Here is a 44,759-nt window from a genome sequence, read left to right as displayed (position 1 = left end):
CGCATGGACTGCCCGTCCGCTGCGGCCGGTGGGACTGAAGTGACAGCACAACGGGGCGCCCTCCCGCAGGAGGACGCCCCGTCCGGAGCGGCTGGCGTCAGCCGTTGATCATGCCGGCGCCGACGGTCACGCCGGTCGCCTCGTCGATCAGGATGAACGAGCCCGTGGTGCGGTTCTTCGAGTACGGGTCGCACAGCAGCGGCACCGTGCAGCGCAGCTGGACGCGACCGATCTCGTTGACGCCGAGCTCCTTGGTCTCCTGGTCACGGTGGAGGGTGTTGACGTCCAGGCGGTACTGGATGTCCTTCACCATCACGCGACCGGTGCGCGTCGTGTGCTTGATCGCGAGCTTCTGCTTGGGGCGCAGCGGAGCGGTCGTCATCCAGCAGACCATCGCGTCGATGTCCTGCGTGGCGGTCGGCGCGTTGCGGACCCGGGCGATCATGTCGCCGCGCGAGACGTCGACGTCGTCCTCGAGGCGGACGGTGACCGACATCGGCGGGAACGCCAGGTCGATCTCCTTGTCGAAGAGGTCGATGCCGGCAATCGTCGAGGTCATGCCGGAGGGGAGGACGACGACCTCGTCGCCCTTCTTCAGCACGCCGCCGGCGACCTGGCCGCCGTAGCCGCGGTAGTCGTGGAACTCGTCCGACTTCGGACGCACGACGTACTGCACGGGGAAGCGGGCGTCGATCAGGTCGCGGTCGGAGGCGACGTGGACGTGCTCGAGGTGGTGCATGAGCGTCGGGCCCTGGTACCACTTCATGTTGTCGGAGCGGTTGACCACGTTGTCGCCGGCGAGCGCGGAGATCGGGATGACCTCGAGGTCGGGGATGTTGAGCTTCGTCGCGAACTGCGTGAACTCGGCGTGGATCTTGTCGTAGACCTCCTCGGAGAAGTCGACGAGGTCCATCTTGTTGACCGCGAGCACGAGGTGCGGGACGCGGAGCAGCGAGAGGATCAGCGCGTGGCGTCGCGACTGCTCGGTCAGGCCCTGGCGGGCGTCGACCAGCACGAGGCCGAGGTCGGCCGTCGAGGCGCCGGTGACCATGTTGCGCGTGTACTGCACGTGGCCCGGGGTGTCCGCGATGATGAACTTGCGGTTGGGGGTCGCGAAGTAGCGGTACGCCACGTCGATCGTGATGCCCTGCTCGCGCTCGGAGCGGAGGCCGTCCGTCAGCAGTGCGAGGTCGGTGTAGTCGTAGCCCTTCGACTGCGAGGTCGCCTCGACAGCCTCGAGCTGGTCCTCGAAGATCGACTTGGAGTCGAGCAGCAGGCGACCGATGAGGGTCGACTTGCCGTCGTCGACGGAGCCGGCCGTGGCGAACCGGAGCAGGTCCATGGGCTTGTTCTGAGCGGTGGCCATCAGAAGTAGCCCTCCTTCTTGCGGTCTTCCATGGCGGCCTCGGAGAAGCGGTCGTCGCCGCGGGTGGCGCCGCGCTCGGTCTTCCGGGCGATCGCCACCTCCTCGATGATCTCCTCGATGGTCGAGGCGGTGGACTCGACACAGCCGGTGAGCGTGATGTCACCGCAGGTGCGGAAGCGCACGGTCCGCTCGGAGGCGACCTCGCCCTCGCGCATCGGGTTGAGCGGCGTCTCGGTCATCAGCATCCCGTCGCGCTCGAAGACACGGCGCTGGTGGCTGAAGTAGATGTTGGGGATCTCGATCTGCTCGCGGCCGATGTAGTCCCAGACGTCGAGCTCGGTCCAGTTGGAGATCGGGAAGATCCGCATGTGCTCACCCTCGTGGAGGCGACCGTTGTACAGGCTCCAGAGCTCGGGGCGCTGGTTCTTCGGGTCCCACTGGCCGAACTCGTCGCGGTGGGAGTAGACGCGCTCCTTGGCGCGGGCCTTCTCCTCGTCACGACGGCCGCCACCGAAGGCGGCGGTGAAGCCGTTCTCCTCGATGGCGTTGAGCAGCGTCGGGATCTGCAGGCGGTTGCGGCTGATCTTCGCGGCGTCGGGGATGATGCCGTTCTTGATCGCGTCGTCGATGGAGGCCACCACGAGGTTGACGCCCAGGCGCTCGACCCAGCGGTCACGCGTCTCGGTGACCTCGGGGAAGTCGAGCCCGGTGTCGACCTGGAGGATCGAGAACGGGATCTTCGCGGGGTAGAACGCCTTCTCCGCGAGGCGGAGCATGACGATCGAGTCCTTGCCACCGGAGAACATCAGGACCGGCTTCTCGAACTCGGCGGCGACCTCACGGAAGATGTGGATCGACTCCGCCTCCAGCTGGTCGAGCTGACTCAGCTGGTAGTCGGCGTGCGTTTCTGTCATGAGCTTGGGGTGACCTCTCGTCGCTTATGGCAACCAGCATCGTAACGGTGCGCGCGCTCGGGGCCTGCACCCGCGCACACCGTGGGCACGGGCTGCCCGTTCGTTATCCACAATCCTGACTGAGCCAGTAAGGTTTGCGACCACGCGCGATGAGCAGGGGGCTGGACGCAGCTCGCGCATCATGTCGCCTAGCGAACGAGGATGGATCCGTGGCCGAGCTCATGTCGGACCAGTTCTTCTCGATCCTGATTGCCGGCTTCCTGGTCGGCATCGTGGTCGGGCTCACCGGCATGGGCGGAGGTGCGCTGATGACGCCCGCCCTGATCTTCCTGGGCGTCGGGCACACGGCGGCGATCGTCACGGTCGACCTCACTGCCGCGGCGATCTACAAGACCGGCGGCGCGATCGCGCACTGGCGCGAGGGCTCACCCAACCTCACCCTGGCGAAGTGGCTGATCCTCGGGTCGGTGCCCATGGCCTTCCTCGGGCCGTGGCTGGTCAGTGGCCTGACCGATGACCCGGAGACGCTCGAGAAGACCCTCAAGCTCTGCATCGGCGTCGCGCTGCTCTTCGCCGCGTCGACGTACGCGCTGCGGCTCTACATCAACCTCAGGAACGTACGCAGCGGCGGCGTGCTGCCCGACGACAACCCGCCGATCCGCCCGATCCCCACGCTCCTGGTCGGCATGCTCGGCGGCCTGCTCGTCGGCATCACCAGCGTGGGCTCCGGCTCGGTCATCATGATCGCGCTGCTGATGCTCTACCCGGGCCTCTCCGCGGTGAAGCTGGTCGGCACCGACCTGGTGCAGGCCGTCCCGCTGGTCCTCGCCGCCGCGGTCGCCAACATCGCCATCCATGGCCTCGAGTGGGACCTGCTCATCCCGCTGGTCATCGGCTCGGTGCCGGGCACGCTGCTCGGCGCCCGGATCGCCCCGCGGGTGGCGCAGTCGATCATCCGGCGCGGCATCGTCGTCGTGCTGACCATGTCGGGCGTCGCGTTGCTCTTCAAGGCGGGCCTCCACCCGTACGGCGAGGGCCAGGAGACGCTCGAGGCGATCACGGTCGCGCTGGTCGGCCTGGCGATGCTCTGCCTGGTCCCGCTGGTCTGGGGTGTCCTGCGCAAGCAGAACGGTCTGCCGATGTTCGGCGCGCCGACCGTGGCCGAGCTCGAAGAGGCACGGCCCCGCCCCCAGTCCTGAGCGCGCCGGCGCGAGCCAGCACGTCTGCTGAGGTCGGACTACTTGACCTGGTTCGGCGGGGGCAGCGTCTCGACGGTGTGGTCGGCGACGTACGAGATGAACTTGTCGCGCTGCATCGCGTCGAAGAGGGCGATCGCCTCCTTCATCCGGACGAGCACGACGGACTGGTCGCCGACCATCGCGGCGCCCTCGTAGGGGATCGTCGCGAAGGACATGTTCCCCAGGCCCATCCGCAGTCCTGCGTAGGCGAGCTTCATGACCTCGCTGTCCGTCATGCCGTTGTCCATCGCGACGTGCCCGGTGGTCTCGGTGACCAGCCGGCTCAGCCGGAACGGGTTCGCCAGGACAGACATGTCGCGCGTGCGCTCGACGACGGCCCGCAGGAAGTTCTGGTGCCGCTGCACGCGGTCGAAGTCGCCGCGTGCGAGACCGTAGCGAGTGCGGACGTAGGCGAGGGCGCGCTCGCCCTCGATGGTCTGCCAGCCCTTCTGCCACGCGACCGTGCCGGTGCGGCTGTCGACGAGGTCGTTGGGCACGTAGACCTGGACGCCGCCGAGGGCCTCGGTGATCCCGCGGAAGCCGCCGAAGTCGGTGACCACCATGTGGGTGAGGTGGATCTTGAAGTTCTGCTCGATGGTGCGGCCGAGGAGGTTGGGGCCACCGTAGGAGAAGGCGGCGTTGATCTTGGTCCGGCCGTGGCCGTCGACCTCGACGTAGGAGTCGCGGGGGATCGACACCACCTGCGCGTGCTGACCGTCCTCGGTGACGTGGAGGACCATGATCACGTCGCTGCGGACGCCGGTGGACCGAAGGTCGCCGGAGTCGATGCGCGAGAGGTCGATCTTGTCGTCGTTGCCGCTGCATGCGCGCAGCCGGTTGCTCTCCGGCGCCTCCTCGTCGCAGTCGAGCCCGACGAGCAGGATGTTCTCACCCCCGAGGAACGGCGGGCGGTTGTCGCCGAGGTCGGCGTCGAAGCCGGGCGCGCGGTGCAGGTGGAGCCAGAGCCAGAGCAGCCAGAGCAGGATGATCAGGAGCAGCAGCAGGAGCAGGCCGACGATCGCGGCGAGCGCAGGATTGTCGTCGATCCACTTGCGCAGCCGAGCGGGAACCACGCGCACGTAGACGCGACGCAGCGTCTTGAAGCGCCGGTGCCTGCGCCGCCTGCGCTGGCGCTGCGGGCGGTCGAAGTCGATGCCGCCGAAGATCGACCCGTCGTCCGTCATCTCCGCTCCTCCAGCGCCGGCATGACGACCGCCAGCAGCTCGTCGATCTGGGCGGCGGCAGCTGCGGCGGCGCGACGCCCCCGACGGTAGGGGTCGGCGACGTCGGCGCGGACCTGGGCGACCCCGCTCGTGGTCGCCACAGTGTCCACCAGATCCAGCCCGCTGAGGGTGGAATCCACGCGCCGGACCCCCGCAGCGAACTGACCGAGCGAGAAGACCTTGCGGAACGCCGCCGGGTGCTCGGTGAGGATGAACTGGCGCTGCTCCGACTCGGCGGTGAGGACCAGGTCGGCCTTCTCCACGAGCTCGGAGGTGAGTCGCCTGCTGCGGAACGCCGCGATCTGCTCCGGGGTGACCTCGGGGCTGTGCTCCAGGGCCGTCGCCATCGTCGGGTCCATCGGCTTGTCGATGAAGCCGAGGGTGCCGGCGGAGGAGAGCTCCACCGTGGTCTCCGGCCCGAGCATGGCCCGCCCCGCGAGCTCCATGTACGGCGAGCGACAGATGTTCGCCGAGCACACGAAGAGGAGGGTGGCCATCACACCTCCAGCAGGCCGGCAGCGGCGAGCGCCTTCTCGACGTCCGCGAGCGCGTCCTCGACGGTGCGACCGGTGGTGTCGACCCGGACGTCGGCGTCCTCCGGGACCTCGTAGGGGCTGGAGATGCCGGTGAACTCCGGGATGAGCCCCTGACGGGCCTTCGCGTAGAGGCCCTTGCGGTCGCGTCGCTCGCACTCCTCCAGAGGCGTGGCGACGTGCACCAGGAAGAAGGTGCCGCCCGCCTCCTCGACGTAGCGGCGCACGTCCTGGCGCGTGGAGTCGAACGGCGCGATCGGGGAGACGACCGCGACCCCACCGTGGCGGGCGATCTCGGCAGCGACCCAGCCGATACGACGGATGTTGGTCTCGCGGTCGGCCTTGCTGAAGGTGAGGCCGGCGCTGAGGTTGCGGCGTACGACGTCGCCGTCGAGGCTCGTGACGGTGCGCTCACCCTGCTCGAGGAGCTTGTCGAGCAGCGCCCGTGCCAGCGTCGACTTGCCCGAGCCCGAGAGCCCGGTGAAGAAGAGGACCAGCCCGCGTCGGTCGAGCGGCGGCCGGTCGAAATCGACGATCTCCGCCACCTTGCCGCCGAAGTGTGGCTTGTGGCCTGTCGAAGTGGGGCTTGTGGTCACGCGAAGGGGGAGTTGTGGATCGCCGGCGGCGTAGGTGGCCAGCACCTGCAGCGCCAGGTCCTCGTCCGCCGCGCTGCTCCCGTGGGACGCCAGGGGCACCGCGACCACCGCGGTGTCGCCGATCTCCTCGGCTGCGGCCAGGCTCGCGCGGACCAAGCCGACCGGGGAGAGCTCGGGAGCGAAGCCGTGTCCGGTGAAGGCGACCAGCACCTTCGCTCCCGCGATCGCGGCGAGCTCGGTGATCTCGCCGGGCGTCAGCGCGTCGTGGACCGGGACCCAGGTCCTGCCGGCGTACGCCTCGCGCGCCTGCCCGGGCGAGAGGTGGAGCCTCCGGAACGGCCCGTACGCCGGGGTCCCCAGCGCCGTGGGCACCCAGCGACCGTCCTCGCGGGTCACCGTGGCGAGCGGGAGGCCCTCCGGATCGACCAGCTCGACCGTGGCTTCACCCGCGAGCGCGTCCGGGAGCGTGAGCGTGACGGGCGACCCGGGCTCGTCGTACGCGGAGATCGGGGCGAGCGCTCCGGAGAGGAGCAGCTCGAGGTCGTCGAGCTCGCGGGGCGAAGGACAGTGCTGGGGGACGGGCTGGTTTGCAGTGCTGGACACGGCCGTCATCCTCCCATGCGTGCCCGCACGCGCGCCGTGCTCGCCGAGCAGCCTTGGTGACGAGTGCTTGCTAACTGCTTGCTTGCATGGTTTGCATGCCATGGTTAGCACCCGAGACATGTCGCGTTTCGCCTTGTTTTGAAGGGGAATCCGGTACTTCCGTGTGCCAGTTCACACCGCTTGCCGTTGCAATCGCTAACAAAAGTTAGCAATACTTGGGCCATGGCAAAGGGCGTGGTCGGCAAGACGGTCGACAACCTGGGGGAGTACCTCAAGGAGCAGCGGACGGCTTCCAAGCTGTCGCTGCGCCAGCTCTCCGAGGTTGCCGGTGTGTCGAACCCCTACCTCTCGCAGATCGAGCGTGGTCTGCGCAAGCCCTCCGCCGACGTGCTTCAGCAGATCGCGAAGGCCCTGCGGATCTCCGCGGAGCAGCTCTACATCCGCGCCGGCATCCTCTCTCCGGAGGACGGTCTGGGCGGGTCCGTGGAGCTGGCCGTGCTGGCCGACCCGGGCCTGACCGAGCGGCAGAAGCAGTCCTTGCTCGACGTCTACGCGTCGTTCCTCGCCATCAACGCGGCGGAGAGCGACGAGGGCGAGAGCTGACCCACCCCCAAGGTGTGGCGGCCCCGCCCACCGAATCTCGCGACCGTCGTCGGTCGTGCATCAACCAGAAGGAGCCAGTCATGGCCAAGAAGTTCGACGTGAAGAAGCTCGTTGCCGACCTGCAGGAGAAGGTTGCGGACGTCCAGAAGGACGCCACCTCGACCGCCAAGGACGCGCAGGCGAAGGTCACCGCTCAGGTCAAGGACCTGCAGGCCGCCATCGAGGCCGCCCCGGGCAAGATCGAGGCGTCGGTCAAGGAGACCCAGGCCGACATCCTCGCCAAGGTCGCCGAGCTCCAGAACGCTGCCAAGGCCCTCCCGGCCAAGGCCCAGGAGCAGGTCAACGCCCGCCTCGCCGAGCTGACCAAGTCGGTCGAGGAGCTCACCGCCAAGGCGCAGAAGCTCGTCGAGAAGTACATCCCGGCCGCGAAGAAGGCCGCCCCGGCCAAGGTCGAGGAGACCGTCGAGGCTGCTCCGGCCGCCCCCGCGAAGAAGGCTCCGGCCAAGAAGGCTGCTGCCAAGAAGGCTCCGGCCAAGAAGGCTGCCGCGAAGAAGGCTCCGGCCAAGAAGGCCGCCGCGAAGAAGGCCTGACCCTTCGGGATCACCTCTTCCAGCACTCAGCCCGCCTGCGCTTCGGCGCAGGCGGGCTGAGTCATTTGTCAGCCAGTCACAGGCCGGGTCACTCGGGGTAGAGCGTTGCGTCCGCGGACGGCTCCGGCGTGACGCCGGGCGTGGGAGCCTCGGTGGGCGGGGCTTCGCCCGGACGCCAGCCCTTGAGCTTCTCCCGGTCGAAGCGGTAGACGCGCCACCACTGGCTGATCTTCCACTCGCCGTCGTGCTGCGTCCACGCCAGGCCGAGCACGCTCTTCGCCGCGACGCGGTACTCCTTGCCCTGCCCGATCAGCCGGTACTTGGTCGAGATCGGCAGGATCACGCCGAACTGCCCGTTCGCGCTCAGCATCAGCGGGTCCTCGATCCGCACCGGCGTCATCATCGGGTTGTCCCAGCCGCGGTCGGCGCGGAGCGGCACCATGAAGGTGACCAGCTGCTCGATGGGGAGCTGGCGCTTGGGCTGGGTGCGCCAGCAGTCGGTGTAGGGGCGGGCGTAGCACCTGAGCGCCCTGTGCGCCTGCTTCCGCCAGAGCGCGGCCGCCTCGGGCGTCATCAGCTTCGTGATGCCGTCGAGCTCACGTACCGACCGCACCGGGTGGCGCTGCATGTGCTTCGGGTTGAGCAGCCAGTCGGAGACCACGTCGAGGGACTGCTGCCAGACCTGGTCGGCCGAGGCCTGGCTCACCCCGCTGAGGTACGTCTCCGGATCGTCGGCGACGATCTTCGGCTTCGGCTGCTTCTTCAGCTTCGGCTTCGCCGGCAGGGTCGACGGCACGTCCTCCGCGCCAGGCGGCGGCGGTGTCGGGCTGTCGGCGCAGCCGGCGAGGAGTGCGAGCGACAGCGCCAGGCCACCCGCGAACGACGTACGGCGGCGCGACCGGCTCATGACTGCAGCTCCAGATCGGTGTCGACCATCTGCTTCACGATCTCGGGGAAGGCGAGCGTCGGCGCCCAGCCCAGCTGCGTGCGCGCCTTGGTCGCGTCGCCCGTCAGGTCGGTCGGGTCGGTGGGGCGCAGGAGTGCAGGGTCGACCCGCACCCGCCGCTCCCAGTTGGTCACGCCCGCGTGGGAGAAGGCCGCGGCCACGAATTCGCGGACGCTGTGCGAGGTGCCGGTGGCGACCACGTAGTCATCGCCGTCGTGGTGCCGGGCCGCGCGGACCATGGCGTCGACGACATCCGGGGCCCAGCCGAAGTCACGGCGGGCGTCGAGGTTGCCCAGCACCAGCTCCTCCGCCCGTCCGGTCGCGATGGCCGCCACCGTCGAGGTGATCTTGCGGGTGACGAAGCGGGGGGAGCGGCGGGGGGACTCATGGTTGTAGAGGACCAGACTCGAGGCGTGCAGGCCGCGACTGCGGTAGACCCCGGTCATGAGGTGGGCGTAGGCCTTGGCCGCGCCGTACGGGTTGACGGGGCGGAGCGGCGTCGCCTCGCTCTGCGGCGACTCCGCCGGCTCGCCGAAGATCTCCGCGCTCGAGCACTGCACGAAGGCAACCTGTTTGTCGCGTGCCCGGGCGACCTGCCAGGCCGACTCGAGGAGCGCGACGGCGGCCGCGCCGTTGACGGCCGCACTGAGGTCGGGGTCCTCCCACGACGCTGCCACCGAGGACAGCGCGGCGAGGTTGTAGATCTCGTCCGGCGCCAGGTCCGTGAGCAGGGCTCGCGTCGCCGGCACGTCGCAGAGGTCGCCGTGGTGGATCACGACCTCCGGGGGCAGGTGCTCCGACACCTCTCCGGAGAGGGTCAGGGCGTGCACCTCGACACCGTCGCCGAGCAGTCGCTCGGCGAGGTAGCTGCCGTCCTGCCCGGAGGCACCGGTGACGAACGCCCGCGAGACTCCCATGTCAGAGGCCGGCGAGCTTCTTCTGCTCGGCGAGGTCGGAGTCGACCATCATCGCGACCAGCTCGGGGAAGGAGACCTTCGGCTTCCAGCCGAGGACCTCACGGGCCTTGGTGGAGTCGCCGATGAGCAGGTCGACCTCGGCCGGACGCATGAACGCCGGGTCCTGGCGCACGTAGCGCTCCCAGTCGTCGATCCCGACGTGCGCGAAGGCGAGGTCGAGGAGCTCGCGGATCGTGTGTGTCTCGTCGGTGGAGACCACGTAGTCGTCGCCGTTCTCCTGCTGGAGCATCAGCCACATCGCCTCGACGTAGTCACCGGCGAAGCCCCAGTCGCGCTGGGCGTCGAGGTTGCCCATGACCAGCTCGTCCTGCAGGCCGAGCTTGATGCGGGCGACCGCTCGGCTCACCTTGCGGGTGACGAACTCGGGCCCGCGGCGCGGTGACTCGTGGTTGAAGAGGATGCCGCTCGAGGCGTGCATGCCGTACGACTCGCGGTAGTTGATCGTCATGTAGTGGCCGTAGACCTTGCTCACGCCATAGGGCGAGCGCGGCCAGAGAAGGGTGTCCTCGGTCTGCGGCACCTGCTGCACCTTGCCGAACATCTCGGAGGAGGAGGCCTGGTAGAAGCGGACCTTCTTCGGGTCGTCGCCGCAGTGGAGGCGGACCGCCTCGAGGAGGTTGAGCACGCCCATGCCGGTCACGTCGGAGGTGACCTTGGCGTTCTCCCAGGAGTACGCCACGAACGAGATCGCGCCGAGGTTGTAGACCTCGTCCGGCTGGGCCTCACGCAGAGCCCGCAGCAGGCTGGACTGGTCGGTGAGGTCGCCGGTCAGGATCTTGACGAACGGCAGCTCGCGCTCGACCATCTCGCGCTTGGGGTTGTTCTGCCCGCGCATGAGGCCGTAGACGTCGTAGCCCTTCTCGTGGAGGAGTTCCGCGAGATACGGACCGTCCTGGCCGGTGATTCCCGTGATGAGGGCAGAAGGCATGGCGCGGATTCTGCCAGAGCCTCAGGCACGTGTGGTCGCGTGCACCGCCGTCTCGCTGGTCGGCACGACGGCCTTCTTGCGGGCGAGCGCCGGCATCTCGACGAACCGGTAGGTCACCTCGGACAGCACCCAGCACAGCGGGAGCGTCGCGAGGGCGGCGACGAGGAAGCCGCCGAGGCTGGTGTAGCGCAGGTCCGGGAAGTGCTTTGCGAGGAAGAGCATGACCGGGTAGTGCCAGAGGTAGAGGCTCAGCGAGATGGTGCCGGCGCGGTCGAGCGGCTTCCACTCCGCAACCTTCAGCCACAGCCCGGCGAGCCGTCCGCGATGGGGGAGCACCGTATAGGGCATGAGCGCCGCCATTGCCGGGGCCATCACGACGAGGTCCTGGCCGAGCACACGGGCCGGCAGGTAGGTGACGACGCCGAACACGACCAGCGCGACGCAGACCCGGCGCACGCGGCGTACGGCGACGGGGTCGGGGGCCTGGCCCAGGCGGGCGACGACGACCGCCGCGATCATGCCGTAGCCGAACGCCGAGCAGACCGCCACGAAGGAGTGGTAGAGCCGGGACGGACCGGTCTCGACGTGGATGCCCTGCGCGTCCGCGACGAGCAGGTGGTGGGCGACCTCGTAGCCGATCAGGCCCACGACGACGAGCAGGAGACCCGGCAGGAGGGCGGCCATCAGGCTGTCCTGCTTCGTCGAGCGGCGGCCGCTAGCCAGCAGCGGGAGCACCGCCAGGAAGAGCAGCGGCAGGATCGCGTAGAACGCGAGCTCCGGCACCAGCGACCACGACGGCGGGATGCCGCGCGGCACCTCGGTCGTGTAGCCGTGCAGCAGGGTGAAGTCGGTGAAGAGCTGCAGCGGGTTGGTGAGGTAGCCGATCGCCTCGGTCTGGTAGGTCTCGCCGGCCGACTGCTGACTGGTCTCGACCACGGTCGCGCCGAGCACGAATCCGGCGACGGCGAGGATGACCCAGTAGCCGGGGAAGACCCGCAGCACGCGGTTGCGGTAGAACGCCCGGATGCTCGGGCGGCGCGGTCCGCCGAGCAGGTAGGTCGCGAACGGCTTGTAGAGCAGGTAGCCCGAGAGTGCGAAGAAGAACGTCAGCGCGTGGTTGGCGGCGAGCAGGCCCTCGCCGATGATGGCGTCGACCGTGGACGCAGCCCGGCCGTCGATCACCGTGTAGAGCAGCACCAGGTGGGCCACGACCACCGTGAGGCAGGCAGCTCCGCGAAGGCCCTCGAGGCCCCTGTCCCTGCGCATCCCCATGATGCGACTCCCTCCGGGGCCCCATGCCCACGTCGTTCTCCCCGAACGGGTGGAGCATACAAGCGGAGAGCAGCAAGCGGACCAGACCTAAGTCGGACGCCAGATGCCTGGCGATGTGGCAGTCAGGCGGACCGCGCGGGCCGAGGGGAGAGGGCCGGAGCGGCCGCGCTACGTGGCCCGGTCAGCCCGGGTAGGAGTCGCCGGCCTTCTGCCGCGCCTCCCAGGCCGAAGCCACCATCTGTTGGAGGGTGTGCCGCATCTGCCAGCCCAGGTCGCGCGCGGCGAGCTCGCCCGTCGCCACGATCCGGTCGGGGTCGCCCGGACGCCGCGGGTGCAGCTCCGGCTCGAAGTCGATGCCGGTCACCTCGCGGATGGTGTCCATGATCTGCCGGACGCTGGAGCCCTCCCCGCTGCCGAGGTTGTAGATCGGCTCGATCTCCTGGCCCGCCGCGAGGCGCTGGGCCGCTGCGACGTGGGCCTCGGCGAGGTCCGAGACGTGGATGTAGTCACGGACGCAGGTGCCGTCGGGCGTGTCGTAGTCAGTGCCGAAGATCTTCGGGGTGCGGCCGTTGACCAGCGCGTCGAAGACCAGGGGGAAGAGGTTGTGCGGGCTCGCGTCGTAGAGTTCCGGCGTGCCCGAGCCGACCACGTTGAAGTAGCGCAGGCTGGTGTGCTGGAGCCCGTTCGCGCGGCCGACGTCCGCGAGCAGCCACTCGCCGATCAGCTTGCTCTCGCCGTACGGCGACTCCGGCCGCGTCGCGGTCGTCTCGGTGACCAGGTCGACGTCGGGAACGCCGAAGGTGGCTGCGCTGGAGCTGAAGACCAGCTTGTCGACGCCGGCCTCGAGCATCTCCTGCAGCAGGATCACCATCGCCGAGACGTTCTGCTCGTAGGTGTGCAGCGGCCGCTGGACCGAGACTCCGGCGTACTTGAAGCCGGCGACGTGGACCACGCCGTCGATCCCGTGCAGCGCCTCACGCACGGCTGCGCGGTCGAGCAGGGACGCGCGGACGACCGGCACGCCGTCGGGCACGAAGGAGCTGATGCCGGACGAGAGGTCGTCGAGCACGGTCGCCTCGATGCCGGCAGCCTGGAACGCCCGCACCACGTGCGCACCGATGTAGCCCGCGCCTCCGGTCACCAGCCAGCCCATGCCCACTCCTTCGTCGTCGTACGTCGTGGGGTGCGCGGCCTGATGACCGCGGCATCCACCGCGTGCAGCCTAGCCACGCCTGTGTGCGACCTCCGCCGCCCACCACGTAGAGGCGGCGCGAACCTGCACGGTGGGGGTGCCGAGGCGGCGCGAACCTGCACGGTCAGGGTGCCGAGGCGGCGCGAACTCACGCCGCCTCGGAACTCAGCGGGGGGCGAGCCGGATGGCGCCGTCCATCCGGATGACCTCACCGTTGAGGTAGTCGTGCTCGACGATGAACGTCGCGAGCTGGGCGTACTCCTCCGGACGGCCGAGGCGCTTCGGGAACGGGACGCCCGCGGCGAGGGTCTTCTGGAACTCCTCGTTGACGCCGGCGAGCATGGGCGTCTCCACGATGCCCGGTGCGATCGTGCAGACGCGGATGCCGTACGTCGCGAGGTCGCGCGCCGCGGGAAGCATGAGCCCGACGACGCCACCCTTGGACGAGCTGTAGGCGGCCTGGCCGACCTGGCCCTCGAAGGCGGCGACGGAGGCGGTGTTGATGATGACGCCGCGGGCGTCGTGCTCGAGCGGGGCGGTCTTCGCGATCTGCTCGGCGGCGAGCGCGAGCACGTTGTAGGAGCCGACCAGGTTGATGTTGACGACCATCGCGTACTTGGCGAGGTCGCCGACCGAGCCGTCCTTGTTGAGGATCCGGCCGGCGGTCCCGACGCCGGCGCAGTTGACCACGGTGCGGAGCGGGACGCCCGCGTTGGCAGCCGTCGCGACGGCCTCGCGGACCTGCTCGGCGTCGGTCACGTCGACCGGCACGTAGTGGACACCGGCCACCTCGGGGGCCTTCTCGATCGAGCCGGCCAGGTCGAACGCGAAGACCGTCGCGCCCTTCTCGGCGAGTGCCTTCGCGGTCGCGGCACCCAGGCCGGACGCGCCACCCGTGACGATCGCCGCGGTGTTCTCTACCTGCATCTGTCTCTCCTCCTGAGGTCTGCTGCGGGCCATTCTGGCGTGCCCGTGCAGAGCGGGTACGCCCGGTCCCCGGGCGCTGAGACGCGGGCAGCGATCAAGCCCCTCCCCGTTCGACGTACACCCGCGGCTGGCGAGCGGCTCGGCCCCGCGGTCTGGCTGCGGGCCCGAGCCATGCCGGCACCGCGGTGTACGTCGAACGGGGGAGCGGGGCCTGTGGAGAGCCGTTCGCGCCCGCCCACGCGGCCACCCCACGATTGCCCCATGACGAAGCTGACCGGCGACCCGGTGCGCGTGCTGACCCGTTTCGGCGGCGTGGCCACCGCCGGACAGCTCCGCGCTGCGTGCGACCCATGGGCGATCCGCAAGGCAGTGCGGGCCGGCGTGATCCTCCGGTCGGGTCCGCGTCGCTACGCATTGCCCACTGCCGCCGAGGGACTCGCGGCTGCCGCCCGGGTGGGTGGGATCCTCGCCGGCCCGAGCGCCGCGGCGTACTGGGGGTGGGCGCTGAAGGAGCAGCCCAGCGAGCCCTGGGTGCTCTTCCGGCGTGGGTGGAAGCGCCCGGGGCTCGATCGTGCCGGACTCGTCATCCGGTGGTCGCGGATTCCCGACGAGGAGGTGTACGACGGGCGCGTGACGTCGCCGCTGCGCACGGTCGTCGACTGCCTGCGGTGGCTGCCCGAACCCGATGCACTCTGCGTCGCGGACTCGGCGATCCGCAGTCGTCGGGTGGATCGCCCGGCGCTGATCGCGGCGCTCGAGGAGGGTCCCGCCTACCAGCGTCCGAGGGCTCTACGCCTCGCGACCATGGCCGACGGCAGGGCCGCAAACCCCTTCGAGAGCGTGCTCCGCTGGACAGCGTCCGCGGTGCCGGGCCTCGAGCTGGAGCCGCAGGGTGACGTCGACGGCATCGGTCACGGAGACCTGGTCGACAAACGCCTGCGCCTGGTCATCGAGGCGGAGTCCCACGAGTTCCACACCGAGAAGTCCGCCTTCCGCTACGACTGCCGGCGCTACACCGCGATGGTGCGGGCAGCGTGGCGCGTGGTGCGGTTCGTGTACGAGGACGTCATGGGCAAGCCGGACTACGTGCGCGACGTCTTGCGCGACGTGGTCGCCCTCGGCCCCCAGACGACGTACAGCAACCATGCTCCCGGCATCGACCGCCGGGTCATGGGTGGCATCTGACGACAGAGCTGTACGTCGAGCGGGGGATGCGCGAAGGGGCGCCGCATCCAACCGGATGCAGCGCCCCTCGGCGTACGACGGATCAGCCCTTGCGGGCCCGCGAAGCCGCCTGCCCTCGCTTCGCTCGGGCGGCGGCTTCGCCTCGCAGAAGACGCGCGGAAGAACCTCTCCGCTCGTTCCTCGCTACGAGGCTCTTCCTCACGCCTTACGCGCTCGGCTCGCCGCCTTCGCCCGCTCGTTCTTGTCGAGGACGACCTTGCGGATGCGGGTCATCTCCGGGGTGACCTCGACGCACTCGTCGTCGCGGCAGAACTCCAGGCACTGCTCGAGCGAGAGCTCCTTCGGCGGGGTGAGCTTCTCGAAGTTGTCGGAGGTCGCGGACCGGATGTTGGTCTGCTGCTTCTCCTTGGTGATGTTGACGTCCATGTCGTCCTGGCGGGAGTTCTCGCCGATGATCATGCCCTCGTAGACCTCGGTGCCCGGCTTCACGAAGATCGTGCCGCGCTCCTGCAGGGACGTCATGGCGTGCGCGGTGGCCGCACCGGCGCGGTCCGCGACGAGCGAGCCGTTGTTGCGGGCGCGGATCTCGCCGGCCCACGGCATCATGCCCTCGGAGATCGACGACGCCATGCCGGTGCCGCGGGTCTCGGTGAGGAAGTCGGTGCGGAAGCCGATCAGGCCACGGGCGGGGACGACGAAGTCCATGCGGACCCAGCCGGTGCCGTGGTTGGTCATGTTCTCCATACGGCCCTTGCGGACGGCGAGGAGCTCGGTGATCGCGCCGAGGTACTCCTCCGGGGCGTCGATCGTGAGGCGCTCGACGGGCTCGTGGCGCTTGCCGTCGATCTCCTGCGTGACGACCTGCGGCTTGCCGACGGTCAGCTCGTAGCCCTCACGACGCATCTGCTCGACGAGGATCGCGAGCGCCAGCTCGCCACGGCCCTGGACCTCCCAGGCGTCGGGGCGCTCGGTCGGGAGGACCTTGAGCGACACGTTGCCGATGAGCTCGGAGTCGAGGCGGTCCTTGACCATGCGGGCGGTGACCTTGGCGCCCTTGACCTTGCCGACGAGCGGCGAGGTGTTGGTGCCGATGGTCATCGAGATCGCCGGGTCGTCGACCTTGATCAGCGGGAGCGCGATCGGGTTCTCCGGGTCGGCGATCGTCTCGCCGATCATGATGTCCGGGATGCCCGCGATGGCGACGATGTCACCCGGGCCGGCCTGCTCGCCGGGGACGCGCTCGAGGCCCTCGGTGATCAGGAGCTCGGTGAGCTTCATGTTCTTGATGGTGCCGTCGGCCTTCATCCAGGCGACCTGCTGGCCCTTCTTCAGCGTGCCCTGCTTGATGCGGAGCAGCGCGAGACGGCCGAGGAACGGCGACGCGTCGAGGTTGGTGACGTGGGCCTGCAGCGGCGCCTCGTCGTCGTACGTCGGAGCGGGGATGGTGTCGAGGATCGTCTTGAAGAGCGGCTCGAGGTTCTCACCCGCGGGGAGCGTGCCGTTGTCCGGCTTCTCGGTGGAGGCGATGCCGGCCTTGCCCGAGGCGTAGATGACCGGGAAGTCGAGCGCGTCGTGGCTGTGGGAGTCGTCGAGCAGGTCCATGAAGAGCTCGTAGCACTCGTCGACGACCTCGTCGATGCGGGCGTCGGAGCGGTCGGTCTTGTTGACGACCAGGACGACCGGCATGTCGGCGTTGAGCGCCTTGCGCAGCACGAAGCGGGTCTGCGGGAGCGGGCCCTCGGACGCGTCGACGAGGAGGACGATGCCGTCGACCATCGACAGGCCGCGCTCGACCTCGCCACCGAAGTCGGCGTGACCGGGGGTGTCGATGATGTTGATGACCATGCCGCCCTCGGGCGCGTGCTCACCGTTGTAGGAGATCGCGGTGTTCTTCGCGAGGATCGTGATGCCCTTCTCGCGCTCGAGGTCGCCGGAGTCCATGACCCGGTCGTCCACACCCGACTCCATGTGGTGGGCGCTGAACGCACCGCCCTGCTTGAGCATGGCGTCGACGAGGGTCGTCTTGCCGTGGTCGACGTGGGCAACGATGGCGACGTTGCGGAGGTCGTTGCGGGTGGCTGCGGACATGCGGTGGCGACTCGTTTCGCTTCAGGGAAGGCTGCCCGGACAGATGGGCAACCGCGCGAGTCTATCGGCGGGAGGGCGGCCTCTCCGAATCGTGCAGAGGCCGTACGGCGTGACATGGCGCACGCCCTCGTCGCCTGTGAGTGCGCACGTGTTGCCGGCGAGTGGCCACCCGTCGTACGGCGAGTGGCCATGGGTGGACGAGTGAGTGCGCACCACCGTCAGGCGAAGCCGGGCGCGTGCTCCTCGAGCAGGCCGCGGAAGCCGATCTCCACCTCGAGCTGGCACAGGACGCCGATGCCGCCCATCCAGACCCGGTGGATCAGCATGTACTCCGGCGGCAGGTTGATCTTGAACGCGCGGCTCAGGTTCTCCGGGGTCGGGATCGCGACCCGGGTGGCCTCTCCCCGCAGCCAGTCGCGCGAGAAGGAGAAGACGGGCTCACGGGCAGGTGCCAGCAGGGGTCGCAGGTAGTCGCGCAGCGCGTCGCTCTCGAAGCGGGTGTGGGGGAGCAGCCAGCCCTGGGCGCGCATCTCGTCGGCCACGCCCTCCCAGTCGTCCTCCGCGGCCAGCCGCAGCAGGCCGCCGAGGGGCGCCGGCAGGCCGTCGGGCAGGCGCGCGGCCGCGCCGAAGTCGACGACGCCGAGCCGGCCGTCCGTCATCACCCGGAAGTTGCCCGGGTGGGGATCCGCGTGGAGCAGGCCGGTGCGTGCGGGACCGCTGATCAGGAAGCGGGCGTACTGCTCGCCGACGCGGCGGCGTTCCTCGGGGGTGCCGGCCTTGATGACGTGGGCGAGCGAGTGCGGGCTGTCGAGCCAGGTCGTGATGAGCACGCGGCGGCTGGCGTGGATGACCGACGGCACCGTGACCGACGCGTCGCCGGCGAACTCCGCGGCGAAGACCCGCTGGGCCGAGGCCTCGAGCTCGTAGTCGAGCTCCTCCTGGGCGCGGTCGGCGATCTCCTCGAGCAGCGGCTTGATGTCGACACCGGGGGCGAGCAGCCCGATCAGCCGGGCCACGCGGGAGAGCGTGCGCAGGTCGGAGGCGAGCGCCTTGGCGGCGCCGGGGTACTGCACCTTGACCGCGACGGGCGTGCCGTCGGACCAGACGGCCTTGTGCACCTGGCCCAGGCTGGCAGCCGCTGCGGGCCCGTCGTCGAAGCTCGCGAACTCCTCGCGCCAGCCCGGTCCGAGCTCCTCGGAGAGCACCTCGTCGAGCATCCGGATCGTCATCGGGGGCGCAGCGTCCTGCAGCTTGGTCAGCACCTCGCGATACGGCCCCGCGATCTCCTCCGGCAGCGCCGACTCGAAGATCGACAGCGCCTGGCCGAGCTTCATCGCGCCGCCCTTGAGCTCGCCCAGGACGGTGAAGAGCTGATCCGCGGTGCGCCGCTGCACCTCGCTCAGCACCGCCTCCGCCGGCTTTCCGCCGATCCGCTTGCCGACCCCGAGGGCCGTGCGACCGGCGTACGCCGCAGGCAGGGCCGCGAGCCGCGCCGTACGGCCGAAGGAGCTCTTGCGCATCCGCTGCCGCTCGTCATCCGCCATGCCTTCGAGTATGCCGAGGTGGGCCTCGTGGCGCGCCGAAGTGTGGCTTGTGGTCACGCGAGAAGGGAGTTGTGGTCATGGAAGGATGTGCGCCCGTGACGATCATCGCGGCAGCAGACGGTTCGGCCCTCGGCAACCCCGGCCCGGCGGGCTGGGCGTGGTACGTCGACGAGGAGCACTGGGCCTGCGGCGGCTGGGCGCACGGCACCAACAACATGGGGGAGCTGACCGGCGTCCTCGACCTGCTCCAGCAGACCGCGCACCTCGACGAGGACCTGCTGGTCTACTGCGACAGCCGCTACGCGATCGACTCGATCACGAAGTGGATGCCGGGCTGGAAGCGCAAGGGCTGGAAGAAGGCCGACGGCAAGCCGGTCATGAACGTCGAGATCATGAAGGCGCTCGATGCCGCGATGCGTCCCAACGTCCGCTTCGAGTGGGTCAAGGGCCACGCCGGCCACGAGCTCAACGAGGCCGCCGACAAGCTCGCGAACGCCGCCGCCGCGTCCTGGAAGCTCGGCGTCGCGCCCGACCCGGGGCCCGGCTACAGCGGCACCGGTGTCGCGGAGGCGGCGCGCGGCGGGGCGCACGCGGCGTACGCCCCGACGGTGATCGAGCCGGAGCCGGACCTCTTCGGTCAGGTCGTCATGACCGACGAGGAGCAGGTGGTGGCGCTCGAGCGCTCCCTCCTCACCGATGAGGTACGCCGCGACCCGGCCGCCGTCGCCGGCCTGCTGCACCCCGACTGGTCCGAGATCGGCGCCTCGGGCCGGGTGTGGACGCGCGAGGAGCTGCTCAGCGAGATCGCTCCGCTCAAGGAGGAGACCAGCCTCGATGTCGTCAGCATCGAGCGCCTCGCGCCAGGTGCCATCCTGCTGCTCTGGCGCTCGGTCAGCGTGAGCGGCTCGAGCCTGCGCAGCTCACTCTGGCTGCGGGCAGGTCACACCTGGGTGCAGCGCTTCCACCAGGGCACGCCGGAGGCCTGATCAAGAAGCGTCACGCGGCGCAGACCGAGCTTGCTCGGCTCTGCCGAGGCGATTGAAGGCAGCAGCGCAGCTGCAGGCCTGACCACAAGCCCCACCTCGACTGACCACAAGCCCCACCTCGGCGGGGAGGCCACGGAGTCAGGCGAGGGCGCGGTCGAGCGCGGCGCCGACGTGCAGCGTGGTGCCGGGGAAGACGGGGACATCGACGTCGGACTGCTTCACGAGCAGCTCGAGCTCGGTGCAACCGAGGATGACGCCGCCGGCGCCCTGCTCCCACAGGCTGTCGATGAGCTTGACGGCCCGCTTGCGCGAGGAGTCGACGACCTTGCCGTGGACCAGCTCGTCGTAGATGACGCGGTTGATCTCCTCGTGGTGCTCCGCCGAGGGCACGATCACCTCGAGGCCGTGGGAGGCGATGCGATCGGTGAAGAACGTGCGCGACATCGCGAAGGTGGTGCCGATCAGGGCGACCTTCTCGATGCCCTGGTCCTTGACCGCCGACGCCACGACGTCACCCAGGTGGAGAAGCGGGATGTCGACTGCGTCCGAGACCTGCTCGGCCACGCGGTGGAACGTCGTCGTGCAGAGCATCAGGAAGTCGGCGCCAGCGGCCTCGACGCCGCGCGCGGCGTTGGCCAGGATCGCGGCGACGTCGTCCCAGCGCTCTTCTTCCTGGAGGGCCGTCAGCTCGGCGAACTCGACCGACGCCATCACCGTCTTGGCCGAGTGCAGGCCGCCCAGGCGTGACTCCACGCCCGTGTTGAGCAGCTTGTAGTACTCCGCGCTGGACTCCCAGCTCATGCCACCGACAAGACCGATCGTCTGCATGCGGGGGAGTCTGCCAGATCCTCGCTACTGGGTGATCCGGAACCTCACCCACGGACCCGCCTGCGCCGCGCTCACGATGTCCCCGCGCCAGATCGGCCGCATGCGCAACCGGTGCCCCGCCTGCCACGTGCCGTTGAGCCAGTCGCGACGGGCTGTGCTGGTGGCGTCGAGGCGGTCCAGGCAGTCGGAGAGCTCGATGCGCCGCCAGCTGCCGTTCACGAGCCGCTGCAGCTCGAAGTCGATGCAGTCGCCGGCATGGTTGGGTGCCACCGTGGCGCGGTCCCAGATCCGTCCCGTGTGGTCGTGAACGAGGTACCACCCGTCACGGCGGTCGTAGGCACCCACGATCGCGTGCGTGACACGGGCGCGCACCGCAACCGTGCGGGTGCCCTCCACATGGTCGGGGGTGCTCGCGGAGACCGCGCGGAAGGTCGTTCGGCGGCGCAGCGATGGCACCGCGAAGAGGGCGCGGCCCGTGGAGTCGACGGTCGCCGTGCCGACGTACGACTCCGCGCCGCCGAGGGGGCGCTGGTAGAGCCGGACCCGGCGGTATGGCGTGTCGTTGGTGACGCGGACGGCGACCCGCGCAGCCGCGTTGTGGGTGTACGTCGTGGCGTCGGTGCCGACCGTGAGCCGGGGCGGCAGGGGAGGGGGTGCGACCGAGGCGTGCCAGGCAACCGTGCCGTAGAGCCACCCCGAGTCCTCGGTGCAGCGCCCCTTCCACGAGGCGCTCAGCCGCGCGAGGTCGCCCCAGCCGTCGAAGGCGATCTCGTGGACGGTGAACTCGCCGGTCGAGGTGTTGCATCCGCGGCTGTGTGCGGACATGTCGAGACCGGCATGCGTCTCGTCGGCGAAGCGCTGCGCGAGGCGGTACGTCGTGCCGGCGGCGAGCGTCTGGCCGACGGGTGCGGTGAGGTCGACACCCACCTCGCGGTCGATGTCGACGCGGACTCCTCCCGGCTCTCCGTCGGTCGTGAACATCGCGGGCGGCCGGTATGTCTCGTCGAGTCCGCGGCCGAGTGAGCTGTCGGGCTGGCTCCGTGTGCTCCAACGGGTCAGTCCGGCGATCCCGATGCCGGTGAGGGAGACCGTGTGCGTGCCGGCTGCGGTGTCCGCGGCCAGCGTCAGCCGGCCGGTGTGTGCGCCTGGCGCCGTCGGTCGGAACGCAACACCGACGGAGCAGCTGGTGCCCGCCGCCAGCGTGCCGCAGCTGCTGGAGACCAGACGGAAGCCGCTGCCGCTGACGGAGGCACCGGTGAGGTGAACGGTGCGCTCGCTCGTGTTCGCGACGCGGACCCGGTGCGTGTGCGTCGACAGCCCTGGATGGGTGTCGCGGAAGGTGAGCCGCTTGGCGGAGGTGAGGAGGTCGCTGTCGCCGGGGATGCCGACGCGGATCTCGCCGGTCGTCCAGGCGTTCCAGATGCCGCACCTGTGCTGCCAGGTCAGGTGGAGGCGGCCCGCGGCCGTGTCGATCAGGTGGATCCGGAAGCGCATGCGCTGCTCGTGGCAGCCGCTGCTGCCGAGGCTGAGGCTGACGCGGGCGCGCGTCGTCACCAGCGGGTCCTCCGCGGCGCTGTAGTCGCCGGGGACGAAGGTGGTGCCGGCCTGGGGCTGGAGGATCAGGGCGAACGCGTGCTCAGCGTCGCGTGGCTCCGTCCAGACCTGGATCTCCTCGCCCGCGATCCGGGACTGCACCTGCCCGAGGTCGCCCCGCCAGAAGAAGCTGGCGCCGCCGGTCCAGGTGTCAGGCTCGCCCCACATCGCCACCGTCGTGACCGAGGTCGAGGCCGCGGAGGCAGGCAGGGGGAGGGAGAAGCCCGCCCCCGCCAGCAGCAGGCACAAGGTGATGATGAGGCGGCGCACGGTTCTCCTTCGTCGGTGCGCGAAGTGTAAGGAGATCTGTCGCCTTCCTCCCACTTGCGCGTGACGCAGATCGCGGCGACTTTGGTAAGCCTTGCCTTCTAGAATTCGGACATGTCCGTCGTCCATCCCCTCGAGCGGTCGGCCGGTGAACGCCGCGTCGCACCGCTCGTGCGCATGCTCGCCGCCCACGGCGAGCGCGTCGCGTTGCGCGGAGAGGGAGCCGACGACGGCATCACGTACGCCGACCTGGCCGGCCGGGTCGCCACCTTCGCCGCCACCCTCGGCCCGGTCCGCCGCCTGGTGCTCCTCGAGGGCCGCAACGACACCGACACGCTCGTCGCCTGGCTCGGCTCGGTCGCGGCCGGCAGCCCCGTGCTCCTCACCGGCCCGGGCGCCGCGCGCGACGCCCTCGCCGCGGCGTACGACCCGGACGTGGTCTGGGACGGCCGCCTGCACACGCTGCGCGACACCAGCGCGCACGACCTCCACCCGGACCTCGCGCTGCTGCTCTCGACGAGCGGCAGCACCGGCAGCCCCAAGCTGGTCCGACTCAGCCACACCAACCTGCTCGCCAACGCCCGCGCGATCGCCGACTACCTGGGCATCCGCGACACCGACGTCGCCGCGACCACCCTCCCGATCCACTACTGCTACGGACTGAGCGTCGTGCACAGTCACCTCGTCGCGGGGGCCACCGTCCACCTGACCGGTCGCAGCGTGACCGAACCGGCGTTCTGGGAGGAGGCGCGCGCCACCGGGGTGACGACGTTCCCCGGCGTACCGCACACCTTCGAGATGCTCGACGCGCTCGGGTTCACCGGCGCGGAGCTGCCGACGCTGCGCTACCTGACCCAGGCCGGTGGCAAGCTCGCTCCCGACGCCGTACGCCGCCACGCAGCGCGCGGAGCGGCCAACGGCTGGGACCTCGTCGTCATGTACGGCGCGACCGAGGCCACCGCGCGCATGGCCTGGCTGCCTCCGCACCTCGCCGAGACCGCCGCCGAGACGATCGGCATCCCGATCCCGGGCGGCTCCCTCACCGTCGAGCCGCGGCCCGATCTGGAGAGCGATCCGGAGATCGGCGAGCTCGTCTACCGCGGTGACAACGTCATGCTCGGCTACGCCACGACGCCCGAGGAGCTGGCGCTGGGCCGCACGGTCCACGAACTGCGCACGGGCGACCTGGGCCGGCAGCGCGACGACGGCCTCTTCGAGGTGGTCGGTCGCTGCTCGCGGATCGCGAAGGTCTTCGGCCTCCGCGTCGACCTCGACCGGGTCGAGCGCTCCCTCCTTGCCGACGGGATCGTCGCAGCCGTTGCCGACGGCGGAGACGCCCTCGTCGTCGCGGTCGCCGCCGGGGCCGCAGCCGTCGACACCACGGCGGTGCGCGCGGCGGTGCGCGAGGTGACCGGCCTGCCGGCCGCAGGCGTCCGCGTCGTCACGCCCGCCGACCTCCCGCGGCTGCCCAACGGCAAGGTCGACTACCGCACGGTCGCCGCCTCGGGTGCCGCCACCGCGACGCGCGAAGTGCCTCGCAGCGTCAGCGGCCGCCACGTCGCCGCGATCTTCGGTGAGCTGCTCGGCAAGGCGGCCACCCCCGACCACTCCTTCCGCGCCCTCGGCGGCGACTCGCTCTCGTACGTCGAGGCGTCGCTCCGGCTCGAGCAGCTGCTCGGCACGCTGCCTGCCGACTGGACCGCCCGCACCGCGGCCGACCTCGCCGGCGCGGCGCTGCCGCACGCCACGCGTCTGCGCCGGGCTGCGCCGCCCCGGGGGCTGGCGCGCCTGCTCGGGGCGCGCCGTACGGTCGAGACCAGCGTGCTGCTGCGGGCCCTCGCGATCGTCAGCATCGTCGGCACCCACGCCAACCTCTTCGTGCTGCTCGGCGGCGCGCACACCCTCTTCGCCGTGCTCGGCTTCAACTTCGCGCGCTTCCACGCGGCCCTTCCGCGGGTCGAGCGCACGCGCGCCGTTGCACGCAGCCTGGCCAGGATCGTGCTGCCGGCCATGCTCGTCATCGGCGTCGTCGCGACCTACCACCAGGGCGTCACCTGGAAGCAGATCTTCCTGCTCAACTGGCTCACCGGGCCAGGGGAGTGGGAGAACCCGATGTGGCGCTACTGGTTCATCGAGGTGGCGGTCGTCCTCACCGCGGTCGCCACGCTCGTGCTCGCGGTGCCCGCGGTCTCGCGGGTGGCCCGACGACACCCGTTCGCGCTTCCTCTTGGCCTCGCTGTTGCCGGCCTGCTGCCGCGGTTCGCGCTGCGCACCACGGCGTACGACGCGGAGGAGGGGGGCTTCGACGTCGTCGAGCGCAGCCTGTCAGTCGGCCCGATGGGCATCGGGGGTGGCGACTTCCTCCACGAGCCGCACACGGTCTTCTGGCTCTTCGCGCTCGGCTGGGCGGCTGCAGGTGCGACCACGGTCGGCCAAAGGCTCCTGTTGACCGCACTCGCGGCGGTCGGCACCGTCGGCTTCTTCCTCGGCGAGCCCGGGCGCGAGGCCTACATCGTCCTCGGCATCGTCGCGCTGACCTGGGTGCGGCAGGTGCAGGTGCCCGACCGGGTGGCGCGGACGGCCGGCGTGCTCGCGTCGGCGTCCATGTGGATCTACCTCGTCCACTGGGAGGTCTACCCCCACCTCGAGCACCGGATCCCGCTGCTCGCCACTGTCCTTTCGCTCGCCGCGGGCGTCCTCGCGTGGCAGGCCTGGGGTCGCGCGGAGGCGGCATTCAAGCGGCGTACAGCATGATGGGGTCCGCCATGGACCGCTACGTGCTCACCCTTCGCTGCTCCGACCAGCCCGGCATCATCCGCGCCTTCGCCGAGGGCGTGGTGCAGGCGCAGGGCAACATCGTCGACAACAAGCAGTACTCCGACCCCGACACCGGCACGTTCATCATGCGCACGGAGTTCGACAGTCCCCTGGCGGACGTCGGTGCGGTGCGGAGCATCGTCGACGAGGCGCTCGCGGCGTACGACGTGACGATCACGCTGCGGCCCGCGGCGCAGCGGCGGCGGGTGCTGCTGATGGTGAGCAAGGCCGACCACTGCCTGCTCGACCTGCTCTACCGCTGGGAGAACGGCGAGCTTCCGGTCGACATCCCGGTGATCGTCTCCAATCACACGGACCTGCAGCCGATCGCGGAGCGCCATGGCATCCCGTTCGTGCACGTGCCGGTGACGCCCTCGAACAAGCCGGATGCCGAGGCGCGGCTGCTCGAGCTGGTCGAGGAGCACGACGTCGACTTCGTGGTGCTGGCCCGCTACATGCAGGTGCTCTCCGACGCGTTGTGCGCGCAGCTGTCGGGCCGGATCATCAACATCCACCACTCCTTCCTGCCCGGCTTCAAGGGTGCCCGGCCTTACCATCAGGCCCACGCGCGTGGCGTGAAGCTGATCGGCGCGACCGCGCACTACGTCACCGCGGACCTCGACGAGGGGCCGATCATCGAGCAGGACGTGACCCGCGTCGACCACGCCTGGACCGCCGAGCAGCTCGTCGCCCATGGCCGCGACGTCGAGCGGCTGGTGCTCTCGCGTGCGGTCGCCCGGCACGCCGAGGACCGGGTGCTCATGGTCGGCGTCCGCACCATCGTCTTCGCCTGACCACAAGCCCCACCTCGGCGCGCCACAAGCCCCACCTCGGCGCGCCACAAGCCCCACCTCGGCGCCGAAGGGGGAGTTGTGGTCACACGAGGTGGGAGTCGTGGTCGCGTGGGGAATGCGCGCAGGGGGTACGTGGTTGTCGCCGCTGGAGCCCTGGCACCTCGGACCCGGGCGCGCTGACGGCTGAAGGAGGACGCATGACCCGCATCGCGATGGTCAGCATGCACACCTCCCCCCTGGACCAGCCCGGCACGGGTGATGCGGGCGGCATGAACGTCTACGTCCTCGAGCTCTCCCGGCGCCTCGCCGAGCGGGGCATCGGCGTCGACATCTTCACGCGCGCCACCTCGAGCCGGGCCCCGCAGGTCGTCGAGGTCGGTGAGCGGATCCTGGTTCGCAACATCCACGCCGGCCCGTTCGAGGGACTCGGCAAGACCGAGCTCCCCGGCCAGATGTGCACCTTCGCTCGCGAGGTCCTCCGCGTCGAGGCCTCCGCGCGCCCCGGTCTCTACGCCGCCATCCACTCCCACTACTGGCTCTCCGGCCAGGTGGGGGCGCTCGCCCGCGACCGCTGGGGCGTGCCGCTGGTGCACTCGATGCACACGATGGCGAAGGTCAAGAACGAGTCGCTCGCCGAGGGCGACACCCCCGAGCCGGCCGCGCGCGTCATCGGTGAGGAGCAGGTGGTCGAGACCGCCGACGTGCTGATCGCCAACACCGACATCGAGGCCAAGCAGCTGATCAACCTGTACGACGCCGAGCCGGGCCGCGTCGAGGTCGTGCACCCCGGTGTCGATCTCCATCGCTTCCGCCCTGTCGAGAAGGCCGCTGCGCGCGAAGCCCTCGGTCTGCCGGTCGACGCGCACGTGCTGCTCTTCGCAGGCCGGATCCAGCCGCTGAAGGCCCCCGACGTGCTGCTGCGTGCCGTCGCGGTCCTTCTCGCCGAGTCGCCCGACTTGCGTTCCCGGCTCGTCGTGCCCGTCGTCGGTGGTCCGTCGGGCTCTGGCCTGGAGCATCCCACCGCCCTCGCCGACCTCGCGCGCGACCTCCGCATCGACGACGTGGTGCGGTTCGTGCCGCCGGTCAGCCAGCCAGACCTGGCCCTGTGGATGGCCGCCGCGACCCTCGTCGCCGTGCCGTCCTACAACGAGTCCTTCGGGCTCGTCGCGGTCGAGGCCCAGGCGACGGGGACCCCGGTCGTCGCCGCCGACGTCGGCGGGCTCCCGACCGTCGTACGGCAGGGGCACTCGGGCCTCCTCGTGGCCACCCACGAGCCGCGCGACTGGGCAGGAGCCCTGCGCCGGATCATCGAGGATCCTGTCCTCGAGCTGAACCTCGCGATCGGTGCGCGTGAGCAGGCGCGACACTTCTCGTGGGAACACACCGCGGACCGCACGCTCGAGGTCTACGAGCAGGCGGCCCGCCTGATGCGTGAGGAGCTGGCTGTCGGATGACGTCATCTGCGGACCTGCCCGAGAACCTGCCGAACGATCTGCCCGCTGACCTGCCCGCCGAGCCGGTGGATGACTTCGCCGGGCTGGCGAACCAGATCCCCGAGGAGGCCGCAGCCGTCGTGCGGGCCTGGCTCGACGACAGCGGCCTGGACTACGACGAGAAGGTCCCCGGACAGCTCTCCTTCGCGCTGCCCGGCGAGAAGAAGCTGCAGACGCCGGTCCGCCTCGACCTCGGCCCGCACGCGCTCGGCATTCACGCCTTCGTCTGCCGCAATCCCGACGAGAACCATGTCGGCGTCTACCGCTGGCTGCTGGAGAAGAACCTTCGCCTGTACGCCGTCGCGTTCGCCGTCGACAAGGACGGCGACATCTACCTCGACGCGCGCCTGCCGCTGAGCAGCGTGACGACCGAGGACCTCGACCGGATCCTCGGCACCGTGCTCAACGTCGCCGACAACTCCTTCAACACGCTCCTCGACCTCGGCTTCGCCACGTCGATCCGCAAGGAGTGGGAGTGGCGTCTCTCGCACGGGGAGTCGACGAAGAACCTCGAGGCGTTCCAGCACCTGCGCCCCGACGCCTGACCCGCGAGGCCGTACGCCGCCTCCTCGGCCGCCACGCCGGGCGTCACGCAGCCTGAGCCCTCGCGCGCGCCGTCGTCAGGCGATGACGCCTGCCTCCCGCAGTGCTGCGATCCGGTCGGCGTCGTAGCCCAGCCCAGCCAGCACCTCGTCGCTGTGCTGGCCGATCGCCGGCGGCATCCGGGGCGGCACCGGCGCAGCGTCGGCCACCCGGAACGGAGCGGCCACGGCGCCGACGCGGTCGTCCTCAGCGAAGGAGAGCGCGAGCTCGTTGGCGAGCATCTGCTCGTCGTCGGCGATGTCGGCGGGCGTGGCGATGATGTCGAAGACGATGCCGTTCTCGGCGAGCACCTTCTCCCAGTGCGCGCGCTGGCGCGTGCCGAAGGCCTCGTCGAGCGCCGCGATCAGCGCGTGGGCGTTGCGCAACCGGTCCGCCCGGGTCAGGAACCGCTCGTCGGCGAGCAGGTCCTCGCGCTCGAGGCACCGGACGAGCACCGGCCAGTGCCGGTCCTCGTTGAGGATGGTCAGCAGCAGCCAGGTGCCGTCCGCCGCCTGGTAGTGGCAGCTCAGCGCGTTGAAGAGCTCCTCACGCGCCGGTCGCGGGATGAACTCCGCGCCGCACAGCGACGCGCTCGCGAGGTAGGAGTTGGCCCACAGGCCGTTGGCGTGGAGCGAGGAGGAGACCAGCGTCCCGCGCCCGGTCAGCTCGCGCTGGTAGAGCGCGGTCACGATGGCGGCGTAGAGCGTCATCGCCGAGGGGTGGTCGCCCTGGCCGACGACCGCGCGCGCCGGGGTCGCGGCGTACGAGTTGCGGACCTGGTCCATCATCCCCGAGCGCGCCCAGTACGACGTGGCGTCGAAGCCCGGCTTCGCCGCCTCGGCGCCACGTTCGCCGTAGCCGGTGAAGGAGGCGTAGACGAGCCGTTCGTTGAGGGCGGCGAGGGTGGCGTGGTCGATCCGCAGCTTCTCGCGGACCCGCAGCGGGTAGTTGGTGACGAACACGTCGGCCGTGGCCACGAGCTCGTGGAGCACCTGCTGGCCCTCCGGGGTGCCCAGGTCGAGCGCCAGGCCGCGCTTGCTGCGGTTGTCCTGGATCCAGGCGTAGTCGTGCTCGCTGACCGGGTTGCCCGGGATCTTCGGCAGCTGGCGGTAGGGGTCGCCGGAGCCGGGCGGCTCGATCTTGACGACGTCGGCGCCGAGGTCGGCGAGCAGCGTCGTCGACGCCGGCGCCGCGATGTAGCTGCCGCAGTCGATGACCTTCAGGCCGGCGAACAGGGGCTTGGTCATGCCTGACCTCCGTAGTCGTAGAAGCCGCGACCCGTCTTCATTCCGAGCCGGCCCTCGGCCAGGTAGCTCCGCAGCAGCTCGCGCGGGCTCTCGGGGACACCGTCGCGATGGGCTGCGTAGTTCTCCTCGATGTCGAGCACGACGTCGAGTCCGACCCGGTCCATCTTCCGGAACGGGCCGTCCTTCTGGCCGGTGACCTCGACGTAGAGGGCGTCGACGTCCGCGGGCGTCGCGACCCCCTCGGCGACCACCATCAGCGCCTCGCGCTTGATGGCGGCCCAGATCCGGTTGTAGATGAACCCGCGTGACTCGACCTGCGCGACGTAGGGCGACAGGCCGAACCGGGGCAGGGCGCCGCGGAGCCGCTCGATGACCTCGGGGTCGGTCCTGCCGCACGACATCAGCTCGCAGGCGCGGGCGCCCGGCGGCATGAAGAAGTGGAGGTTGACCACACGCTCCGGCCGCGTGACCTCGGCGATGACCTCGCTCGAGGGGTACGACGAGGAGTTGGTCGCCAGGATCGCGTCGGCCGGGGCGAGCTGGTCGAGCTGAGCGAAGACCGGGATCTTGACGTCCAGCCGCTCGGGCAGCGACTCGACGACGAGCCACGCGCCCGCGACCGCTGCAGCCAGGTCGTCGGTGAGCTCCACCTCGGCAGCCGAGCTCCCCGGGACGGAGGCGAGGACCGCCGGCAGCTCCCGCTCGACGTACGCCGCCGCGGCAGCGCGCTGGCCGGCATCCAGGTCGCAGACCCGGACGACACCGCCGCCGGTCGCGAACATCAGGGCGATGCGGCGGCCGAGCGTGCCGGCACCGATGACCGCAATCGGGCGGTCGGTCACGATGGTCATGCAGGCAGGTCCTTCCGGGTGCCGGCGAGGCCGGTCAGGGGTTCGCCGAGGTCGGCCAAGACGCGCTCCGCCGCTGACGAGCCGGGCAGTGGAACGACGCGGATCGTGCCCGCGAGGTCGGTGACGTAGGCGAGGCCGGCCGCCTTGTCGACGGCGAGGCCGATTGCCTCGCCAAAGCCGCCGGCGAGAACCTCGGGGTCGGCCCCGGCGTCTCCCGGGGCGGGGAGGGGAGCGCGGTTGAGGGTGTTCCCGGCCGGGGGAGCGCCGCGGTCGGTCCAGTAGAGGTAGCCGTCATGGACCTCGAGGTCGATCGGCTCGGGCAGGTCGTCCCAGAGCACCTCGTGCTCACCGTCCGGAGCGGCGCTGATCCGGGTGCGCAGGATGCGCCCCGCATCGCCGTCACTCGGCCCCTTCTGGGTCCAGTAGAGGTGGTCGCCCTCGACCGCGACGCCGACGCACCAGTCGGCGACGCCGCCGCTGCCGTCGTTGACGACCAGGTCGGACATGCCGGTGCCGTCGGTGCGCACGCGGCTCACCTTCATCCCCTCGCGGTCGCCCCAGTAGAGCCACTCGCCGGCCAGCGCCAGCTGCTTGCCCGTGGTGATCCCGCCGGCGGGCACGACGTCGACGGTCTCGCCGCTGGAGAGGTCGACGGCGTGGACCCCGCCGTTGCGCGCGGTGTAGTCGAGCGACCGCTCACGGTCGCCTGCGTCGAGGAGCGCCTGGTCGACGACGGTCGGCTTGCCCATCGTCGTCCAGTAGACGCGGTCGGACACGACGACCCCGTCGGGAGCCGGACCCGTGTGGTCGACGAACGTGCTGACGGCACCCGTCTCCACGTCGACCTCCAGGATCCGCCGTGAGCGGATCCCGAGCACGTAGAGCGTGTCGAACGGCGTCCCGACGGGACCGGAGGTCACAGACCCATGTCCTTGGCGATGATCGTCTTCATCACCTCGGTGGTTCCGCCGTAGATCCGGTTGACCCGGTTGTCGGCGTAGAGCCGGGCGATGGGGTACTCGTTGATGAAGCCGTAGCCGCCGTGGAGCTGGAGACAGCGGTCGATGACGCGGTGTGCGACCTCGGTGCAGAAGACCTTGGCCGACGCGGCCTCGGCCGGCGTCAGCTCGCCGGCGTCGAGCGCCTCGAGGGCACGGTCGGCGACCGCCTGGGCGGCGTCGACCTCGGCCTTGCAGGCGGCCAGCTCGAACTTGGTGTTCTGGAAGGACGCGACGGTCTTGCCGAAGATCGTGCGCTGCTGGACGTATTCCTGGGCGAAGCGGATCGCCGCCGCGGCCTGCGCGTAGGCGCCGTGCGCGATGCCCCAGCGCTCCGACGGCAGGTTGCGGCCGAGGTAGGAGAAGCCCTGGTTCTCCTCGCCGAGGAGGTCCTCGACCGGGACCCGGACGTCCTCGAACGAGAGCTCGGCGGTGTCGGAGGTGCGTAGGCCGAGCTTGTCGAGCTTGCGGCCGACCGTGTAGCCCTCGGAGTGGGTGTTGACCGCGAAGAGGGAGATGCCGAAGCGGCGGTCGTTCTCCTGCGGCGGGCTGGTGCGGGCGCAGACGATGACGCGGTCGGCGTGGACGCCGCCGGTGATGAAGGTCTTCGCGCCGTTGAGCACGTAGTGGTCGCCGTCGCGCTTCGCGGTGGTGCGCATGCCGGCGACGTCCGAGCCGGCACCGGGCTCGGTCATCGCGAGCGCCCACATCTCCTCGCCGGAGACGAAGTTCGGGAAGTAGCGCTTCTTCTGCTCCTCGGTGGCCAGCATCTTCAGGTAGGGGAGGGCGAGCAGGACGTGCACGCCGGAGCCGCCGAACGAGACACCCGCGCGCGAGGTCTCTTCGTACTGGATCGCGGTGAACTTGTGGCTGTCGATCCCGGCGCCGCCGTACTCCTCGGGGACCTCGATGCCGAAGAGGCCGAGCTCGGCGAGCTTGCCGTAGAGCTCACGGGGCACGATGCCGGCGTCGAACCACTCGTCGTAGTGGGGCACGACCTCGGCCTCGATGAAGGCCCGGAGGGTCTGGCGGAAGGACTCGTGGTCCTCGTCGTAGACGGTGCGGCGCATGGCGATCCTTTCCGTCCGGGCGAGTCGCCCGGGAAACAGGTGTGAGACATCAGCAGGTTTAGCACCACCGATGAAACATTCGCAAGAGTGTTGCATTGAGGTGACGTGGACCACTACGGTCCTCCCCATGAGAGGCACGTCACACATCCGACGATGGTCGGCCGCTGCGTTCCCCGGTCCTAGGATCGGGGCCGCTCAGCCCGCCGACCCGTCGTGGCTGTTCTCGGGGGACCGACGCGTGTCCGCCCCGGCGTGCCGCCTCGGGAGCAGGAAGGAGTGTCATGAGCCAGACGCCCTTGGCGAGGATGCTCGCGGACGGCGAGCATCGACCCGACGCGCTCGCGGCCTTCAAGCTGGCGCGCCGGCGCTTCATGGCGGGCGAGCGCCTCGAGATGCAGGAGATCGCGAGCGACCTGGGAGTCAGCCGGGCGACGCTCTTCCGGTGGGTGGGCTCCCGCGACGAGCTGCTGGTGGAGATCGTCTGGTCGACCACGCTGCCGACCTACCAGCGTGCCCTCGAGGCGACGTCCTCGCAGTCGGGCGGTGCGCGGGTGGCGGAGGTCATGAGCCATTTCGCCGCGCTCACCGTCGAGTCGCCCTTCTTCATGGACTTCGTCCAGCGGGAGCCGGAGCGTTCGCTGCGCCTCCTCACGACGAAGGCGAGCTGGTTCCAGGCGCGCCTGGTCGGCCTCATCGAGGGTCTCCTGCGCGCGGAGGTCGAGTCCGGGGCGCTCACGCCGCCGCTGGCCGTGCACGACCTGGCGTACGTCGTCACCCGGATCACGGAGACCTTCATCTACGCGGACGTCGTGGCCGGGGAGCTGCCCGACCCAGCGAAGGTGCGGCAGATCGTGGGAGCGCTGCTCCGCGACTGACCACCGGCGCCCTCCGGAAGGGAGGGCGCTGAAATGGCTGTCCTCGACCACTTCCGTCTGGACGGCCGGGTCGCGGTCGTCACCGGTGGGTCCAGCGGGCTCGGCGTGAGCTTCGCGGTCGCGCTGGCCGAGGCGGGCGCCGACGTCGCGCTGGGTGCCCGGCGCACCGAGAAGCTCGCCGACACCGTCGCGAAGGTCGAGGCGCTCGGACGCCGCGCCGTCGCCGTGCGCACCGACGTCACCCGCCCCGAGGACTGCCAGGCCCTCGTCGACGGTGCGATGGAGGCCTTCGGCCGCGTCGACGTCCTGGTCAACAACGCCGGCGTCGGCACCGCCGTACCCGCGACGCGGGAGACGCCGGAGCAGTTCCGCTCGGTAATCGACTTGAACCTCAACGCGTGCTACTGGATGGCCCAGGCCTGCGGCCGGGTGATGCAGCCGGGCAGTTCGATCATCAACATCAGCAGCGTCCTCGGCCTCACCACCATGGGCCTGCCGCAGGCGGCATACGCGGCGAGCAAGGCCGGCGTCATCGGCCTGACGCGCGACCTCGCGCAGCAGTGGACCCCGCGCAAGGGGATCCGCGTCAACGCCATCGCACCGGGCTACTTCGCCTCGGAGATGACCGACGTCTTCGAGGACGACTACGTCGAGCGCACGGTCCTGCCCCGCACCCTGACCGGGCGGCTCGGCAACCACGACGAGCTCGCGGCGGCACTGCTCTTCCTCGCCAGCGACGCCGGCGGCTACTGCACGGGCATCACCCTGCCGGTCGACGGCGGAATCCTCAGCACCTGACCGACCCACCCCTGACCGACCCACCCCTGACCGTCCGCACCGTCTCCGGAGGAGCGACATGACCAACCTGGCAGAGAACCTTGCCGTCACCGCGGCGAAGCATCCCGACCAGCCGGCCCTGCGCCTGGGCGACTGCACCCTGACGTACGCCGAGTTCGACGACCTCGCCAGCCGGGCTGCGTCGCGGATGGCGAGCATGGGAATCCGCGAGGGCGACCGGGTCGGGCTGATGCTGCCCAACGTCCTCGAGTTCCCCGTGCTCTTCTACGGCGCCCTGCGGCTGGGCGCGATCGTCGTACCGATGAACCCGCTGCTCAAGGGTCGCGAGGTCGCGCACTACACCCGTGACTCCGAGATGGTGTTGCTCTGGGCGCACCCGGTGATCGCTGAGGAGGACACCGCGGAAGCGGCCAACGGCTGCCGCGTCGAGGTGGTGCCCGCGGACCTGCTCACGAGCCTGGTGGCCGACGAGCCGATCGCGACCGGCGCCGCCAAGGAGGGCTCCGACACCGCCGTCGTCCTCTACACCTCGGGCACGACGGGCACCCCGAAGGGTGCCGAGCTCACGCACGGCGGCCTGGACCGCAATGTCCGCGTCTGCAGCGAGGAGCTGATGACGATCGGCCCCGGCGACGTGATCATGGGCTGCCTCCCGCTCTTCCACGTCTTCGGACTCACCTGCGCCCTCAACTCGGGCGTCGCGGCGGGAGCGATGCTGACGCTGATCCCGCGCTTCGAGCCGACGCTCGTACTCGAGACGATGGCGCGCGACAAGGTGACGATCTTCATGGGCGTCCCGACGATGTACACCGCGCTCGCAGGTGTCCCCGAGGCCCATCCGGACGCGGTCGCCCAGCTGCGGCTCTGCTCCTCCGGTGGTGCCGCGCTCCCGGGCGAAGTGCTGCGGGCGTTCGAGGAGAAGTTCGGCGCCAAGGTCCTCGAGGGCTACGGGCTCTCCGAGACCTCTCCCGTCGCCAGCTTCAACCGCGTCGACAACGCCCGCGTCGGCTCGATCGGCACTCCCATCCCCGGCGTCGAGTTCCGGATCGTCGGCGACGACGGGACGGATGTCCCGGTCGGCGAGCCCGGTGAGATCTGGATCCGCGGCCACAACGTCATGAAGGGCTACTGGAACCGGCCCGAGGCGACCGCGGAGGCGATCGACGCCGACGGCTGGTTCAAGAGCGGCGACATCGGCACCGTCGACGAGGACGGCTTCTACTACGTCGTCGACCGCAAGAAGGAGCTGATCATCCGCGGCGGCTTCAACGTCTACCCGCGCGAGATCGAGGAGGTCCTCTACGAGCACCCGGCCGTGCGTGAGGCAGCGGTCGTCGGCCTGCCCCACGTCACCCACGGTGAGGAGGTCGGAGCGGCCGTCTCGCTCGTGCCCGGCAGCGACACCAGCCCGGACCAGATCCGCGACTGGGTCAAGGAGCGGGTCGCGCCGTACAAGTACCCGCGGGTGGTGTGGTTCCTCGACGACCTGCCCAAGGGAGCCACCGGGAAGATCCTGAAGCGCGCGATCGAGAAGCCCGTGGGGGTCGAGTCATGAGCGGCCTCGTCGTCAACGACATCGGCGTCCGGTTCGGTGGCCTGGTGGCACTGGAGAGCGTGTCCTTCGAGGTCCCGGAGGCGACGGTCACCGGGGTGATCGGTCCGAACGGTGCCGGCAAGACCACGCTGTTCAACGTGATCAGCGGCTTCGTCAAGCCGACCAACGGATCGCTGATGTGGGAGGGCAAGCCCTTCCAGCCGAGGCCGGACCGGCTGGTGCGACAGGGCGTGACCCGCACGCTCCAGGGGGTCGGCCTCTTCAGCCACCTGACCGCGCTCGAGAACGTCATGGTCGGTGCGGCCATCACGCGCAAGGCAGGGTTGACCAGCTCGCTGTTCGGTCTGCCCCGCAGCGATCGTGACGAGGCCCGGCTCCGGGCAGAGGCACTGGAGTGGCTCGAGCGACTCGGCGTCGCCCACGTCTCCGGGCGCGTGGCCGCGACCCTGGCCTATCCGGTGCAGAAGCGCGTTGCCCTGGCACGCGCCCTGATCAGCCGACCGCGCCTCCTCATGCTCGACGAGCCGGCCGGCGGCCTCGGCGCCGAAGACCTCGGGCCCCTGGCCGACCTGATCAAGGCGCTGCCCCGGGAGTGGGACACCCCGTGCTCGGTGATGCTCGTGGAGCACCACATGGACCTGGTGATGAAGGTCTGCGACAAGGTCGTCGTCCTCGACTTCGGCAAGTGCGTCGCCCAGGGCACGCCCACCGAAGTGCAGGCCGACCCCGCGGTCGCCGCGGCGTACCTGGGTGCGGCGCCGTCCGCAACGTCCGACATCGCTGCGGAAGCCGCCGCACTGAACGAGGAGGTCGGTCAGTGACCGCGCTGCTCGAAGTCAACGGACTGCAGGCCGGCTATGGCCGCCTCCAGGTTCTCCATGACGTCTCCCTCGACGTCGCCGAAGGCACCATCACCGCAGTGCTGGGCGCGAATGGTGCCGGCAAGTCGACGCTGCTCAAGGCGCTGTCCGGCCTCGTCCGTCCGACCGGGGGCACGGTGACCTTCGACGGCGAGGAGATCGTCGGCGTACCGGTCGAGAGCCTGATCCACCGCGGTTTCGCGGCCGTGCCGGAAGGCGGCGGGGTCATCCAGGAGCTGACCGTCGAGGAGAACCTCCGCCTCGGGGGGCTGTGGCGCAAGGGCTCCGCCGCCAAGGAGACTGCGACCGCGATCGACGAGGTCTACGACCTCTTCACCCGGCTCAAGGAGCGCCGCACCTCGCACGGCCACCAGCTCTCCGGCGGCGAGCGGCAGATGCTCGCGCTCGGTCGGGCCATGGTGGCGCGTCCCAGGCTGTTGCTCCTCGACGAGCCGTCGCTGGGCCTCGCGCCGCCGATCGTCTCGCTGATCATGGGCCTGCTGCGCAACCTGCGCGACCAGACAGGGCTCACCGTTCTTCTCGTCGAGCAGAACGTCGGCAGCGCGCTCGGCATCGCTGACGAAGGCGTCGTCGTCTCCGTCGGCAAGGTGGTGGCGCGCGGGCATGCGGCCGACCTCCAGTCCGACGTCAAGCTCCGGCACGCCTACCTGGGCTTCTAGGAGGAACTCATGGAACGCTTCATCCTCTTCACGGTGAACGGGTTCGCGTTCGGCGCGGTCTACGCCTCGGTGGCGCTCGCGCTGGTGATCATCTACCGCAGCACCCGGATCCTGAACTTCGCCCAAGGAGCCCAGGCAGTGGCCTCGGCGTACGTCGCGTGGACGGTGACCGACCTCACCGGTTCCTTCTGGCTCGGTTTCGCCGCCGCACTCGTCAGCGGCCTCGTCCTCGGTGCGCTGGTGCAGCTCACCGTCTTCCGCACGGGCGAGCACATGCCGCACCTCAACACGGTGATCATCGGCATCGGTCTGCTGATCCTGATCGAAGCAGTGCTGGGCTGGCTGTACTCGATCGAGAAGACGCGCTCGATCGAGTACGCGTTCAGTGACAGGAAGATGCGCATCGGTGACGTGCCGCTGGTCTCCCAGCAGGACCTCTTCGTCGTCGGGTCGGTGCTCGCCGTGATGGCCGTCCTCGGTTACGTGATGACCCGGACGCCGATCGGTCTGCAGATGCGAGCGGCGGCCTTTGCACCCGACACCGCCCGGCTGATGGGCGTCAAGGTGCCCCGCATGCTGACACTGGGCTGGGCGCTGGCCGGCCTGACCGGTGCGGTCGCCGCGATGCTGGTCATCCCGACCTCGGCCGAGTTGGTCCCGCAGGTGATGCAGGGCGTCTTCGTGCTCGGGTTCACCGCCGCTGTCGTGGGTGGCCTCGACAGCCCGGTGGGCGCTGTGGTCGGTGGCCTCGGTGTCGGCCTGGCCCTGTCCTACACGAGCGGTTACCTGAGCGCCGACCTGCTCTACCCGGCGGCGCTCGTGCTGCTGATCGTCGTTCTGCTGGTCAAGCCACAGGGGCTGTTCAGCGCAGTGCAGGCGAGGAGGGTCTGATGAAGGATCTGCTGGGAGCCTCCTGGGCTCGACACCTTGCGTACGCCGCGATCTTCGCGGCCATCAGCGTGGCGCTGGTCTTCGCCGTCGACGACTTCACCGCGACGCAGGTCGGCACCCTCGGCGCCTACATCTGTGTGGCTCTCGGCCTGACGGTGCTGATCGGCGGCAACGGCCAGATCTCGCTCGGCCACGCCGCGCTCATGGCGATCGGCGCCTACACGATGGCGAAGTTCCTGCCGGCGTACGCCGACGACTTCGGCATGGCGTCCATCCCCATGGTCGTCGTCGGTCTGCTGCTTGCGACCGTGGTCACCACCGCCGTCGGCATCGTCATCGGCCTCGCAGCGGCCCGCCTGCGAGGCCCCTATCTCGCCGGCGCCACACTCGCGCTCGGCGTCTCGGTGCCCGGAGTGGTCACCTACTTCCACCACACGTTCAACGGAGAGCAGGGCCTCCCGATCCCGGTGCCCGAGGTGCCGCCGTTCCTCGCGGACATGGCGTGGGGCATCGACCGCCTCGTCGCGCTGATCGCGATGCTGGCGGCTGCGCTGATGATCTTCTTCTTCGCCAACCTCAAGCGCTCAGGCACCGGTCGCCACTTCGCCGCGGTGCGCGACAACGAGATCGCCGCCCAGCTGTGCGGGCTCTCGGTGCCACGGCAGCAGATCACGGCGTTCGCGCTCAGCTCCGCTTCGGCGGGCCTGGGCGGTGGCTGCCTGGGCCTCGCGTTGCAGGGCGCGAATCCCCACTCGTTCGGTCTGGTGCTCTCGCTCACCCTGCTCGGCGCCGTGGTCATCGGCGGCCTGGGCAGTCTGCGGGGCGCCATCTGGGGCAGCGTCATCGTGGTCGCCCTCTCCAAGTTCCTCGCTGACCTGGAGGTCAACGAGAACGCACCGGCCGCCCTCTACGGCCTGTTGCTGATAGTCGTGATGCTCGCCGTCCCCGGTGGCATCCAGGGAACGGTGGCCAAGCTCAGCGGCCGCCTGCCCCGTCGTACCCCCCAATTGCAAGGAGGCAACTGATGAACGGATCCATCGGGACGCGGCGCACCAACGGTCGCGGACGTCGCAGGGCGGGAGTCGCGGCGGCTGCCGCGCTCGCACTCATGGCCGCAGGCTGTGGCTCCGACGGTGGGGGCGACAAGGAGGGCAGCGCGCCGGGCGTCACTGACGACAGCATCAAGCTGGGCACCACCCAGCCGCTCACCGGGCCGGCGGCTCCCGGCTACGCCCGGATCAGCAAGGCGATGACTGCCTGGTTCGAGCACGTCAACGAGCAGGGTGGCATCAACGGACGCACGATCGACCTCGTCGTCGAGGACGACGGCTACAACCCGACGAACACGGCTTCCAAGACCCGCCAGCTCGTGCTGCAGGACAAGGTCTTCGCGCTCGTCGGTGCGCTCGGCACCCCGACGCACACCGCGGTGCTCGACTTCATCCGGCAGAACAAGATTCCGGACCTGATGGTCTCCTCGGGCAGCCTCTCGTGGAACCAGCCAGACAAGTACCCCTACACGTTCGGCTGGCAGGTCGACTACGAGCGCGAGGGCAAGATCCTCGCGACGTACGCCAAGGAGAAGCTGGCTGGCAAGACCTACTGCTCGTTCGGCCAGGGCGACGACCTCGGGGCCGATGGCGTGAAGGGAGTCGAGGCGATCCTCGGCGAGGACGGGCTGAAGGCGAAGGAGTCCTACACGGCCAGCAACACCAACGTCGCCCCGGCGATCGGCAAGCTCCAGGCCGCCGGCTGCGACGTGGTCTTCAGCTTCAGCATCCCGGGCTTCACCGCCCTCGCCGTGGGCACCGCAGCCAAGCTGGGCTACAAGGCACAGTGGGTGGTCTCCAACGTCGGTGGCGACCCGAGCGCTCTCCAGGCCTACCTCAAGGAGAACGCCAAGCCGCTCCTGGAGGGCATGATCTCGAGCGAGTACTTCGCATCGCCCGACGACACGGAGAACAGCTTCATCAAGCTGTTCGAGGAGGTCAACAAGAAGTACAACCCGGGCATGCCGCTGGACCGCACTCTCGTCTACGGCTACTCGCTCGCGTACACCGCCACCCAGGCGCTCGCGGCGGCCGGTGAGGACCTCACGCGCGAGTCTCTCGTCGAGGCGATGGAGAAGGGTGGCTTCGAGGGGCCGGGACTGACGCCGTTCGGCTACTCCGAGGACGACCACTCCGGCTACACCGGTGCCGTCGTCACGCAGATCAAGGACCTCAAGGTCAGCCACGTCAGCCCGGTCTATGTCACCGGTCACGGCGACGACCCGGTGGAGGAGCATGAGGCTGAGCCGGTCGAGGCGCCGGCCAACGGCATCCCCGAGTGACGGAACCGCACCACGGCGAGGGGGCTCCGGACGCGTCCGGAGCCCCCTTTGCTCGGTTGGTTCCCTGATTCCGCCGAGCCGGTGGTTAGGGTGGGCCGACCTCACTCAGGAGCCGCGCCCATGACCGCAGAAGCCAGTCGTCGCCTCGGTCGCCCGCCGACGACCGTCAACGGGCAGACCGTTCCCGAGCGCCTGGTCGAGGTCGCCCTGCGGCTCTTCGCGGAGAGGGGCTTCGAGAGCACCTCGGTCCAGGACATCGTGGCTGCGGCGGGCGTCACCAAGGGCGCGATGTACCACTACTTCGGCTCCAAGGACGACCTGCTGGCCGAGATCTACGCGCGGGTGCTGCGCCTGCAGCTGGAGCGCTTGACCTCCTTCGTCCAGCAGGACGGGCCGGTCGCCGAGCGGGTGTTCGCCGCAGCGGCCGATGTGGTCGTCACCACGATCGAGCACCTCGACAGCACGACGGTCTTCTTCCGGTCGCTCCACCAGCTGAGTGCCGACCAGGCGAGGGAGGTGCGCCGGGAACGCCGGCGCTACCACGACCTCTTCCGGGGCATGGTCCTCGAAGGCCAGCGATCCGGCGCCTTCCGTGACGACATCCATGCCGATCTCGTCGTGGACTTCTTCTTCGGCTCGGTCCATCACCTTCCGATGTGGTGGAGGGTCGAGGGGCGCTCGTCGCCCGTCGAGGTGGGCCACTCGTTCGCAACCCTGCTGCTCGACGGTCTCACGCGTCCCTGAGCAAGCGGTCAGCCGACGGAAGCGCCGACGATGCGCAGGGCCATCGCGGCGTACGCGGCTCCGAGCTCCTCAGGAGCCAGGCTGAGGTCGTCGCGGTACCAGCGCGCGATGTCGATGCCGAGGGAGAGCAGGGCGGTTGCGGTGAGCCGCGGATCCGGACAGTCGAAGCTGCCGTCGGCGATGCCGCGCTCGACCAAGGAGCGCAGCTCGGCGCTGATCTGCCGACGGAGCTCACGGATGGCGCCGGCGTTCTCCGGACTGAGCGCGGCCAGCTCGTAGTTGACGACCCGGGCACCTGCGTGGGTGCGGGCATGGTGGACAGCGAAGTCGCGGACGGCGGCCCCGAGCTGGTCGGCGGGGGCATCGTGCGCTGCGACCGCATCGCGCACGAGCGCCAAGGTCAGTTCGTGGCCGGTGCGGGCGATCTGGTCGAGCAGCTCTTCCTTGGAGCGGTAGTGCACGTAAACCGCCGCCGGGCTCATGCCCGCAGCCGCCGCGATGTCGCGGGTGCTGGTGCCGTGGAAGCCGCGCTCGGCGAAGGCCGTGACCGCAGCGTCGAGGAGGCGCTGGCGGGTGTCGCCCGGCCGCGTCGTGGGTGTCCCCGTCATCGTTCCTCCGAAATTCTGCCGGACCGTTGACGGTCCGGAGCCACTGGTGCAGAGTAGGCCCCACGTTACTAAGCAACTGCTTAGTCTGGAAGAGGAGAGCAGATGCCCGATGCAGTCATCGTCTCGACGGCCCGGTCCCCGATCGGCCGCGCAGTCAAGGGGTCCCTCAAGGACATGCGTCCCGACGAGCTGACCGCCCAGATGGTCGAAGCCGCGCTCGCGAAGGTCCCCGGCCTGGACCGCTCCGAGATCACCGACCTGATCCTGGGCTGCGGCCAGCCGGCCGGTGAGTCGGGCAACAACCTGGGCCGCGCCGTGGCTGTGCTCGGCGGCATGGACCACCTCCCGGGCGTGACCGTCAACCGCTACTGCTCCTCGTCGCTGCAGACCACCCGCATGGCGTTCCACGCGATCCGGGCCGGCGAGGGCAGCGCCTACATCTCCGCGGGTGTCGAGACGGTCAGTCGGTTCGCCAACGGCTTCGCCGACAACCCCGAGGGCCAGAACGCACGGTTCGCCGACGCCCAGGCGGTGACCGAGAAGCGTGCGAGCGGTGATGCCGATGCCTGGACCGACCCGCGTGAGCGCGGGGACCTGCCCGACCTCTACATCGCGATGGGCCAGACCGCGGAGAACGTCCAGCAGGCCATCGGCATGAGCCGCCAGGAGCAGGACGAGTTCGCCGTCCGCAGCCAGAACCTCGCCGTCCAGCGGATCGAGGAGGGCTTCTGGGCCCGCGAGATCGCCCCGGTCACCCTCCCGGACGGCACGGTCGTCTCCTCCGACGACGGCCCGCGCCCCGGCACGACGTACGAGGCGCTCTCCGGCCTCAAGCCGGTCTTCCGCCCCGACGGCACGGTCACCGCCGGCAACGCCTGTCCGCTGAACGACGGCGCCGCGGCGCTCGTGGTCATGTCGGATGTCCGCGCCCGCGAGCTCGGCCTCACCCCGCTGGCCCGCATCGTCTCCACGGCGGTCACCGGCCTCTCCCCGGAGATCATGGGCCTCGGCCCCGTCGCCGCCATCCCTGCCGCGCTCAAGCAGGCCGGTCTCGGCATCGACGACATCGACCTCTACGAGATCAACGAGGCGTTCGCCGTCCAGTCGCTCGGCTCCGCCCAGCAGCTCGGCATCCCGCTGGAGAAGCTCAACGTCAACGGTGGCGCGATCGCCATCGGCCACCCCTTCGGCATGACCGGCGCGCGCATCACCGCCACCCTCATCAACTCCCTGCAGTGGCACGACAAGCAGTTCGGTGTCGAGTCCATGTGCGTCGGCGGCGGCATGGGCATGGCCATGGTCATCGAGCGACTGAACTGAGAGGTTGACCACATGAGCAAGCGATTCGACGGCAAGACCGCCCTCGTCACCGGAGCCAGCCGCGGCATCGGCCTGGCCATCGCCGAGCGCCTCGTCGCCGAGGGCGCCCGGGTCGTCATCACGGCCCGCAAGAAGGAGGCGCTCGACGAAGCCGTCGCGGCGCTCGGAGGGCCGACCGTGGCGCTGGGTGTCGCCGGCAAGGCCGACGACCTCGAGCACCAGGTGGACACCGTCCGCCAGGCGATCGAGACCTTCGGAAGCCTCGACGTCCTGGTCAACAACACCGGCATCAATCCGGCGTACGGCCCGCTGGTCGACCTCGACCTGGGCGCCGCGCGCAAGACCGTCGAGGTCAACTGCATCGCGGCCGTCTCGTGGGTGCAGCAGGCCTGGCGCGCATGGATGAAGGAGAACGGTGGCACGATCCTCAACGTCTCCTCGTTCTCGGCCGTCCGCCCGGCGCCCGGCATCGGCTTCTACGGCGCGAGCAAGGCGATGCTCGCCTCGCTGACCGAGCTGATGGCCGTCGAGATGGCCCCCTCCGTCCGCGTCAACGCCGTCGCCCCCGCGGTCGTCAAGACCCGCTTCGCGGAGAAGCTGTACGACGGTCGCGAGGACTCCGTCGCGGCGGGCTACCCGCTCCAGCGACTCGGGGTGCCGGAGGACATCGGCAGCCTGGCCGCCTTCCTCCTCTCCGACGAGGCGGCGTGGATCACCGGCCAGATGGTCGTCGCCGACGGCGGCCTCGCGCTCGCCGGAGCCATCGAGTGACCGCGCTGCCGGTCGAGGGCACCGGTGTCGTCGTCACCGGCGCCGCCGGTGGCATCGGCAAGGCGCTGGCCGCTCGCCTCGTGGCGGGTGGAGCGCGCGTGGTCGTCAACGACATCGACGCCGAGCGTCTCGCCGCCACCGCGGCCGAGATCGGTGCCCACGCCATCGCCGGTGACGGCGCCTCGGAGGCCGGCATCGCCGCGCTCGTCGCCGCGGCCGAGGAGCACCTCGGGCAGATCGACAGCTGGTTCGCCAACGCCGGTGTCGTCCGCGGCCTCGGTCTCGAGGCGAGCGAGGCCGAGTGGGCCTCCAGCTGGGAGATCAACACGATGGCGCACGTGCGCGCCGCCCGTCTGCTCGTCCCGGGCTGGATCGAGAGGGGCGGCGGTCGATTCGTCGTCACCGCATCGGCCGCCGGCCTGCTGACGGCGCTGGGCACGGCGACGTACTCGGTCACCAAGCACGGAGCCGTGGCCTTCGCGGAGTGGCTCTCGGCCACCTACCGCCACCAGGGCCTCGTCGTCCAGGCGATCTGCCCGCAGGGAGTCGACACGGCGATGCTCGCCAACAGCGGCCCCATGCGCGGACTGCTCACCGCTGACGGTGCGCGGACCCCGGAGGAGGTCGCCGAGGTCACCTGGGAGGCGCTGCAGGACGACCGGTTCCTGATTCTCCCGCACCCCGAAGCCGGTCCGTACTACCAGGCCCGCGCCACCGACACCGACCGGTGGCTGGGCGGGATGAACAAGCTCCAGCGGATGCTGGACGCCGAGGAGGCAGTGCGATGAAGGCATGGCAGGTCAGCGAGCTCGGCGAGCCCGCGAAGGTGATGCAGCTGGTCGAGCTGCCCGACCCCGAGCCGGGGCCGCGGCAGGTCGTCGTACGCGTGCTGGCGTCGCCGGCGAACTTCCCCGACGCGCTCATGTGCCGGGGGCTCTACCAGGTCAAGCCGGACCTCCCGTTCACCCCGGGCGTCGAGCTCTGCGGCGAGATCGTCGCGCTCGGTCCCGACGTCAGCGGTTTCGCCGTGGGCGACCGGGTGGTCGGCGCCGGCGTGATGCCGCACGGCGGCTT

Annotated in this window: 42 protein-coding genes; 22 read left to right on the top strand and 20 right to left on the bottom strand. The window is 70.2% G+C overall.

From position 1 onward, the window contains the following. Window positions 1–97: 97 nt before the first annotated feature. Window positions 98–1,366, bottom strand: coding sequence for a sulfate adenylyltransferase subunit 1 (locus tag VLF38_RS04590; RefSeq protein ID WP_325270104.1), 1,269 nt, complete (start codon window positions 1,364–1,366; stop codon window positions 98–100). Further along, the gene (gene cysD, locus VLF38_RS04585) at window positions 1,366–2,280 is read right to left on the bottom strand and encodes a sulfate adenylyltransferase subunit CysD (RefSeq protein ID WP_325270103.1); all 915 of its coding nucleotides are present in this window, start codon (window positions 2,278–2,280) and stop codon (window positions 1,366–1,368) included. The genes VLF38_RS04590 and cysD overlap by 1 nt, the downstream gene beginning before the upstream one ends. A 209-nt stretch (window positions 2,281–2,489) precedes the next feature. Between cysD and VLF38_RS04580 the strand changes: the two genes are divergently transcribed. Continuing rightward, on the top strand, window positions 2,490–3,479 hold the full coding sequence (locus tag VLF38_RS04580; protein WP_325270102.1) for a sulfite exporter TauE/SafE family protein: 990 nt from the start codon (window positions 2,490–2,492) through the stop codon (window positions 3,477–3,479). A gap of 38 nt (window positions 3,480–3,517) precedes the next feature. On the opposite strand, the gene VLF38_RS04575 is transcribed toward VLF38_RS04580, so the two are convergent. Genes VLF38_RS04575 through cysC form a run of 3 tightly spaced genes read right to left on the bottom strand, consistent with a single transcriptional unit; the run spans window position 3,518 to window position 6,473 of the window. Then, complete coding sequence (locus tag VLF38_RS04575; protein ID WP_325270101.1) at window positions 3,518–4,702, bottom strand: LCP family protein; 1,185 nt, start codon at window positions 4,700–4,702, stop codon at window positions 3,518–3,520. Continuing rightward, the gene (locus tag VLF38_RS04570) at window positions 4,699–5,238 is read right to left on the bottom strand and encodes a hypothetical protein (RefSeq protein WP_325270100.1); all 540 of its coding nucleotides are present in this window, start codon (window positions 5,236–5,238) and stop codon (window positions 4,699–4,701) included. Before VLF38_RS04570 ends, VLF38_RS04575 begins: the two co-directional genes overlap by 4 nt. Beyond that, window positions 5,238–6,473: an adenylyl-sulfate kinase gene (cysC, locus tag VLF38_RS04565; protein ID WP_325270099.1), complete on the bottom strand. Its 1,236-nt coding sequence runs from the start codon at window positions 6,471–6,473 to the stop codon at window positions 5,238–5,240. The genes VLF38_RS04570 and cysC overlap by 1 nt, the downstream gene beginning before the upstream one ends. A gap of 222 nt (window positions 6,474–6,695) precedes the next feature. Here cysC and VLF38_RS04560 point away from each other — a divergent pair, with 222 nt between their 5' ends. Beyond that, window positions 6,696–7,076 (top strand): helix-turn-helix domain-containing protein, encoded by a 381-nt coding sequence (locus VLF38_RS04560; protein WP_107698653.1) that lies wholly within the window; start codon window positions 6,696–6,698, stop codon window positions 7,074–7,076. An 80-nt stretch (window positions 7,077–7,156) separates the two neighbouring features. After that, the gene (locus VLF38_RS04555; RefSeq protein ID WP_325270098.1) at window positions 7,157–7,666 is read left to right on the top strand and encodes a hypothetical protein; all 510 of its coding nucleotides are present in this window, start codon (window positions 7,157–7,159) and stop codon (window positions 7,664–7,666) included. 88 nt (window positions 7,667–7,754) lie between these two features. Here the strand turns inward: VLF38_RS04555 and VLF38_RS04550 are convergent, their stop codons facing one another. From VLF38_RS04550 to VLF38_RS04525, 6 genes are all read right to left on the bottom strand, one after another. Next, on the bottom strand, window positions 7,755–8,573 hold the full coding sequence (locus VLF38_RS04550) for a hypothetical protein (protein ID WP_325270097.1): 819 nt from the start codon (window positions 8,571–8,573) through the stop codon (window positions 7,755–7,757). Further along, window positions 8,570–9,529, bottom strand: a complete 960-nt coding sequence (locus VLF38_RS04545) for a GDP-mannose 4,6-dehydratase (RefSeq protein ID WP_325270096.1) — start codon at window positions 9,527–9,529, stop codon at window positions 8,570–8,572. Before VLF38_RS04545 ends, VLF38_RS04550 begins: the two co-directional genes overlap by 4 nt. A gap of 1 nt (window position 9,530) precedes the next feature. Next, window positions 9,531–10,517 carry a GDP-mannose 4,6-dehydratase gene (locus tag VLF38_RS04540; RefSeq protein ID WP_325270095.1) on the bottom strand — a complete coding sequence of 329 codons (987 nt, stop codon included), beginning with the start codon at window positions 10,515–10,517 and terminating at the stop codon, window positions 9,531–9,533. 21 nt (window positions 10,518–10,538) lie between these two features. Beyond that, entirely contained in the window at window positions 10,539–11,789 is a 1,251-nt protein-coding gene (locus tag VLF38_RS04535; protein ID WP_325270094.1) for an acyltransferase, read from the bottom strand. A 181-nt stretch (window positions 11,790–11,970) separates the two neighbouring features. Then, window positions 11,971–12,942 carry a UDP-glucose 4-epimerase GalE gene (gene galE, locus VLF38_RS04530; protein ID WP_325270093.1) on the bottom strand — a complete coding sequence of 324 codons (972 nt, stop codon included), beginning with the start codon at window positions 12,940–12,942 and terminating at the stop codon, window positions 11,971–11,973. A gap of 204 nt (window positions 12,943–13,146) precedes the next feature. Then, on the bottom strand, window positions 13,147–13,908 hold the full coding sequence (locus VLF38_RS04525; RefSeq protein WP_325270092.1) for an SDR family NAD(P)-dependent oxidoreductase: 762 nt from the start codon (window positions 13,906–13,908) through the stop codon (window positions 13,147–13,149). Window positions 13,909–14,169: 261 nt separating this feature from the next. On the opposite strand from VLF38_RS04525, the gene VLF38_RS04520 reads away from it, so the two are divergent. Further along, on the top strand, window positions 14,170–15,093 hold the full coding sequence (locus tag VLF38_RS04520) for a hypothetical protein (RefSeq protein WP_325270091.1): 924 nt from the start codon (window positions 14,170–14,172) through the stop codon (window positions 15,091–15,093). A gap of 198 nt (window positions 15,094–15,291) precedes the next feature. On the opposite strand, the gene typA is transcribed toward VLF38_RS04520, so the two are convergent. Further along, entirely contained in the window at window positions 15,292–17,181 is a 1,890-nt protein-coding gene (typA, locus tag VLF38_RS04515) for a translational GTPase TypA (protein WP_325270090.1), read from the bottom strand. A gap of 218 nt (window positions 17,182–17,399) precedes the next feature. Beyond that, a complete protein-coding gene (locus VLF38_RS04510; protein ID WP_325270089.1) occupies window positions 17,400–18,725 on the bottom strand; it encodes an AarF/ABC1/UbiB kinase family protein in 1,326 nt (441 codons plus the stop codon). Window positions 18,726–18,820: 95 nt separating this feature from the next. Between VLF38_RS04510 and VLF38_RS04505 the strand changes: the two genes are divergently transcribed. Continuing rightward, window positions 18,821–19,711 carry a ribonuclease HI family protein gene (locus VLF38_RS04505; RefSeq protein WP_325270088.1) on the top strand — a complete coding sequence of 297 codons (891 nt, stop codon included), beginning with the start codon at window positions 18,821–18,823 and terminating at the stop codon, window positions 19,709–19,711. Between the two features lie 138 nt (window positions 19,712–19,849). Here VLF38_RS04505 and VLF38_RS04500 read toward each other — a convergent pair whose 3' ends face one another. Both VLF38_RS04500 and VLF38_RS04495 read right to left on the bottom strand, forming a co-directional pair. Continuing rightward, window positions 19,850–20,539: an aspartate/glutamate racemase family protein gene (locus VLF38_RS04500; protein WP_325270087.1), complete on the bottom strand. Its 690-nt coding sequence runs from the start codon at window positions 20,537–20,539 to the stop codon at window positions 19,850–19,852. 24 nt (window positions 20,540–20,563) lie between these two features. After that, window positions 20,564–22,402: a choice-of-anchor D domain-containing protein gene (locus tag VLF38_RS04495; protein WP_325270086.1), complete on the bottom strand. Its 1,839-nt coding sequence runs from the start codon at window positions 22,400–22,402 to the stop codon at window positions 20,564–20,566. A 111-nt stretch (window positions 22,403–22,513) separates the two neighbouring features. On the opposite strand from VLF38_RS04495, the gene VLF38_RS04490 reads away from it, so the two are divergent. The 4 genes from VLF38_RS04490 (at window position 22,514) to VLF38_RS04475 (ending at window position 28,048) form a co-directional block, all read left to right on the top strand. Beyond that, a complete protein-coding gene (locus tag VLF38_RS04490) occupies window positions 22,514–25,153 on the top strand; it encodes an AMP-binding protein (RefSeq protein WP_325270085.1) in 2,640 nt (879 codons plus the stop codon). Window positions 25,154–25,164: 11 nt separating this feature from the next. After that, window positions 25,165–26,010 (top strand): formyltetrahydrofolate deformylase, encoded by an 846-nt coding sequence (purU, locus tag VLF38_RS04485; RefSeq protein ID WP_325270084.1) that lies wholly within the window; start codon window positions 25,165–25,167, stop codon window positions 26,008–26,010. A 197-nt stretch (window positions 26,011–26,207) separates the two neighbouring features. After that, complete coding sequence (gene mshA / locus VLF38_RS04480) at window positions 26,208–27,464, top strand: D-inositol-3-phosphate glycosyltransferase (RefSeq protein WP_325270083.1); 1,257 nt, start codon at window positions 26,208–26,210, stop codon at window positions 27,462–27,464. Next, window positions 27,461–28,048: a YbjN domain-containing protein gene (locus VLF38_RS04475; protein WP_414689363.1), complete on the top strand. Its 588-nt coding sequence runs from the start codon at window positions 27,461–27,463 to the stop codon at window positions 28,046–28,048. The genes mshA and VLF38_RS04475 overlap by 4 nt, the downstream gene beginning before the upstream one ends. 75 nt (window positions 28,049–28,123) lie before the next feature. On the opposite strand, the gene VLF38_RS04470 is transcribed toward VLF38_RS04475, so the two are convergent. The 4 genes from VLF38_RS04470 to VLF38_RS04455 are packed head-to-tail and all read right to left on the bottom strand — an operon-like array spanning window position 28,124 to window position 32,251. Beyond that, window positions 28,124–29,332, bottom strand: coding sequence for a CoA transferase (locus tag VLF38_RS04470; RefSeq protein WP_325270082.1), 1,209 nt, complete (start codon window positions 29,330–29,332; stop codon window positions 28,124–28,126). Then, on the bottom strand, window positions 29,329–30,183 hold the full coding sequence (locus VLF38_RS04465) for a 3-hydroxyacyl-CoA dehydrogenase family protein (RefSeq protein WP_325270081.1): 855 nt from the start codon (window positions 30,181–30,183) through the stop codon (window positions 29,329–29,331). The genes VLF38_RS04470 and VLF38_RS04465 overlap by 4 nt, the downstream gene beginning before the upstream one ends. After that, entirely contained in the window at window positions 30,180–31,103 is a 924-nt protein-coding gene (locus VLF38_RS04460) for a hypothetical protein (RefSeq protein WP_325270080.1), read from the bottom strand. The genes VLF38_RS04465 and VLF38_RS04460 overlap by 4 nt, the downstream gene beginning before the upstream one ends. Continuing rightward, window positions 31,100–32,251, bottom strand: coding sequence for an acyl-CoA dehydrogenase family protein (locus tag VLF38_RS04455; protein WP_325270079.1), 1,152 nt, complete (start codon window positions 32,249–32,251; stop codon window positions 31,100–31,102). Before VLF38_RS04455 ends, VLF38_RS04460 begins: the two co-directional genes overlap by 4 nt. 281 nt (window positions 32,252–32,532) lie before the next feature. On the opposite strand from VLF38_RS04455, the gene VLF38_RS04450 reads away from it, so the two are divergent. The 9 genes from VLF38_RS04450 (at window position 32,533) to VLF38_RS04410 (ending at window position 40,986) form a co-directional block, all read left to right on the top strand. Beyond that, the gene (locus tag VLF38_RS04450; RefSeq protein ID WP_325270078.1) at window positions 32,533–33,126 is read left to right on the top strand and encodes a QsdR family transcriptional regulator; all 594 of its coding nucleotides are present in this window, start codon (window positions 32,533–32,535) and stop codon (window positions 33,124–33,126) included. 33 nt (window positions 33,127–33,159) lie between these two features. Continuing rightward, complete coding sequence (locus VLF38_RS04445) at window positions 33,160–33,924, top strand: SDR family NAD(P)-dependent oxidoreductase (protein ID WP_325270077.1); 765 nt, start codon at window positions 33,160–33,162, stop codon at window positions 33,922–33,924. Between the two features lie 58 nt (window positions 33,925–33,982). Continuing rightward, window positions 33,983–35,479 (top strand): long-chain fatty acid--CoA ligase, encoded by a 1,497-nt coding sequence (locus VLF38_RS04440; RefSeq protein ID WP_325270076.1) that lies wholly within the window; start codon window positions 33,983–33,985, stop codon window positions 35,477–35,479. After that, window positions 35,476–36,300, top strand: a complete 825-nt coding sequence (locus VLF38_RS04435) for an ABC transporter ATP-binding protein (protein ID WP_325270075.1) — start codon at window positions 35,476–35,478, stop codon at window positions 36,298–36,300. Before VLF38_RS04440 ends, VLF38_RS04435 begins: the two co-directional genes overlap by 4 nt. Next, window positions 36,297–37,019, top strand: coding sequence for an ABC transporter ATP-binding protein (locus VLF38_RS04430; RefSeq protein WP_325270074.1), 723 nt, complete (start codon window positions 36,297–36,299; stop codon window positions 37,017–37,019). The genes VLF38_RS04435 and VLF38_RS04430 overlap by 4 nt, the downstream gene beginning before the upstream one ends. A 9-nt stretch (window positions 37,020–37,028) precedes the next feature. Then, complete coding sequence (locus tag VLF38_RS04425; protein WP_325270073.1) at window positions 37,029–37,910, top strand: branched-chain amino acid ABC transporter permease; 882 nt, start codon at window positions 37,029–37,031, stop codon at window positions 37,908–37,910. Continuing rightward, a complete protein-coding gene (locus VLF38_RS04420) occupies window positions 37,910–38,935 on the top strand; it encodes a branched-chain amino acid ABC transporter permease (protein ID WP_325270072.1) in 1,026 nt (341 codons plus the stop codon). The genes VLF38_RS04425 and VLF38_RS04420 overlap by 1 nt, the downstream gene beginning before the upstream one ends. Then, on the top strand, window positions 38,935–40,242 hold the full coding sequence (locus VLF38_RS04415) for an ABC transporter substrate-binding protein (RefSeq protein ID WP_325270071.1): 1,308 nt from the start codon (window positions 38,935–38,937) through the stop codon (window positions 40,240–40,242). Before VLF38_RS04420 ends, VLF38_RS04415 begins: the two co-directional genes overlap by 1 nt. Window positions 40,243–40,362: 120 nt before the next feature. Continuing rightward, entirely contained in the window at window positions 40,363–40,986 is a 624-nt protein-coding gene (locus VLF38_RS04410) for a TetR/AcrR family transcriptional regulator (RefSeq protein ID WP_325270070.1), read from the top strand. An 8-nt stretch (window positions 40,987–40,994) separates the two neighbouring features. On the opposite strand, the gene VLF38_RS04405 is transcribed toward VLF38_RS04410, so the two are convergent. Next, the gene (locus VLF38_RS04405) at window positions 40,995–41,594 is read right to left on the bottom strand and encodes a TetR/AcrR family transcriptional regulator (RefSeq protein WP_325270069.1); all 600 of its coding nucleotides are present in this window, start codon (window positions 41,592–41,594) and stop codon (window positions 40,995–40,997) included. A gap of 102 nt (window positions 41,595–41,696) precedes the next feature. Between VLF38_RS04405 and VLF38_RS04400 the strand changes: the two genes are divergently transcribed. From VLF38_RS04400 to VLF38_RS04385, 4 genes are all read left to right on the top strand, one after another. Further along, a complete protein-coding gene (locus VLF38_RS04400) occupies window positions 41,697–42,914 on the top strand; it encodes an acetyl-CoA C-acetyltransferase (protein ID WP_325270068.1) in 1,218 nt (405 codons plus the stop codon). A gap of 12 nt (window positions 42,915–42,926) precedes the next feature. Next, window positions 42,927–43,685 carry an SDR family oxidoreductase gene (locus VLF38_RS04395; protein ID WP_325270067.1) on the top strand — a complete coding sequence of 253 codons (759 nt, stop codon included), beginning with the start codon at window positions 42,927–42,929 and terminating at the stop codon, window positions 43,683–43,685. Further along, window positions 43,682–44,473 carry an SDR family oxidoreductase gene (locus VLF38_RS04390; RefSeq protein WP_325270066.1) on the top strand — a complete coding sequence of 264 codons (792 nt, stop codon included), beginning with the start codon at window positions 43,682–43,684 and terminating at the stop codon, window positions 44,471–44,473. Before VLF38_RS04395 ends, VLF38_RS04390 begins: the two co-directional genes overlap by 4 nt. Next, window positions 44,470–44,759 (top strand): alcohol dehydrogenase catalytic domain-containing protein (locus VLF38_RS04385; protein WP_325270065.1); only part of this gene is annotated, 290 nt, incomplete at its 3' end. The genes VLF38_RS04390 and VLF38_RS04385, both read left to right, overlap by 4 nt.

The sequence above is a fragment of the Nocardioides sp. genome, assembly GCF_035481145.1.
GTDB lineage: Bacteria > Actinomycetota > Actinomycetes > Propionibacteriales > Nocardioidaceae > Nocardioides.
Note: the sequence above shows the minus strand (reverse complement) of the source record. Positions and strands in the feature narration are given on the sequence as shown.

Bases quoted from the DNA above. Each gene is read 5' to 3' on its own strand.
- VLF38_RS04590 (WP_325270104.1), bottom strand. From the start codon at position 1,366: ATGGCCACCGCTCAGAACAAGCCCATGGACCTGCTCCGGTTCGCCACG.
- cysD (WP_325270103.1), bottom strand. From the start codon at position 2,280: ATGACAGAAACGCACGCCGACTACCAGCTGAGTCAGCTCGACCAGCTG.
- VLF38_RS04575 (WP_325270101.1), bottom strand. From the start codon at position 4,702: ATGACGGACGACGGGTCGATCTTCGGCGGCATCGACTTCGACCGCCCG.
- VLF38_RS04570 (WP_325270100.1), bottom strand. From the start codon at position 5,238: ATGGCCACCCTCCTCTTCGTGTGCTCGGCGAACATCTGTCGCTCGCCG.
- VLF38_RS04560 (WP_107698653.1), top strand. From the start codon at position 6,696: ATGGCAAAGGGCGTGGTCGGCAAGACGGTCGACAACCTGGGGGAGTAC.
- VLF38_RS04555 (WP_325270098.1), top strand. From the start codon at position 7,157: ATGGCCAAGAAGTTCGACGTGAAGAAGCTCGTTGCCGACCTGCAGGAG.
- VLF38_RS04550 (WP_325270097.1), bottom strand. From the start codon at position 8,573: ATGAGCCGGTCGCGCCGCCGTACGTCGTTCGCGGGTGGCCTGGCGCTG.
- VLF38_RS04545 (WP_325270096.1), bottom strand. From the start codon at position 9,529: ATGGGAGTCTCGCGGGCGTTCGTCACCGGTGCCTCCGGGCAGGACGGC.
- VLF38_RS04540 (WP_325270095.1), bottom strand. From the start codon at position 10,517: ATGCCTTCTGCCCTCATCACGGGAATCACCGGCCAGGACGGTCCGTAT.
- VLF38_RS04535 (WP_325270094.1), bottom strand. From the start codon at position 11,789: ATGGGGATGCGCAGGGACAGGGGCCTCGAGGGCCTTCGCGGAGCTGCC.
- galE (WP_325270093.1), bottom strand. From the start codon at position 12,942: ATGGGCTGGCTGGTGACCGGAGGCGCGGGCTACATCGGTGCGCACGTG.
- VLF38_RS04525 (WP_325270092.1), bottom strand. From the start codon at position 13,908: ATGCAGGTAGAGAACACCGCGGCGATCGTCACGGGTGGCGCGTCCGGC.
- VLF38_RS04520 (WP_325270091.1), top strand. From the start codon at position 14,170: ATGACGAAGCTGACCGGCGACCCGGTGCGCGTGCTGACCCGTTTCGGC.
- typA (WP_325270090.1), bottom strand. From the start codon at position 17,181: ATGTCCGCAGCCACCCGCAACGACCTCCGCAACGTCGCCATCGTTGCC.
- VLF38_RS04510 (WP_325270089.1), bottom strand. From the start codon at position 18,725: ATGGCGGATGACGAGCGGCAGCGGATGCGCAAGAGCTCCTTCGGCCGT.
- VLF38_RS04500 (WP_325270087.1), bottom strand. From the start codon at position 20,539: ATGCAGACGATCGGTCTTGTCGGTGGCATGAGCTGGGAGTCCAGCGCG.
- VLF38_RS04490 (WP_325270085.1), top strand. From the start codon at position 22,514: ATGTCCGTCGTCCATCCCCTCGAGCGGTCGGCCGGTGAACGCCGCGTC.
- purU (WP_325270084.1), top strand. From the start codon at position 25,165: ATGGACCGCTACGTGCTCACCCTTCGCTGCTCCGACCAGCCCGGCATC.
- mshA (WP_325270083.1), top strand. From the start codon at position 26,208: ATGACCCGCATCGCGATGGTCAGCATGCACACCTCCCCCCTGGACCAG.
- VLF38_RS04475 (WP_414689363.1), top strand. From the start codon at position 27,461: ATGACGTCATCTGCGGACCTGCCCGAGAACCTGCCGAACGATCTGCCC.
- VLF38_RS04470 (WP_325270082.1), bottom strand. From the start codon at position 29,332: ATGACCAAGCCCCTGTTCGCCGGCCTGAAGGTCATCGACTGCGGCAGC.
- VLF38_RS04465 (WP_325270081.1), bottom strand. From the start codon at position 30,183: ATGACCATCGTGACCGACCGCCCGATTGCGGTCATCGGTGCCGGCACG.
- VLF38_RS04455 (WP_325270079.1), bottom strand. From the start codon at position 32,251: ATGCGCCGCACCGTCTACGACGAGGACCACGAGTCCTTCCGCCAGACC.
- VLF38_RS04450 (WP_325270078.1), top strand. From the start codon at position 32,533: ATGAGCCAGACGCCCTTGGCGAGGATGCTCGCGGACGGCGAGCATCGA.
- VLF38_RS04445 (WP_325270077.1), top strand. From the start codon at position 33,160: ATGGCTGTCCTCGACCACTTCCGTCTGGACGGCCGGGTCGCGGTCGTC.
- VLF38_RS04440 (WP_325270076.1), top strand. From the start codon at position 33,983: ATGACCAACCTGGCAGAGAACCTTGCCGTCACCGCGGCGAAGCATCCC.
- VLF38_RS04435 (WP_325270075.1), top strand. From the start codon at position 35,476: ATGAGCGGCCTCGTCGTCAACGACATCGGCGTCCGGTTCGGTGGCCTG.
- VLF38_RS04425 (WP_325270073.1), top strand. From the start codon at position 37,029: ATGGAACGCTTCATCCTCTTCACGGTGAACGGGTTCGCGTTCGGCGCG.
- VLF38_RS04420 (WP_325270072.1), top strand. From the start codon at position 37,910: ATGAAGGATCTGCTGGGAGCCTCCTGGGCTCGACACCTTGCGTACGCC.
- VLF38_RS04415 (WP_325270071.1), top strand. From the start codon at position 38,935: ATGAACGGATCCATCGGGACGCGGCGCACCAACGGTCGCGGACGTCGC.
- VLF38_RS04410 (WP_325270070.1), top strand. From the start codon at position 40,363: ATGACCGCAGAAGCCAGTCGTCGCCTCGGTCGCCCGCCGACGACCGTC.
- VLF38_RS04405 (WP_325270069.1), bottom strand. From the start codon at position 41,594: ATGACGGGGACACCCACGACGCGGCCGGGCGACACCCGCCAGCGCCTC.
- VLF38_RS04400 (WP_325270068.1), top strand. From the start codon at position 41,697: ATGCCCGATGCAGTCATCGTCTCGACGGCCCGGTCCCCGATCGGCCGC.
- VLF38_RS04395 (WP_325270067.1), top strand. From the start codon at position 42,927: ATGAGCAAGCGATTCGACGGCAAGACCGCCCTCGTCACCGGAGCCAGC.